Annotated in this window: 40 protein-coding genes (1 of these 40 running past the window's edge); 19 read left to right on the plus strand and 21 right to left on the minus strand. The window is 60.1% G+C overall.

Annotation, left to right across the window (positions count from 1 at the left end):
* Positions 1–284: the end of an SDR family NAD(P)-dependent oxidoreductase gene (locus HNQ50_RS19945; RefSeq protein ID WP_184102978.1), read on the plus strand. 496 nt of this gene lie to the left of the window's left edge; only the last 284 of its 780 coding nucleotides appear in the window; the start codon falls outside the window, past its left edge; it ends in the stop codon at positions 282–284.
* Between the two features lie 6 nt (positions 285–290).
* On the opposite strand, the gene HNQ50_RS19950 is transcribed toward HNQ50_RS19945, so the two are convergent.
* Positions 291–629 carry a DMT family transporter gene (locus HNQ50_RS19950; protein WP_184102979.1) on the minus strand — a complete coding sequence of 113 codons (339 nt, stop codon included), beginning with the start codon at positions 627–629 and terminating at the stop codon, positions 291–293.
* Positions 630–1401: 772 nt separating this feature from the next.
* Positions 1402–3000: a hypothetical protein gene (locus tag HNQ50_RS19955; RefSeq protein ID WP_184102980.1), complete on the minus strand. Its 1599-nt coding sequence runs from the start codon at positions 2998–3000 to the stop codon at positions 1402–1404.
* A 146-nt stretch (positions 3001–3146) separates the two neighbouring features.
* On the opposite strand from HNQ50_RS19955, the gene HNQ50_RS19960 reads away from it, so the two are divergent.
* Positions 3147–3833 (plus strand): ArsR/SmtB family transcription factor, encoded by a 687-nt coding sequence (locus tag HNQ50_RS19960; protein ID WP_184102981.1) that lies wholly within the window; start codon positions 3147–3149, stop codon positions 3831–3833.
* Between the two features lie 28 nt (positions 3834–3861).
* On the opposite strand, the gene HNQ50_RS19965 is transcribed toward HNQ50_RS19960, so the two are convergent.
* Together HNQ50_RS19965 and HNQ50_RS19970 are read right to left on the minus strand one after the other, a co-directional pair.
* Positions 3862–4281, minus strand: a complete 420-nt coding sequence (locus HNQ50_RS19965) for a YybH family protein (RefSeq protein ID WP_184102982.1) — start codon at positions 4279–4281, stop codon at positions 3862–3864.
* Positions 4274–5914, minus strand: a complete 1641-nt coding sequence (locus HNQ50_RS19970) for a sensor domain-containing diguanylate cyclase (RefSeq protein WP_184102983.1) — start codon at positions 5912–5914, stop codon at positions 4274–4276. The genes HNQ50_RS19965 and HNQ50_RS19970 overlap by 8 nt, the downstream gene beginning before the upstream one ends.
* Positions 5915–6380: 466 nt before the next feature.
* Between HNQ50_RS19970 and HNQ50_RS19975 the strand changes: the two genes are divergently transcribed.
* On the plus strand, positions 6381–7400 hold the full coding sequence (locus tag HNQ50_RS19975; RefSeq protein ID WP_184102984.1) for a sensor domain-containing diguanylate cyclase: 1020 nt from the start codon (positions 6381–6383) through the stop codon (positions 7398–7400).
* Between the two features lie 5 nt (positions 7401–7405).
* Here the strand turns inward: HNQ50_RS19975 and HNQ50_RS19980 are convergent, their stop codons facing one another.
* Both HNQ50_RS19980 and HNQ50_RS19985 read right to left on the minus strand, forming a co-directional pair.
* On the minus strand, positions 7406–8323 hold the full coding sequence (locus tag HNQ50_RS19980) for a bestrophin family protein (RefSeq protein ID WP_184102985.1): 918 nt from the start codon (positions 8321–8323) through the stop codon (positions 7406–7408).
* A gap of 159 nt (positions 8324–8482) precedes the next feature.
* Complete coding sequence (locus HNQ50_RS19985; protein WP_184102986.1) at positions 8483–9670, minus strand: hypothetical protein; 1188 nt, start codon at positions 9668–9670, stop codon at positions 8483–8485.
* A gap of 587 nt (positions 9671–10257) precedes the next feature.
* Between HNQ50_RS19985 and HNQ50_RS19990 the strand changes: the two genes are divergently transcribed.
* Positions 10258–11160 (plus strand): DUF5672 family protein, encoded by a 903-nt coding sequence (locus HNQ50_RS19990; RefSeq protein WP_221303278.1) that lies wholly within the window; start codon positions 10258–10260, stop codon positions 11158–11160.
* Positions 11161–11241: 81 nt separating this feature from the next.
* Here HNQ50_RS19990 and HNQ50_RS19995 read toward each other — a convergent pair whose 3' ends face one another.
* Positions 11242–13251: a glycoside hydrolase family 3 protein gene (locus HNQ50_RS19995; protein ID WP_184102987.1), complete on the minus strand. Its 2010-nt coding sequence runs from the start codon at positions 13249–13251 to the stop codon at positions 11242–11244.
* A gap of 321 nt (positions 13252–13572) precedes the next feature.
* On the opposite strand from HNQ50_RS19995, the gene HNQ50_RS20000 reads away from it, so the two are divergent.
* A complete protein-coding gene (locus tag HNQ50_RS20000) occupies positions 13573–14634 on the plus strand; it encodes a helix-turn-helix transcriptional regulator (RefSeq protein ID WP_184102988.1) in 1062 nt (353 codons plus the stop codon).
* A gap of 159 nt (positions 14635–14793) precedes the next feature.
* On the opposite strand, the gene HNQ50_RS20005 is transcribed toward HNQ50_RS20000, so the two are convergent.
* The 5 genes from HNQ50_RS20005 to HNQ50_RS20025 form a co-directional block, all read right to left on the minus strand.
* Positions 14794–15120, minus strand: coding sequence for a hypothetical protein (locus HNQ50_RS20005; RefSeq protein ID WP_184102989.1), 327 nt, complete (start codon positions 15118–15120; stop codon positions 14794–14796).
* Positions 15121–15440: 320 nt separating this feature from the next.
* Positions 15441–15782: an FKBP-type peptidyl-prolyl cis-trans isomerase gene (locus HNQ50_RS20010; protein WP_184102990.1), complete on the minus strand. Its 342-nt coding sequence runs from the start codon at positions 15780–15782 to the stop codon at positions 15441–15443.
* A 664-nt stretch (positions 15783–16446) separates the two neighbouring features.
* A complete protein-coding gene (locus HNQ50_RS20015; RefSeq protein WP_184102991.1) occupies positions 16447–16983 on the minus strand; it encodes a cysteine hydrolase family protein in 537 nt (178 codons plus the stop codon).
* Between the two features lie 193 nt (positions 16984–17176).
* Positions 17177–17596: a hypothetical protein gene (locus tag HNQ50_RS20020; RefSeq protein WP_184102992.1), complete on the minus strand. Its 420-nt coding sequence runs from the start codon at positions 17594–17596 to the stop codon at positions 17177–17179.
* A gap of 117 nt (positions 17597–17713) precedes the next feature.
* A complete protein-coding gene (locus HNQ50_RS20025; RefSeq protein ID WP_184102993.1) occupies positions 17714–19471 on the minus strand; it encodes an FAD-dependent oxidoreductase in 1758 nt (585 codons plus the stop codon).
* A 252-nt stretch (positions 19472–19723) separates the two neighbouring features.
* Between HNQ50_RS20025 and HNQ50_RS20030 the strand changes: the two genes are divergently transcribed.
* Together HNQ50_RS20030 and HNQ50_RS20035 are read left to right on the plus strand one after the other, a co-directional pair.
* Positions 19724–20233, plus strand: coding sequence for a DUF2127 domain-containing protein (locus HNQ50_RS20030; protein WP_184102994.1), 510 nt, complete (start codon positions 19724–19726; stop codon positions 20231–20233).
* Positions 20234–20355: 122 nt separating this feature from the next.
* Positions 20356–20667 (plus strand): plasmid stabilization protein, encoded by a 312-nt coding sequence (locus tag HNQ50_RS20035; RefSeq protein ID WP_184102995.1) that lies wholly within the window; start codon positions 20356–20358, stop codon positions 20665–20667.
* A gap of 7 nt (positions 20668–20674) precedes the next feature.
* Here the strand turns inward: HNQ50_RS20035 and HNQ50_RS20040 are convergent, their stop codons facing one another.
* Positions 20675–21409, minus strand: a complete 735-nt coding sequence (locus HNQ50_RS20040) for an SDR family oxidoreductase (protein WP_184102996.1) — start codon at positions 21407–21409, stop codon at positions 20675–20677.
* 536 nt (positions 21410–21945) lie between these two features.
* Here HNQ50_RS20040 and HNQ50_RS20045 point away from each other — a divergent pair.
* The 4 genes from HNQ50_RS20045 to HNQ50_RS20060 all read left to right on the plus strand — a co-directional run bounded on the left by HNQ50_RS20045 (position 21946) and on the right by HNQ50_RS20060 (position 26150).
* Positions 21946–22821 carry a transporter substrate-binding domain-containing protein gene (locus tag HNQ50_RS20045; protein WP_184102997.1) on the plus strand — a complete coding sequence of 292 codons (876 nt, stop codon included), beginning with the start codon at positions 21946–21948 and terminating at the stop codon, positions 22819–22821.
* A gap of 253 nt (positions 22822–23074) precedes the next feature.
* A complete protein-coding gene (locus HNQ50_RS20050; protein ID WP_184102998.1) occupies positions 23075–24541 on the plus strand; it encodes a carbohydrate-binding protein in 1467 nt (488 codons plus the stop codon).
* A gap of 124 nt (positions 24542–24665) precedes the next feature.
* Positions 24666–25499, plus strand: coding sequence for an AraC family transcriptional regulator (locus HNQ50_RS20055; RefSeq protein WP_184102999.1), 834 nt, complete (start codon positions 24666–24668; stop codon positions 25497–25499).
* Between the two features lie 51 nt (positions 25500–25550).
* On the plus strand, positions 25551–26150 hold the full coding sequence (locus HNQ50_RS20060) for a LysE family translocator (protein ID WP_184103000.1): 600 nt from the start codon (positions 25551–25553) through the stop codon (positions 26148–26150).
* Between the two features lie 2 nt (positions 26151–26152).
* On the opposite strand, the gene HNQ50_RS20065 is transcribed toward HNQ50_RS20060, so the two are convergent.
* On the minus strand, positions 26153–26914 hold the full coding sequence (locus HNQ50_RS20065) for a CDP-diacylglycerol diphosphatase (protein WP_184103001.1): 762 nt from the start codon (positions 26912–26914) through the stop codon (positions 26153–26155).
* 213 nt (positions 26915–27127) lie between these two features.
* Between HNQ50_RS20065 and HNQ50_RS20070 the strand changes: the two genes are divergently transcribed.
* The 3 genes from HNQ50_RS20070 (at position 27128) to HNQ50_RS20080 (ending at position 30059) form a co-directional block, all read left to right on the plus strand.
* Positions 27128–29029, plus strand: coding sequence for a B12-binding domain-containing radical SAM protein (locus HNQ50_RS20070; protein WP_184103002.1), 1902 nt, complete (start codon positions 27128–27130; stop codon positions 29027–29029).
* A 119-nt stretch (positions 29030–29148) separates the two neighbouring features.
* Positions 29149–29775, plus strand: a complete 627-nt coding sequence (locus tag HNQ50_RS20075; protein WP_184103003.1) for a glutathione S-transferase family protein — start codon at positions 29149–29151, stop codon at positions 29773–29775.
* Between the two features lie 68 nt (positions 29776–29843).
* Positions 29844–30059 carry an HP1242/YdcH family protein gene (locus tag HNQ50_RS20080; protein WP_184103004.1) on the plus strand — a complete coding sequence of 72 codons (216 nt, stop codon included), beginning with the start codon at positions 29844–29846 and terminating at the stop codon, positions 30057–30059.
* Between the two features lie 78 nt (positions 30060–30137).
* Here HNQ50_RS20080 and HNQ50_RS20085 read toward each other — a convergent pair whose 3' ends face one another.
* A complete protein-coding gene (locus tag HNQ50_RS20085; protein ID WP_184103005.1) occupies positions 30138–32393 on the minus strand; it encodes a carbohydrate binding family 9 domain-containing protein in 2256 nt (751 codons plus the stop codon).
* Positions 32394–32492: 99 nt separating this feature from the next.
* Positions 32493–34532: a M3 family metallopeptidase gene (locus HNQ50_RS20090; RefSeq protein ID WP_184103006.1), complete on the minus strand. Its 2040-nt coding sequence runs from the start codon at positions 34530–34532 to the stop codon at positions 32493–32495.
* Between the two features lie 255 nt (positions 34533–34787).
* Between HNQ50_RS20090 and HNQ50_RS20095 the strand changes: the two genes are divergently transcribed.
* Together HNQ50_RS20095 and pta are read left to right on the plus strand one after the other, a co-directional pair.
* Positions 34788–35684: a hypothetical protein gene (locus HNQ50_RS20095; protein ID WP_184103007.1), complete on the plus strand. Its 897-nt coding sequence runs from the start codon at positions 34788–34790 to the stop codon at positions 35682–35684.
* A gap of 277 nt (positions 35685–35961) precedes the next feature.
* A complete protein-coding gene (pta, locus tag HNQ50_RS20100; RefSeq protein WP_184103008.1) occupies positions 35962–38019 on the plus strand; it encodes a phosphate acetyltransferase in 2058 nt (685 codons plus the stop codon).
* A 690-nt stretch (positions 38020–38709) separates the two neighbouring features.
* Here the strand turns inward: pta and pncB are convergent.
* The 3 genes from pncB to HNQ50_RS20115 form a co-directional block, all read right to left on the minus strand.
* Positions 38710–39936, minus strand: coding sequence for a nicotinate phosphoribosyltransferase (gene pncB, locus HNQ50_RS20105; RefSeq protein ID WP_184103009.1), 1227 nt, complete (start codon positions 39934–39936; stop codon positions 38710–38712).
* A 54-nt stretch (positions 39937–39990) separates the two neighbouring features.
* Positions 39991–40806, minus strand: coding sequence for a cysteine hydrolase family protein (locus HNQ50_RS20110; protein ID WP_184103010.1), 816 nt, complete (start codon positions 40804–40806; stop codon positions 39991–39993).
* 119 nt (positions 40807–40925) lie between these two features.
* Positions 40926–42014 carry a calcium:cation antiporter gene (locus HNQ50_RS20115; RefSeq protein ID WP_184103011.1) on the minus strand — a complete coding sequence of 363 codons (1089 nt, stop codon included), beginning with the start codon at positions 42012–42014 and terminating at the stop codon, positions 40926–40928.
* A gap of 124 nt (positions 42015–42138) precedes the next feature.
* Here HNQ50_RS20115 and HNQ50_RS20120 point away from each other — a divergent pair, with 124 nt between their 5' ends.
* Both HNQ50_RS20120 and HNQ50_RS20125 read left to right on the plus strand, forming a co-directional pair.
* A complete protein-coding gene (locus HNQ50_RS20120; protein WP_184103012.1) occupies positions 42139–42690 on the plus strand; it encodes an RNA polymerase sigma factor in 552 nt (183 codons plus the stop codon).
* On the plus strand, positions 42687–43376 hold the full coding sequence (locus tag HNQ50_RS20125) for an anti-sigma factor (protein ID WP_184103013.1): 690 nt from the start codon (positions 42687–42689) through the stop codon (positions 43374–43376). The genes HNQ50_RS20120 and HNQ50_RS20125 overlap by 4 nt, the downstream gene beginning before the upstream one ends.
* A 69-nt stretch (positions 43377–43445) precedes the next feature.
* Here the strand turns inward: HNQ50_RS20125 and HNQ50_RS20130 are convergent, their stop codons facing one another.
* Together HNQ50_RS20130 and HNQ50_RS20135 are read right to left on the minus strand one after the other, a co-directional pair.
* Complete coding sequence (locus HNQ50_RS20130; protein WP_184103014.1) at positions 43446–43652, minus strand: hypothetical protein; 207 nt, start codon at positions 43650–43652, stop codon at positions 43446–43448.
* Positions 43653–43690: 38 nt separating this feature from the next.
* Positions 43691–44983 (minus strand): aspartate carbamoyltransferase, encoded by a 1293-nt coding sequence (locus HNQ50_RS20135; protein WP_184103015.1) that lies wholly within the window; start codon positions 44981–44983, stop codon positions 43691–43693.
* 652 nt (positions 44984–45635) lie between these two features.
* Between HNQ50_RS20135 and HNQ50_RS21985 the strand changes: the two genes are divergently transcribed.
* Positions 45636–45921: hypothetical protein (locus tag HNQ50_RS21985; RefSeq protein WP_221303279.1), on the plus strand; the 286-nt coding region annotated here is incomplete at its 3' end.

Raw genomic sequence — 45921 nt, forward strand, 5'->3', positions numbered from 1 at the left:
CCATGAAGGGCGCGGTGGAAGTGCTGACCCGCTACCTGGCCAAAGAACTGGGCCCGCGTGGCATTACCGCCAACACGGTGGCGCCGGGCGCGATCCAGACCGATTTCTCGGGTGGCGTTGTGCGCGACAACCCGCAAGTGAATCAGATGGTCTCCAGCATGACCGCGCTGGGCCGCCCAGGCGTAGCGGACGACATCGGCCCGATGATTGCGGCGCTGTTGTCGGACGACAACCGTTGGGTTAACGGCCAGCGGATTGAGGTGTCTGGCGGCATGGTGCTGTAAACCGGCTCAGGCGGCGGCGTCGGCCAGATTCAACAACACCAGGCTCAAGAGCGCGCAAACCAGCCCCGCGCTTTTGAGCACGCTGACGCCCTCACCAAACCAGATGACCCCAATCAGCGCCGTCAACGCCGTGCAGGCCACGGCCCAGATCGCGTAGGCCGTGCTGATCGGCAGCACGCGGGTGGAAATCCCCATTAGCCAGATGGCAGTGGCGTAGCACAAGCCCATGCCCAGTGTGGGCAGTAGGCGGGACAAACCGTGGGAGTATTTGAGGGCGATGGTGCCGGTGACTTCAGCAATAATGCTGACCACCAGCATGCTCCACGCAAAGGCGTAAGCGGGCATGATGCGTCCTGCCGGCTTCTGTTTATACCGAACAGAAGGCGGGAGGTGGTTTCAGCGGTACCCGTCTGGGCGTTAGTTTAGGAAGGGGAAGGCGGCGTTGGCAAGTGCCGCTGTGTAGCCCGGATGGAGGCCACCTGGCCGGGAATCCGGGGTGGTCGGCCTGATTCATGTTGTTGTGGGGTGCGTAGGGTGGATTCGGAGCGGTAGCGACAATCCACCATGGTTGGCTTGCAACATGAACCGCTGTTAGCGCCTTCGGCGCGGTTGTTTTGGATGCCGGCGGTGGCCGGAGCACGTTACTTTCTTTTGCTTCGCCAGCCTCGGCGGCCCCAAAGAAAGTAACCAAAGAAAAGGCGACCCCTGCGACAGCGCCCTGCGGGTTCCCTGCGCTTCTCGCAAGGCGCGGCTGGCTGCGGGAACTCGGGCTAAAGCCCTCAAACACCCCTCCGCCGAAACCCCGCGCCTTGCTGCGATGCTCGGCGCTGCCGGAGGGGAGGCAAGTCAAAAGCAACATCAAAAGCCAAAGCCAAAGCCAAAGCCAAAGCCAAAGCCAAAGCCAAAGCCAAAGCCAAAGCCAAAGCCCCCCAGCCCCGCAAACCGTCTGTACGCCAGAATGATTTACCCGCCCACCACTTCGTCATTCCGGCCTTGAGCCGGAATCCAGGGGGCCACCGCAGGTGGCCTTTGCAAGTCCGCGCAATCAGCGCAATCGCACATAAAAAAAAGCCCCGGCATATCACCAGGGCTTTTTGTTTGCGCGTATCCCGAACAATCAGGGACTGACCTGCACCACATTCACCGTAATCGACCCACCGGCATTGCCCGATACCCAACCCACAGCACCCTGGTTGGGCCCGGCCGGAAAGGTGAACAGCGGCAAACCGGCCACAAATTCCACGCCGCTCAAGGCGGTGGGCGTGTTGAGCGGGTTCAGGTTCTGGTCAACCAGTTGCGCGTACCACTTGATGGTGTGATTGGTGCGGCTGGAGGAATCCCATGTCCCCCAGGTCACCAGGAAATTCGACGCCAGCTGCGCAATTTTCGGCGTCACCGCCTGCGTCGTGCCGGTGTTGGCGGTCAGCCAGATGCTGTTGGTGGTGACCCCGGCATTCTGAGCGGTGCTGCCGTTGGCGATGACCAGTCGCACGTCGCGCGCGGTGCGGGTATCAGACGTGGTGTGGGTGATGGCAAAGCTGCCATTGGCCAGTTTGATGAACTGCCCGGTCTGCGCGTTGGTGGTGTTGTCGCCTTGAGTACCTGGAATGGTCCAGTACGATTGATCAAAAGTCGTGGCAGTAAAGTTCTGATAAGAAGTCGGCGTAAAGGCAGAAAAGCCCAACTGGCGAGAATATGCGTCGCCATGCGCCAGGGTGTAGTACGTGCCGTTATCAATGATCAGCCGCTGGTCAAAGTTGTGCGAATAGAACCAGCCAGAGCCCGCTTCCCATATATTGGACAGCCCCGTCGGGGTTTGTACCGCGCCAGTGCTGGTGTTAAGCAAACGCAAGATGCCGGCTTGATGGCGGGTGCCGTTGATATCCCACGCCATCAGGTGCGAGACATAAGCCACCACATAGCCATTGACCGCATCGAAACCCAGCACGCCGCTGCCGGCCTCACCCGGATTGCCGGGGCTGTCTTTGGTGGTGTTGTCGTTGTTGCCAAACACCGTGGTATTCCAGACCGGGCTGGCAAAACTGGCGGTGGCCGAGCGGGCGACGTGGAACTCGTTGCCGTTCACATTGTTGGCATTGCCCGACACGCTTGATTTGAAGGTGCTATCGACGTTGAACGCCAGATAGTAGTTACCGGCGGCATCCCGCGTGAAGCCGAGCAAACGGTAGGTCTGGATACCGGTGTCCGTCGTGGTGCTGGTGCTCAGGTCTGCCGACACATGGGTGATGAACACATGGGCGAGCGCCGCCAGGCCAGATGCGGAGGGCACTGCACCGCCCGCGGTGTAGTCCAGCCAGGCAATATCCAGGCTGCCATCCGGGTTGACGTACTGGATCAGCGGGTTGGGGAAGCCATAGTTGGAGACCGGTGCGGCGGGTACGAAGCGGTCGTCAAAGAAATTGGCGGCCAGGCCAAAGACTTTGCCGCCCGTCGCGCAGACGGGATGGCTGACGATGGTGAAGTGGGCTGTGCTGCCGCCAGGTGTTGCGGTCACTGGCGTACCAGACGGGCAAGCATTGGCAGTAGGGGTCGGCGTCGGTGTGGCGGTCGAAGGGCTGCTCGTCGTGGTTGAACTGCTGCTATTGCTGGCGCTATTACTGTCGCCACCCCCACCGCCGCCACACGCGCCCAGCAACAAAGCGCCACCCAGCGCCGCAAGGCGCAAACCCGTTACCAGTCCAGAAGGCTTGAACATGCCCCAACCTCGTCAAAAAATGATGACGGCATGGTACGGAGCGGTTGATACAAAGTCCTGCGTCAGGAACCCAGGCGTCATCATCAAGCAGATAGCAGGCGCACGGTCTACCATGACGACATACATGTTTCGTCAGGTATCAAAGTATGGATGAACAGCATCTGGAACAACGGCTGGCGGATGTGGCTGCCGCCGTGGCCGACAAAACCCGCGCTGGTATGTTGTGTCTGTTGATGGACGGGCGTGCCTATACGGCAACTGAACTGGCGGCGGCGACCTCGGTATCCGCATCGACGGCCAGCAGCCACCTGGCGCGGCTGGTGGACCAGCATCTGGTGCGCTGTACCCCGCAGGGGCGGCATCGCTATTTCAGCATTGCCAGCACGCAGGTGGCCAATGCGCTGGAAACGCTGATGGGGCTGGTGGGCGCGCGGGTGCGCAATATCCATAGCCACACCCCGCAGCACCTGCGTTTTGCCCGCACTTGTTATGACCATATGGCGGGGGAAATGGCGGTGGCTTTGCATGACCGGCTGATCACGCTGGGCTGGCTCGATCATGACAGCTATCAACTCAATGAACCGGGCTTGCAAGCGCTGGCGCAGTTGGGCGTGAGCTGGCCGTCTGCCAGCCGTCGCCGGTTTGCTTGTGCTTGCCTTGACTGGAGCGAGCGCCAGGCGCACCTGGGCGGTCAACTGGGTGCGGCCTTGTTACAAGCCTTTGAACGCCAGCATTGGGTGGAGCGCCAGCTGGAAAGCCGCCAGCTCACGCTGACTGCAGGCGGTCGCAAAGCGCTGGAGCGGCATTTCGGGCTGGTGCTGCCGGCTTGGTGATAGCTTGCGCGCCCGCCAGTTGGCCGCCTTAGCCAAACAGGGCCTGGGTGGTGGCAGGGTCCATGGGCAAGGAGGAATGCGCGTGCGCCACACGCCAGCCTTGCGCATCCCGCCGGAACACCCAGGTTTGCCGGTCTTTCATGGCGTTATGCGTGGTGGCAGAGTCACCCCGGTATTGGACAAACATGTGGGCGACGGCCAGATCGCCACTGGCCAGGATGCGCACATCCTCAAACGTCACCGTCACCACCACGTCACCCAGGGTGGTGAGCCATTGCGTCACCGTGGCGCTGAGCGCCGTCTTGCCGTCATGCTGTTGATGCGCCCAGGCGTCAAAGGCGCGCACGTCGTCGGTATACAAGGCCAGTACGCCGGCGACATCTTTGGCGTGAACGGCTTGCTGATACTGCGTCAGCACCTGCCCGATATCCGCTGTCACCTCACTCATCGCTCGCTCCTTCTGCGGCCGGTCTGAAGTGTGCAGCCGCAGCGGAGAGCATATAACGGTTGCGCCCGGTGGTCTTGGCCTCATACAGCGCAGCGTCGGCTTCACGATAAGCGGCATCCAGATCCAGGCTGTGGTCCGGGCCGATCAAGGTGGCGCCCAGCGAGATGGTGACTTCCTGCCAACTGCTTTTTTCATGGGCAATGTGCAGCGCACGCACGGCGTCGCACAGACTGTTCATCAGCGTGGCCAGGTGCGCGGGGTCGTTCAGTTGCACCAGCACGGCAAATTCTTCGCCCCCCACGCGGAACACGCCATCGGTCGCGCGCCGCACTGCGTTCTGCAGTGCGCTGGCGACCTGTCGCAGGGTCTCATCGCCGCCCTGGTGGCCGTAGAAATCGTTGTATTTCTTGAAGTGGTCAATATCCAGAATGGCCAGACCCAGCCATTGCCCGTTGCGGCGGCTATGCGCGACTTCTCGTTGGGCGATATCGTCAAAATGCCGGCGGTTAAAGAGGCCGGTTAACGCGTCGCGGATCGACATGTTCTGCATATTGCGCATGGCCCCGGCCAGCAGTACCAGCAGCACGACGCAACCCAGCGCCGCCACGGTGGCGCCCACCAGCAACAGGGTGGCCCGGAAGGCTTGCCACAGCATGGCGTGGTGGTTGGCCTCGACCACCAGCGACCAATTGGCTGATTTGAGCGGATACACCAGATAGCGCACGTCGCCGTCACCCACTGGTACGCCGCGCCGTGCCTCCAGAATACGGGCTGGCAGGGCGGGTTCGCCTGGTCGCAGCAGGTTCATGCCGGTGTCGCGGTTGACCAGGTTTTCCGTGGCGTTACCGATATGGCGCACTTTCAGCGTTTCGACCAGCGTTTGCAATCGCACGTCCAGACTCAGCACGCCCATGAACCGGTCATGATCATAGAGCGGTTTGCTGACGGTCACGACCTTGCCCTTGCCGGCCACATCGTCATATACCGCGCTCCAGACCGTTGTGTGGCTGGGGTTGGCGGCGGGGCCAGCGTTGGCATAGGTGACTGCAGCCAGGTCTTCTGCCTTGTAAAAACGCTGCGTGCCGGACTGCATGTCGGGCGGCGGATAAAAATACACAAAGCCGCGCTCGGAGCGGTAGTACACCCAGGGCAGGTGGATATCACGCCGTTTCAGCGCCCGGAACATGGGGGTCAGGCCAATCGCCATCGACATTTCATGCGCCTCGGGCGAGCCGGGTACCGGTATGGCGCCATGCCCGGTCAACAGACCCTGGTCATTGACGCCAAAGCCGGGCAATTCGGCCAGTTCATACCCTTGCCGGTCTGAACGGGGTTGCAGATAGCGGGTGATATCAAGGTTGAGCGTGTAGCGTCCGCTCAGCAGATCGCCGGCCTCGTCGGCCAGCGTTTCCAGATACTGCCGCCGCAGGTCCAGTTCGTGATCCAGGGTGGCCGCAATAAACGCGCCGGTTTCGCTGGTCACCCGATATTCCGTGTTCAGATTCTGGCCAAAGCGGTATACGCCGCTGAACAGCCCGCCCAATACCAGGATCAGCGCCGTGATCAACACCAGCACACGGATGCGGCCGGCGTTATCGCGAGAGGCAAAGCGGGTGCTGGCTAAACCGGCCATAAAAACACGATCCCGGAAAAAGTCGCGGCGGGGCGTTGTCAGAAAACCGCAATCTGCTCACACACAGAGGGGCGCTAGCTGACAATGTAGCCGACGCATTGTGCAATTGCATAAGCCGGCTGGCTTGCCAGGCCCGAATCCCGACAAATGCGTTGCGCCAAATGGCCTGATTCGGGTTTGCAACCGTTGTCAGATTGGGTGGATCAATGGGTTGCGCGCAATCTGTCCTGCCGATTGTCGAAAACCCGGTGCAGAATGTCGCCCACTCAGGGGTAACCCGCACCCTGACCAGGCCAGACTGACGGCATAATTGAGGAAAACGCCGGACATCTCCTACAGCGCAGCGCCTGCCAGGCGCGGGGCGGGAGCCGCAGCCGCAGCCGGTCGTTTTACCAACAATAAATGCAGCCAACTGGTCCACGCCGTTTGCCCACGGTGCGGAGCACACCAGCTCAGGGAGGGGCAAATGGATTCAATACTGCTGAAATTGTCTGATTCGGTCTCTGGCGCACAAACGCTGGAAGAACTGACGCGCCCGCTGCTGGAAATGCTGCACGCCGTGACCGGGCTGGAATCCACCTATCTGACCTCCATCGATCTGGACCAGGGGCTGCAGCACATTCTTTACTCGCGCAATGCCTCCACCACTTTCGCGATTCCGGAAGGGCTTACGGTGGAATGGAATGACACCCTGTGCAAACGCGCGCTGGATGAAAACCGCGGGTTTACCAATGAGGTGGACGACTGCTGGGGAGATTCTGACGCGGCGCGTGCGCTGGGCATCCAGACCTACCTGTCGACCCCCATTTTCACGGGGACTGGCAACCTGTATGGCACGCTGTGCGCGGCCAGCGCCACACGCCGGGATGTCTCGGTCGATACCCGCAAGATCATCGACCTGTTTGCCCGCTTGATTGCCCAGCATGTGGAGCGGGAGTCTTTGCTCACCCGGCTGCGCGAAGCCAATATCGAACTCTCCGCCATGGCGCTGACCGACCCCCTGACCAGCCTGCCCAACCGGCGCGCGCTGCTGGATGAGCTGGGACGCATGTTCGCCGTGGCCCAGCGGGAAACCCGCAGCGTGCTGATTGCATTTCTGGATCTGGATGGGTTCAAACAGGTGAACGATACCTGGGGGCATGAAGCCGGGGACGTACTGTTGCAAACCATTGCGCGACAACTGGCACAACAGCGCCGCGCCGGGGATTTCATTGCGCGGGTGGGAGGCGATGAATTTGTGGCGGTGGGCGTGGGCCCGCAGCAGGGTGAATCGGCCAGTGATGCGGCCCAGGCGTTTGGTCTGCGCCTGTTTGAGAAAACCCGTGCGACGGTGGCTGCCGGCGCTGCGCAGTTTGATTACGCCGGTGCCAGTGTGGGCGCCATTGCCATTGACCCCGCTGCCGCCACGGTCAGCGAAGCGTTAAGCCAGGCCGATAGCGCCATGTACAAGGTCAAACAGCACCGCGCCCGCCGGGCCGCCTGCTGACCCTCCTAGTGCATGATGTAGTTGTGGGCTTGTGGTGCGGGCTCGGTCAAGGGCTCGCCCAGCACGTCCATGATGGCCGACTCGATGGTATGGCTCAGTGAGGCCAGCGGCAGATCGTTGGGCTCCATGCCAAACGGGTCTTCCAGCTCATCGCCAATCACATCCAGCGCCATATAGGTGTAGGCGATGAAGGCCGCAATCAGCGGCGTCAGCCAGCCTGTACTGGTGGCCAGACCAATGGGCAGCAGCAGGCAATACAGGGTGACCGTGCGGTTGAGCAAAACGCGGTAGCTGAAGGGAATGGGCGTGCTGGCAATCCGCTCGCAGCCGCCAATCATCTCGGAGAGTCGGTTCAGATTCTCGTCTATGGATTGATACTGCAATTCGCTGAGCGTGCCCTCACGCAGCAAGGTCGCGCATTCACTCCCCAACCAGTGCAGGATAAACGCGGGCTTGAAACGCGCCTCGCTCACACGGGGGAGTAATTGTGCCGGCAACAGGCGCGCCAGCTGCGCTTGCTGATCGGTATGCCGCATTTGCCCCAAGAGGGCATAAGTACAGGCCGCCAGACCGCGCCCCAGACGTGCCGTGGCCGGGTGATCTGGTGCGGCAGCGTGAAGCTGGCGCATGACCGAGCGCGCCGCCACCAGCAAACCGCCCCACAATTTGCGCGCTTCCCAATAGCGCTCGTAGCTCACCGAGTTGCGAAACCCCAGAAAGATGGCCAGTGCAATCCCCATCAGGGTGAAGGGCGGAATGCTCAGGGAAGAATTGGCATGCTCGTTAAACCACCAGCCGCGCGCGAGCACCGCCAGTACCGAGACCGCAGCCACCACCATGAGCCGTGGCAAGATACGGTGCAGCACCGATCCGCGCCAGACAAACAGAAGGGATATCCAGTGGCTGTGGGGGCGGACGATCATGGCATTGTCATGGTTTGCGAGACGGGAACGTATGTTACTCCTTCCCGTATTGATGCTGGGCAAGGCTTGTTCTGGCAATTTTTAACGTTTGGCCGTTGCGGTAAGCGCAAAACAAAAGCCCCGCCAGGCGGCGGGGCAATCAAGGCATGGCATAAACACTCAGGCAGAGACATCCACTGCGCCAGGGCTGGGGCTCTTGCTGCTGCTGGAGTACGTATTGCTGAGGCTGGTCGATGGCGTGGGGCTCTGCGCTGCAGTGGTGCTGGCCGGGGCATCGCCAGTGATCGTCACCGTAGTGGTCCCGCTGACGTCGGTACTGCTGTTGCTTTGATCAGCGCTGCTGGTGCTGCCCGCGCTGGAAGGCGTACCGGTGCCACTTTGATCAATGGTGTTACCAGAACCCGTGCTGTTGCCGTTCAGGGCCGCCAGCCAGTCACCCATTTGCTGGAACAGGGTCTGGTTCAGTTGCAGCATGAAATGGATGGCATCCGTTTCAAATTTCAGCAAAGACCCCACCCAGTCGCTTTGGCCGCCTGTGCTGGCGGTGGGCGTCGGTGCTGGTGTCGGTGAGACCGGCGTTGGTGCGGGCGTCGCGCTGCCGGGAGCCGGCGAACTGCTTGTCGGTGTGGGCGCACTGGCCGTCGGCGCCGGCGTCGGTGCGGGAATCGGTATGTTGACGGACGGCACACCCGCCGGGCTGCCGGTCGATGGGCTGGCGCTGGTCGGGCTGCCACTGCTTCCCGTCGATGGCGCCGGTGTGGGGGAGGGCAAGGACGTCGACGGGCTCCCGCCGGTCGAATGTCCGCTTGGTGCGCCAGTCCCGCCAGACCAGGAAGATGCCTCCAGCATGGTCATGGACGCCGTAAAGCCCAGCGTGCGCCCATCCGCAGTGGTGATGGTGCCACTCAAATTCAGCGCCAGACCGAATGCGGCATACATATTGCCGCTAGCACCGCCGTTGCCGTGACCATGATGCCCGGCCGAGCCACTGCTGACGCCCACTTGCGCACCTTCCGCCAACTGACCGGAGAACTGCATGCCGGTGATGCTGGTGCCCAGCATCTGCTCCATCATGGAACGGAAGATATCCAGTTCCGGGCTGACTTCAGATACGAGGGAATTCTGCGCAGAACCCGTCTGACCCGTGCTGGCGGCAGCCGCTTGCTGGCCAGCCTGGGATAACTGCACGGCGGTACTCGGGCTGGGGGCATTGCTGCTGTCCGTACCGGTACCGGACGGGGTGCCCGCGTTATTACTGCTATCCGGTTGCCAGGTACCGGAGAACTGTTCTTGTTCCAGCAAGGACCAGGAAGGGACAAGAGACTGGCGTGCTTGTTCGACATGCATGATTGAACTCCGGGTGACACGGTTTTACCCGTGTATCGACGTGTATCAATCAAGCTTGAGACTGACGAGACCATGTGGGCGACTGGCGGCATTTTTTGCGTTTCTGCAACAGGTCTTGTAAGAAACGACCTAAAAATTTGCTGTGATTTTACCGATGCCCCGCCCCCATGCTGTTGCGCCATGGCGCTGATCCCGGTTGAGTCTGGCATACCAAAATCGTGCCATGTATCAGTCTCAATCCGGTGCTTGATGCCGGTTTCCGGGGGCTGCGGGATTCTATTTCCTGGCAGAGAAGCGGCTAATCAAATTTCTTGTAATGAACTGGTCTGAAAAAATTTTCTTTGCAAGTGGCATAACACAAACCAAATATTTCACGGATCGGGATAGGGGTGTTTTTTTAAAGTTGCATGCAACTTAAACAATACTTGGAAAGCTGTATTTTTCATGAAAACCATGGGTTTGTTGATTGCCGCGCATATTGCCAAAATAATTGGGTGTAGAGAAATATCTGATTTTGGCGGTTTGGTGTTTCAATAAACAGGTCCTGATTTGATCAAATAAAACATTTAAAAACATTGAATAAGATAATGGATAAAAAAGAAGATATCGCCAAAAAGAGGAAGTCCGACTTTAGTCGAATAACCCTCGTTTCTGTCACAGGACTGGAAGATGCGCAGCATGCGGCCTATGCCCTGGTGTTAAGCCAACAGCAAATGCCCGGTGCGCGCGCACTTTTGTGTAGCCCGAAAGCACCGGAGTATCTACCCCCAACAATTGAACACAAAGTCATTGCTAAATTGGGATACACCGAATACAGCCTTTTCATGATGTTTGCGCTGTGGCATTTGATCGAAACCGAGTTCGCACTCATTATCCAGGATGATGGCTGGGTGCTGGATGGCGCCAATTGGCGGGATGAATATTTTGATTATGACTATGTAGGCGCACCAGTGGCACATGGGCGTGTAGACACGCCTGCTGGTACGCGATGGATGTCCAAATTTGATTGGTATGCCCATCTAGGGAAGCCAGATCACACGGTCTATCCGGTTCTCAATGGCGGGTTCAGCTTGCGTAGCAAACGTATGCTACGCGCGCTGATCGACCATCCCGAGATCAAAGTGCATATTCCTCGGCCCGATATACTTCATTTTGATCCGTTTCGCATGTATTGGCGCAATTGCGCGCCAAATGAGGATGTGCAGCTCACGGCTACATTGCGCCCCGAGCTTGAAAATGCCGGAATCAAGTATCCGCCGCTTGATATATGCACTCTATTTGCGGCTGAAGATACCGGGCCAATGTACAAGGAGCTCGATTTTAAAAAATTGCTCGGTCACCACGGCCCATGGCGACGTCTTGTCAGCATTGATCCACCGACAGTCCAATACCGGATGAAAAGAAGCCTGGTGAAAAGAGCGCGTAGAGAGCTGGATATGGTCCAGATGTTCGAGGATCGCGGCTATAGCATTGTATTTACGCCAGAATAAAACACATAAATATGGAAGCGGAGTGAAAAAAGCCCGGCACATGCCGGGCTTCTGTTATATAGCTGCTAGATCAACGCCTCATCAATAACTCAAACCAAACCCAAACGGATACAACGGGCTGGCGGTATCGTGCGGTACGTCTTCCTTCTGCGCTGCGACATCCACCATGGACGACGGCAACTCAAACGGCAGCTTGCCTTGCGGTTTGCCCTTGCCGGTGATCACGTCGAACAGCGCGGCGTCACTGGCCCCAAAGTTGGCCAGGATGGCGCTGGTTTTGTCTTGCACGTTGGTCAGAATGGCCGGCCGGTCCATGTAAACCGAGACAATGGATTTGGGCGCTGCCGCAGCGGCCTTGATGGCTTCGTAATCTGCCGCACCGTCTACAAATGCCAGGCTACCCTCGTGTTGCATGGAGCCAAACATATAGTTGGGGTGCAAGGTTTCATACGGCGTGCTGACCCGCAGCACGGCGACATCGGCATCGGCCACATTGCTGACCACGGTAAAGCCATAGCTTTGTGCGACCGACGCATTCACGCCATACAGCCAGACCTTCTTGCCGGTCAGCGCCATCGGCAGGGTGGCATTGTTGTTTTGCAGCAGCACCATGGCACGGCGTTGCGTATCCAGCGCTTCGGCCTGGAAGGTGGCGTTGCCGACGATGGTGGCAGCAGCGGTGGCATCCACAAACGGTTTCTCAAACAGGCCTTGCTGGAATTTCTGCAACAGAATGCGATAGGCCGATTCAGTCAGCCGGCTTTCGGTCAGCAACCCTTGCTGCACGGCCTGAATCAGATATTGCGATTCAGTGACGCCGCCAAACTGGTCCATGCCGGCATTCACGGCTTTCACGTAACGTTGCAGCTTGGTGGCGGTTTCCATGCCCCACGGCGTACCAAAGCCGATAAAGGAGGGCGCAACGCCAGTCGGCGTGCCGTTCAGGCAGTTGGTGTCGCAGTCAGACGTAATACCCCAGTCTGACAAGATGACGCCCTTGAAGCCGTAGTTGCCGCGCAAAAGATCGGTCAGCAGCGCTTTGTCAAAACCCGCGCCCACTTGTTCGATGGTAATGCCGTTGACGGTGACGGTGGAATCCGGGAACGAATACGTCGGCATGACCGAGCCCACGTTGGCGGCAAACGCGCCTTCGAATGGCTTGAGGTGATAGGCGAAATTGTTGCCCGGATACGTCAGGAAACGGCCGTAGTAGTTGTGGCCATCAAACCCGCTTTTAGACGCACCGTAACCCACCCAGTGCTTGACCACGGCCACAACGCCACCCGGCACAATGCCACTGGTGCTGCCCTGGAAACCCTCGATATACGCTTGCACCTGGGCTTTGGCGATGTCGGCATCTTCGCCAAACGTGCCGTTAATACGCGGCCAGCGCGGTTCTGTGGCCAGGTCCGCCTGCGGCGAGAGCGCCTGGGTGATACCCACGGCCGTGTATTCCTGGCGGGCAATATCGCCAAAGTGACGCGTCAGCGCGGGGTCGTTAAGTGCGGCAAAGCCCAGCGTCTCCGGCCATTGCGAGAACCCGCTGCTCCCCGCACTGGCCCCCAGCGTGTACTGGAAATGATTGCGCGGATCGGTACTGATGGAGACCGGAATACCCAGCCGGGATTGCTCGGCCAGTTTCTGGATACTGTTGTACTGCTCGGCCATGGTTTGCGGCGCGCCGCCCATGCGCGTGATGAAGGTATTCACGAACTGGGTGTTGATCAACGTATTGAGGGCGTCCAGATCGTACGCGTTGCCGGTGCCTGCGCCGGTGGTGTCGTTCAGGACCGGGGCGGTGCCGTGCATCATCAGGCCGGCTTTTTCCGCCAGTGTCAGGCGGGATACCAGGTCTTGCGCGCGTACTTCCGGGCTCAGGCGCCAGTCTTCATAGGGCTCAAGCTTGCCGTCCTTGTTCAGATCCTTGAACTTGAGGCCGTCCTGGCTGATCAGGTTCAGGCCGGTGTAGCCAAAATCCTGTTGGGCCACATGGCTGCCACCATCTCCACCGCCGCCACAGCCGGCCAGGGCCAGCGCCAGGCTGGTGCCGGCCAGCAGCATGTAACGTGATCCGGGTTGGAACTTCTTCATCGACTGCTCCTTGATCGTGGGTTGTTTTTCTACGTCTGTATCGCCCCTGTATGAGGCGTTATCCCACTGTACGCAGGCCGGTCACGGTGGCTTGACCGGCGGGAGCGCGTTTTTATCTTTGGGGTGCAAGATCGATCGTGCGCTGCATCATCGTCAGCGCTGCCAGACGGTGTAATGTCGCTGCAAGGCGCGCCAATACTGGATTGGCATGTCCCGTTCAGCCAGCAACCGGCCCACGTATGGACTTTACCTGATGGCCTGACCGGCATGCCCTCGCCAGGATAGGTTCAAAAAACATGTCACCTAGCACTGGAGGTCTGTATGCCGGCTCTGCACCGCGCTCTGGCTCGTACTGTGTCCAACCGTATCGCTGTTTACCTGCAACGCAGTGCGCTGCAGGCCGGACTGTCGAGCACCCTGTTTACCCGGCATACCGGCATTGCGCCGGATGATCTGCTCGATCCCAATGGTCGCATTGACGGCGAACGGCACCGCCGCATGGTGCAACTGGCCGGCAAACTGGCCTTGCCGCCGGTGATCCTGGCGGAGTCGAACACTGGCCTGTTTACGGATTTTCCTGCACTGGGCAATGTCTGCCTGAACAGCCGCACCCTGCGTGAAGCGTTGATGGCGTTCAATGCCTTCCGGCCACTGATTGGCGAGTTCGATTTCTTGTTGTGCAAGATCAGCGGCCAGCATGTGCGCTTTGATTACCTGGCGGAATTTGCGCCTGAGAGCGGCTTTCAGGCGCTGGCCAATTTTCAGGTACTGGCGAGCCTGACCCGGCTGTATGACCAGCATCAGCCCACCCGCTTTGCCGTGGAGTTGATGGGTCATGCGCCGCCCGCTGTGCTGTTGCGGCAAATCAACGACTTCTTTGGTGCGGCGGTGCGCTTTGGCTGCGCGGCCAATCGCATGTCCTTTACCGCTCCGGCGCTGGATACGGTGTTTTCCCAGCACAACGCCATGCTCGCCCCCATGTTGCAGCAGCACGCGCAGCAAGCACTGGTGCAGGTCCGGCAACTGCATTCATTTGCGGGCGGGGTGGAAAGCCTGATTCGTGAATTTATCAATGATCCGCAAACAGAGATTCGCGGCGCAGCCTTGCTACAGCAATTGTGTGATCGCTTGCAGACCTCGCGCTGGTCTTTGCATCGGCAGTTGCAACTGGAAGGAACGCATTTCCGGGAGCTGGAAACGAAAGTGAAAATCAGTGAGTCGCGGCGCTTGCTGGGGAACCCGCATATCACGCTGGCGCAGATCAGCGAGCAACTGGGATTTGCCTCACAAAGTGCGTTTACCCGGTTTTTCCGGGCACGGCATGAGATGGCGCCACTGGCATTCCGGCAGCACGCTTTGCTGCGGGCCGGTAAAGCGGCTTGAGCGAAACAGGGAAAAAGACAAGCAGGCGACAATACCAGGATAGAAGTGGACAGACCCGGCTTGTGGCCACCTGCTTGTAGACGGAGAGGCGTCAGGTGCCGTAAAAAAGCCCGCTGTTGCAGCGGGCTTTTCTGGCAACAGTTGCTTTAAAGCAAAAACTTATTCGGTGACCACACGACCTGGTTGCTGGTCAATCTGGGCCGAGAAATTCTGGGTGGCGTAGGCTGCAGCCTGGCCGGCCGTACTGGCATGCGACGGCACCACTTCCTGCGCGGCTGGCGTGAAGGCAAAGCCGGCACGACCTGGCTGCTGATCAATCTGCGACGTGAAGTTCTGCGTGGCATGAGAGGCGCGTTGCCACATCGGCAGGGCACCTTGCTGGGCAGCAGGCTGGGTATTGGTCTTGCTGTTATCGGCAGCTTGCACCGAGAAGGCGGCAGTGGCGGCAACAGCGGCAAAAACGAGGGATGCAGCAAACTTGTTCATGATATTTCTCCGTGTAGATTCAAGGTAGAACCAACGTCGTTGTTGTTTTGTTTGCGACGTTGAAGCCATGGTATGCCTCGAAAGTACGTAGAAAAACTACCGAACCGTTGTTAGTTTGTTTCCCGAATATTGATAAATGTCAGTGTCCGCTGACACGGTTGCGCGGGCTCGGTCAGCGGGCCGGAAAGGCCGCTCAACGCCAAGCCGCGCTACGCTTTGCATTGCCGCCGGTTGGGTTTTTGGTGGCCCCAACCGCTTCAATGACCCGTTTTCTGGTTGACAGCCGTCTGGCGCCTGGCCGCTTGTCGGCCCCGTCCCGATCAGTCGTCGCGGGTCAGCACTTCCAGTAATTCAATTTCAAATACCAGGTTGGAATTGGGCTTGATATGCGCGCCAATCTGCCGCTCGCCGTAGGCCAGATGCGCAGGCACAAACAGCTTGCGCTTGCCGCCGACCTTCATGCCAATGAGCCCTTGATCCCAGCCCTTGATGACCCGGCCGGTGCCGATCACGCACTGGAACGGCTTGCCGCGATCATGGGACGAATCAAATTTGGTGCCGTCTTCCAGCGTGCCGGTGTAGTGGGCGGTAATCAGCGCGCCGCGGGCGATTTCTTTGCCTTCGCCAATGACGAGGTCTTCGATGATGAGGTCGGTGCTCATGGTGAGGTGCTCTGGGGTGGTCTGGATGTCGAGGGGGATATTTTAGCGTTTTGTGGGGCACGAAGTGGTTGCTTTGCAGGGCGGTATGCAAGCAGACGGCCTTTGCTGGCAAAGGATTACTTCGTAGCCCGGATGGAGCCACCAGGCGGGAATCCGGGGTAGCGGGCGTGGGTCATATCGCTGCAGGGAAGTAGGGTGGATTCGGAGCCTTGGCGACAATCCACCATGGCGATGGTTGTTAGCGCCTGCGGCGCGGTTGGTTTGGATACCGGCGGTGGCCGGAGCACGTTACTTTTCTTTGCTTCGCCAAAGAAAAGTAACCAAAAGAAAGGCGACCCTGCGACAGCGCCCTTCGGGTTCCCTGCGCTTCTCGCAAGGCGCGGCTGGCTGCGGGAACTCGGGCTAAAGCCCTCAAACACCCCTCCGCCGAAACCCCGCGCCTTGCTGCGATGCTCGGCGCTGCCGGAGGGGAGGTACGTCAAAAGCAACGGCAACATCCAAAGCCAAAGCAACCCCACCCCGACCTCGTTATTCCCCCTTGGTGGGAATCCAGTTGCACTGCAGGCAAATAATACGAAGCCCGGCCACCGCTGCTGCCCGTTTGTTCCTGCTCAAGCAAGAACAATGAAGCGGCGGCGGCCCGTCTCCACAAGAAATCCGCGCTTCACCCCATCTCAATCTCTGCCGTGCTTTGCAACATCACAAACGGCCCGCCCAGCGTGGCGTTGTGGTGCGCAATGATGTCGCGGGCGGCCAGTTGCGGTGTGTCCATGCAGCTGTGCGCATCGCTGGCCAGCACGGTGGCAAAGCCGCGTTCGCTGGCGTCCCGACATGTACTGTCGACGCAATATTGGGTTTTCATGCCGGCCACGACCAGGCGCTTGATACCGGCTTCTTGCAACCAGTCGGCCAGGGGCGTACCGGTAAAGCAACTGGCGCGGTGCTTGTCGAATACACGGTCGCTGGCTGGGTTGAAGTCCAGCGCGTCGCTCAGTTGCCAGTTGGGGCTGCCGGCGGCAATGGGAGAACCCGCCGGGCCGGTGTGGCGTACGGCAAACACCGGCACATCGGCAGCGCGCGCCTTGCCGATCAGCAGGTTGATGTTGGCGAGCAGTGCGCTGAGCGCATGGGGGCGCTCCGGGCCGCCAACGTGGCCGACTTGCATGTCAATGATCAACAGGGCGGATTGCGGTACAGACATGGTGTTTCTCCGGTGGTGGTGCCAGACCGGGCGGGAGAAACAACAAGGCCCCGACCAGACTGGCGGGGCCTTGAATCGGGGGAGTTGCGCTCGTCACCCCGTACACGGCCCGCCGATGGCGGTCGTGGTGGTGGTGGTCGTGGTGATGGCGCAGAGGTTCATGCCTTTAACATAAGACAGCAGTAGCGCTGCGTCAACGGTGGGTTTTCAGCGCCTGTACCTGGCGGTCGTAGGCGTATTGATCGGTATGCAGCAGCTGGGCCGTGGCGCCGCCCTTGATCATCAATTGCAGCACGCCAGCCTTGAAGGTACTGCCCAGCGCCACGATGCCCATATCCTGATTGGCCTGGCTTAACTGGGTGACGAGGTGTGGCCCGGCCAAAGTGCCGTTGACGGGCGAACTTTGTGTGATGGTCTGGCCATCGGTATCAACAAAGGTTTGTTCCAGCCGCCCGGTCCAGCGGGCGTTGTTGGTGGTGACAATCTGCAGCAGGTATACCGTGCGGTCGATCTGGCCCACCCAGGTGCCATCCAGCGGCGTGGCCGCGTGGGCGGGCAGCGCCAGGCCCATGCCCAGGACCAGCCAGAACAAAAAACGCAGAAAAACCGTCATGCCAGGCTCCAGTTGCGGTGTGGCGCTCATGCTTCATTGTATGGCTTGTCCGGGCGGGAACAAGCTCATCAGCGTATCGGCCACGGCGCGCATTCCGGGCGCGTTGTTGCTCCAGCCTCAGGCCCGGGCGGCGATGGCGGCGCGGTGCTGCGCCAGAAAAGCGTGAATCTGCGCCACCACCGCCGCGCCTTCTCCGACCGCCGCCGCCACTCGCTTGACCGAGCCGGAGCGCACGTCGCCAATGGCGAACACGCCCTTGACGCTGGTTTCCAGCGCAAACGCCGGAATCTCCCCATCCGCAACGGCGTCCAGCCCGGTCGGCACAAAGCCTTTCTCATCAATCTTCACGGCGCAACCGTTGAGCCAGGTGGTGTTTGGATCGGCCCCGATAAACAGGAACACGTGGTGCACCGGCATGCTGGTGGTGGTTTCCTTGCCGGCCCGGCGGGTGCGGATCTGCACGCGTTCCAGACCGTGTTCATCGCCGTCCAGCCCGGTGATTTCCGAATACGGATGCAGTTCAACATTCGGCAGCGACTCCAGCCGCGCAATCAGGTAGCGCGACATGCTGGCTTCCAGACTGGGCGCACGGATCAACACGTGCACTTTGGCGGTGTGCGCGGCCAGGAATACGGCGGCTTGCCCGGCGGAGTTGCCGCCGCCGACCAGAATCACTTCTTCATCCCGACACAATTTGGCCTCGACCGGAGACGCCCAGTAATACACGCCACGGCCTTCAAAGCGGCACAACTGGCTGATTTGCGGCCGGCGGTATACGGCACCGCTGGCAATCACGACGGTACGTGTGGCAATACAGCGGCCGTCATCGAGTTCCAGAGCAATGGGGGAGCGATCACAGTGCAGCGTTTTGATGCCCAGTGGGATGGCGACATGCGCGCCAAATTTCTGCGCCTGCACAAACGCCCGCCCCGCTAAGGCCTGACCCGAGATGCCCGTCGGGAAACCCAGATAGTTCTCAATGCGCGAACTCGCCCCGGCCTGGCCACCGGGCGCACGGCAATCAAACACGGCCACCGACAACCCCTCTGAGGCGGCATAGACCGAGGCCGCCAGCCCGGCCGGCCCGGCGCCGACCACAATCACGTCGTACACATGCTCCGGATCAAACTCCGGCAGCAAACCCAGGTGACTGGCCAACTGGCCTTCATCCGGCGCGCGCAGCACATTGCCGTCCGGACAGATCACCAGCGGAAAATCACTGGGTCTGACCGAAATACGCGCCAGCAAATCGACGATGTCGGGGTCGGTTTCCGCCTCCATGATGGCGTGCGGATAGGCATTGCGCCGCAAGAAGCTCTGCAGCGCATGCAGTTTGCTATTGGCCTCGCCCCCCACCAGCACCAGGCCGCGCCCGCGTTCCAGCAAGCCCACGCGGCGCAGGATCAGCGCGCGCATGATGCGCTCGCCCAGTTCGGCCTCGGCCACCAGCAAGGCGCGTAACTGATGCGGTGGCAGCAACAGGGCGGTGACAGGCTCCAGCGTGAGGCCATCGGCCAGCGACGGCTTGCCAGACAGTTGGGCCACTTCTGCCGCAAACTCATTGGGCCCCTGCTCGATAATGATGGTGGAATGCCCCAAGCCATCGCGCGAGATAATCCGCACCCGCCCTTTGAGGATCACAAACAGCCCGGGTCCCGGCTGGCCAATTTCAAACATCATGGTGGCGGCCGGGTAGGCGCGGATTTCACCAAAGCGCCGCATGCGGTCGATTTCTGCCTCGGTCAGCTTGGGAAACCGCTGATGATGGCGGGATTCCAGCGGTGAGAACGGCGCATCGTCCGCGCCGGGTATGGCCTCGTTGGCGGGCAGATCGGGTTCTGCCACGGAAACGGCAGCCTGGGTCAAAGCGGTCATGGTGGAGCCTCTGGCGGTGGGGCAGGCGGGGTCTGTTTACGCGATCAGCATAGTTCACCCTGGTGGCGTTGCGGCGTTGTTACTGTCTTGACCAGCCATGCGGCACAGGGCAGCCTGCGTCATCGGATCGGGCTTGCCGCTGGTCTGAAGATGGGATGGCGGTTCTATCCCGGTGAACAAAACAGCCATGACGACGGTCTGTGAATATCAGTGGTTGATGATCAATAACGTCTCTTTGCAGGATGATTTTGCATGCAGCTCGCCGCACAACCCACGGACGTTGACCCGCATCCCGTACATGGGCAGCGCACCTTGCGCACCATTGCCGCGTTTGAGGCCCTTAAAGGGCTGGCCGCACTGGCGGCCGGGATTGGCCTGCTGAGTTTTGTGCATCACGATATCCGCCATCTGGCGCTGGATCTGATTGGTCACATCGGGCTCTCGCCCTATGCCCACTACCCGGCGGTGCTGCTGCGCTACGCCGATATCGTGCAAGACGCCAATCTGCGGTTGTTGATCCCTGCTGCGCTGGCTTATGTGTTGCTGCGCTTTGCCGAAGCCTGGGGCCTGTGGTTTGACCGGCCGTGGGCGCAATGGCTGGGTGCCATTTCTGGCGCGATCTACGTGCCGTTTGAGCTGCATCACCTCATCGACAAACCCACCGTAATCAGCGCGCTGGTGGTGCTGGGTAACCTGGGCATTGTGATTTTTCTGGCTGCGCGCGTCTGGCAGCAACGCAAAGCCCAGCACGCCCGGCCCTGACGGTTCCGGGCATGGGCCGCGCTGATCCGACACGCATTGCCGCCACGCGCTGACAGGCACGTGCCTGGCCGGCGCGTAAACCAGGTGGCATGGCACCTTTGCCCGTTGATGTGGAGAACGTCATGCCCCGAGGCGATAAATCGGCCTATACCGACAAACAAAAGCGCAAGGCGCAACATATTGAAGACAGCTATGAAGCACGCGGCGTGTCAGAGGACGAGGCCGAACGCCGCGCCTGGGCCACGGTGAATAAAGAGTCTGGCGGTGGTAACTTGTCCGGCTCTGGCCGGGGGCATGCCGAAAACCATGATTCGGCCAAAAAAGGCGGTCATCTCGGCGGCAAGGCTGCGGCAGCACGTACCCCGGAACAGCGCGCCGCTTCAGCCAGAAAAGCAGCGGCGACGCGCAAACGCAACGCCGCCGCCAAACACTAGGCCAGACTCAGGCCACGCCACCATTGGCGCGCAGCACCTGACCGTTGACCCAACCCGCGTTGGTGCCGACCAGCATGCTGACCACGGCGGCAATGTCGTCCGGCTCGCCCAGGCGTTCTAACGGCGGCAGGCTGGCAAAGTGGCCGATTTGCTCTGCTGTCTTGCCCTTGAGGAACAACTCGGTGGCTACCGGCCCCGGTGCAATGGCGTTGACGGTGATCTTGCGACCGCGCAATTCCTTGGCAAACACCCGGGTATACGCCTCTACTGCCGCCTTGGTGGCGTTGTAGGTGGCGTAACCGGGCAGGTTCATGGCCAGTGCGGTGGTCGAGAAATTGATGACGTGTCCGCCGTCCGCCAGCCGGGTTGCCGCCTCGCGCAGCGTATTGAAAGTGCCGCGCACGTTGATGTCGAACATGCGCTCAAATAACTCGTCCGTGGTCTGGGTCAGTGGTTGTACCGTCATCACCCCCGCGTTATTGACCAGCACATCCAGCTTGCCCAGCGTCTGCTCAATAGTGTCAAACAACTGGCGCACCTGAGCTGCGTTGGCAACATCCGCCTGGGTGGCAATGGCTGTGCCACCCGCAGACTGGATGCGGTCGACCAGCGCGTGAGCTTCTGTCGCGCTGGCGGCGTAATTCACCACCACCGCAAACCCGTCTTGCGCCAGTCGCAGCGCCACCGCGGCACCAATCCCGCGTGAGGCACCCGTAACGAGGGCGATTTTCTGTTGCGGCATGATCTTGCTCCGTGTGTGAGTGAGTGAGACGGATACTCCTCTCAAACGCGCGCCGGATAATCAGCCGCAACCTGGTAATATTGTTCGAATATCACTAACAATGATGTACAGAGTGGTCAGATTGTTTTTGGAAGCTGGCAATCTGACGTCAGGGTTGGCCAACCCGACGGCGCGTATAGATAGATTTGTGCACGCGTGTTAACTCAATAGCCGAAATAGCGCTTTGCGCAAACGCAAGTCATGTAGTCTGACGCCGTTTATGTAGCAAAAGGGCCCTTTGGTCAGGTCAATCCAGGGTGTTTGAAACGAGGGCGCTTGCCGCGTGTTTTTCAGGGTGAAAAACGCCTTCGGGCAAGGCAGTAGACTGGTCTATGTAAGACTAAAAGTTCAGGATAATCAGCAAGATGCGTATCTTTACCATGTTGACCCGGTTTGCGCTATTGAGAAAAATCCCACTGTCATTCTCATGACGTTGCCATGCAAATTCAAGATAGAATCGCGGCGATCCTATTTACTTTGTGAGGCAGGGCATCACCATGCAACTGCGTAGTTTTATTACAGCCCTGGCTTACGCCGCCATCAGCCTGGCTATCCCCGTCGCCCAGGCTGACACGCTTGATAACATCAAGGCCACCGGTACCATCAATGTGGGCTATCGCCAGTCTGCACAGCCGGTGTCTTTTGCCGTGAACGACAATCCGACTGGATTTGTGGTTGATCTGTGCCGCGATATCGTCGCGACCACCATCTCTGAAGCCGTCAAAAAGCCGGTCAAGATCAAGTTCATTCCGGTGACGGCGCAGAACCGTCTGACCATGGTCAAGGAAGGCAAGATCGACATGGAATGCGGTTCGACCACCATCACTGAAGAACGCCAGAAGCAAGTGGGTTTCTCGGTGGTCGATTTTGTCACCACCTCACGCCTGGTCAGCCTTGCTGGCACTAAGCCGTCGCTGCCCTCGCTGGAAGGCAAGACCCTGGCGCTCAAGGCAGGCTCCAGCCACATTGAGCTGATTTCCAAAATGGTCGGTGGCATTCATGTGCTGAGCGTGAACGACGCCGCACAAGGCATTCAGGCCGTGCTCGATCACAAGGCCTTGGCTTACCTGGACGATGAGCTGCTGATTCAGGGCGCGATCCACAAAGCCGGTCTGGATTTCAAACAATTCACGTTTAGCGACCCGCTGTCAGTGGAACCATACGGCATCGCCTTTCGCCTGGGAGACACCACCTTTGGCAAGCTGGTGAGTGCAGGGGTACGCAACAATTTCTCGCATACCGAAAAAGCCATCCGCTCGGCCGAAAGCTATTCGGCTGAACTGGGTGTACCGGTCAATACGCTGACCCGTGATGCGATTCGTTCGCCGGCGTATTCACGCCAGTGCAGCCTGATCGACAAAGGTAGCTGCTGATCCAGCGCGGCTGTGCGCGGCTGGCGCGGTTAAAACAAAACGGCAACCCGGGTGGTTGCCGTTTTGCTTTTGGAGTCGCGCTGCGAGCGTGCATACAAAAGTGTTTGTAAATCAGCTACTTTGCCGTTCATCGTCCAAACCGGTCAGGGCAGGCAGCGGGCCTTGCTCAAAACACCCACCCTTATATAGGCTTCTGTCAGTTTCTTGAAAACGTTTTCAAAGACAGAAAACAAACAGCCCAGGGGTGGAGAGCATGAGTAAACCAAGAGGCAGCACACGCCTGAAGGCACTGGTGTGCGCGCTGACGCTGGCCGGTACTGCCGCACCCGGCATGGCGCTGGATGTCTCGCCTTACTTTATGACCTGGGCGTACGGCAACAATAGTTACGCCATCACCAGTCTGATGGACGCCCACACCAAAGCCGGCCTGCAAAGCGCTACGCTCGCGTTTCTGGTCTCCAGCGGCGGCTGCGCGGTGGATAACTCCGTTTCGCAAATGCAAAGCGACCTGACGGCATTTCAGGCGGCGGGCGGGCGCGTGATCCTCTCTTTTGGCGGTGCCAATGGCACTTATCTGGAGGCCGCTTGTACCAGCACGCAGATGGCCAACCTGATCGCCGGTATTTTGCAAACCACGGGCGTGCGGGCCATCGATTTTGATGTAGAAGGCAAGCAGTTGGGCAAGGGCGGCCTGAACACGGTCCGCAATGCTGCCATTTTGCAATTGCAGCAGCGCTATCCGTCTTTGTATGTGTCCTTCACCTTGCCGGTGGCGCAAAACGGGCTGGATAGCAATGGTCTGGCGGCCGTGCAATCCGCCGCGCTGGCAGGGGTGAATGTCAGCATGGTCAACCTGATGACCATGGATTACTGCGACAGCAACTGCGGCATCAGCAATATGGGCAAGGTGGCGACGGGCTCGGCCTCCGCCGTTTACGCTCAGCTCCAGAATGTGTTTCCGGCTAAAACCAGTGGCGAGTTGTGGGGCATGATCGGCATCACGCCCATGGTTGGCGTCAATGATGATTCGTCTGAAGTCTTCAGCACCAACGATGCCAGCACCGTCGCCGGCTTTGCCCGCCAGAACGGCCTGGGGCTGCTGAGTTACTGGGCCTTGCAGCGGGACCGCGCGGGAACGGGCAGCAAGGATGATTTTTCGGATACCACGCAGACCAATTTCCAGTTTCTGCACCTGTTCCAGGCGGCGCAGACCGGTGGCGGCGGCGTCAGCACGCCCAGCCCCACGCCGACTCCCACGCCCGCACCGACCCCTGTACCCACGCCGGTGCCCACCCCTAAACCCACGCCGACGCCCACACCGGCTTCGGCCTGCTATGCGGCCTGGAATGCCAATACTGCCTACACCGGCGGTGCGCTGGTGAGCGAGAGCGCTGTCAATTACAAGGCCAACTGGTGGACGCAAGGCAATAATCCGGCCAGCAGCAGTGGTCCCACCGGCAGTGGCGAACCCTGGTCCGTGGTGGGCGATTGCCATGGCGGCAGCACGGCGACGCCGGTACCCACTCCCGCGCCTGCACCGCCGCTCTCCGCCGGCGGGTGTCCGGCCTGGCTGGATGGTGGCAGTTACGCAGTGGGGGCGGTGGTCAGCTTCAATGGCAAGACCTACACGGCGCTGGTCACCCAGACCGATTACGCCGGTGCCAACTGGAACCCGGCCGCGACGCCCTCATTGTGGAAAGCCGGCGGCACTTGCCACTAACCGGGGTGCGCCATGGCGTTGCCGGGCGCGGGGCATCACCGGGTTTATGCTGCACGAATATTCTAGAAATCCGTGACCGACCTCATATAAGCTCTTTACGGAGCGCATTGGGGAGCAAGACAACATGGGGGCGAGTGACTGGCTGGATTTGCGGCAAGACGCGCAGACCCGTATTGAGACCATGCACGCCCACTTCGAGGGCCATGCCTATGACCCGCACTGGCACGACACCTATGTGATCGGCGTGACCCGCCAGGGTGTGCAGCAATTCAACTGCCGACGTAATCGCGTCAACAGCACCCCCGGCCACGTGTTCTTGCTGGAGCCCGGTGAAATCCACGACGGCAACGCGCCGGAAAAAGACGGTTTCACCTATTACACCCTCTACATTGATCCGGACTGGCTGCACGGCACCATGGCCACGCTGTTTGAAGAGGCGCCGGGCGGGTTCGAAATGGGCTTTGCCCAGACCCTGTCGGACGACCCTGCGCTGGCGCTGGCGACCATGGGCGCGTTCAACGCACTGCATCACCAGGAGATGCGCATTGTGCGAGAAGCCAGTCTGGACCGCTTGCTGGGCAGCCTGACCGGCCACCTGTCCTGGCGTAAAACCCAACCCGATGCCCACTTGCCCGCTGCCGCCTGGCGTGCGCACGATTATCTGCACGCCCATTACATGGAAGACGTCGGGCTGGATGAACTGGCGCAAAGCGCCGGCACAGATCGCTTCCGGCTGACCCGCGCTTTCAAGGCGGCCTTTGGTGTCGCGCCGCATGCGTATCTGATCCAGTTGCGCCTTGCCCGCGCGCGTACCCGGCTGGCCCGTGGCGACACGCCAGCAGAAGTCGCCGCCGCGCTGGGGTTTGCCGACCAAAGCCACTTTGGCCGCTGGTTCCAGCGCGCCTATCGGCTCAGCCCCGCGCACTACCGCCGCATTTGCACAAAGCTTCCAGACTGACCGCACACATGTTCTGAGAATAACGGCTCAACCTGTACCAAGGAGCCGATCATGCAATCCCTTCTCCCATTTACCGTGTTTGCGCTGGTCGCATCAATCACGCCGGGGCCGGCCAATATTCTGGTGCTCTCCAGCAGCGCCCGCTTTGGGCTGCTGCCTGCACTGCGGCTGACTGTGGGTATTTGTATGGCCGCATCGTCGATTGTGCTGTTCACCGGATGGGGGCTGGGCAACGTGCTGACGGCGCATCCGGGCATCCAGACCGGGGCGAAGTGGCTGGCCCTGGCGTGGCTGTCGCATTTGTCCTGGCTGCTGTTTCGCCACCCGCCGGCCGTGCCGCAAGCCGGGGAAACCGGGCGCGGCCAGTTGGGCATGCTGGCTGGGGGCGGGTTGCAGATCGTCAACCCCAAGGTCTGGATGATGGCGCTGGCCGTGGTGAGCGTGTTTGCCGGTAACGGCCCGGACAAAACGATGCGCGTGGCGCAAATGGCGCTGATTTTTTTCGCCGCTGCCATCCTCTGCATGGCGCTGTGGGCCTTGCTGGGGCGCGGTGTGGCTGTCTTGCTGCGCTCGCCGCAGCACTGGCGCTGGCTCAATCAGGCGCTGGCGGTGTTGTTGTTACTGTCGGCCTGGTCGAGCATGCTGGGCTGAGCTTATTGCTGGGGTTTGGGCGCGGCCTGCACATTGCCGCAGCCATCCAGCAGGTCTTCTGCGTGGCCCTGATTGTGATCACTGTAGTGCCCAATCAGCACCAGTGGCCGGATGACGCTGCCATCGGCCACGCTGGCGGCAAAGGCGGTGATGTTGCCTTTATCGGCCGCCAGCTCCGGGTGAGCTTTGGCCAGACTGGCGAACACATCGGGGTCAATCTGCGGGCCCGCCAGGCGGCGCGCCAGGTAGTGCTGCACGCCGTCTGGCGTGGTCAGATCCAGCGGCTGCCAGGTGTCATTAAACTGGCTGGCGTGTACGGCCAGTTGCTTTGCCACGCCTTGTTCTACGCAACTGATATGCACATGCAACTGCCCCTGGCTGCGACCCGGGATAGAGTTGATGGCAATGCCGACGCGCTCCAGCGGTACACCGCCGCTGACCGGCTTGGCCTCGGCAAACAGATGACGCAGCCGCCAGGCTTCGGCAAACCAGTCATGCGTACCGCTTTGCCACAGCGCTTCGTTCTCGATCCCGCAGACCTTCTGCCGTGGCACCAGCAAATAGTGGTACGGCGCACGGTTGTTCTCAAAAATCCCGAATGCGTCATCATGATATGGGCAACTGGTGGCATCCGGCTGGCCGCTGTAGCACACGTGTTCCAGTACGCGCGGCAGATCATTGCGGCCCTGGCAGACCGGCTCGTCAGCGATGGCAAACGCGCTGGCAAGGGCAATGGTGGCGAGCAGATAACGAGGCGCGTACATAGAGGCTCCGGCGGGCCAGAAAGGGCCAGGATCGAACAGGTATAATGAGTACACCAGTGGGCGGCTGGTTCGCCAGAATATACCGTTGTAATGACAAGTTCGTGTGACAATCCGCCCAGTCTTTTGTCTGTCTGATCCAGTTGGGAATCGTATGCCTGTTTGCTGTCACCGCCGTGTGGTGTTGTCCTGTTGTCTGATCACCCGGAGCGCCCCATGACCACGCGCGTGCTCTCGCTGATCCCGCCCATGACGCAACTGAATACGCCGTACCCGTCGACTGCGTATCTCACCGGCTTTTTGCGCTCGCGCAATGTGACGGCGTTTCAGCACGATCTGGCGCTGGAACTGGTGCTGACGCTGTTTAGCCGCGCGGGGCTGCAACACCTGTTTGATCACATCCAGACCCACATTCCGGCGCGCCAGCGCAGTGCGGCGGTGTATCAGTTTTGCGAGCAGTTTGAGCGTTATCTGGCCACCATTGATGCCACGGTGGGCTTCTTGCAAGGGCGGGATTCCACGCTGGGGCATCGCATCTGCAACCGCAATTTTTTGCCGGAAGGCCCGCGCTTTGAGTCGCTGGATGTGTATGTCGATGAAGAGGGTGGCGATCCGCTGGCCTGGGCGTTTGGCGCATTGGGCATGCAGGACCGTGCCCGCCACCTGGCTACGCTGTACCTGAACGATATCTCGGACGTCCTGCGTGAAGCGGTCGACCCGCGTTTCGAGTTCGTGCGTTATGCCGAATCACTGGCGCAAAGCCAGCCGACGTTTGAACCTCTGGCCCAGGCGCTGGCTGCACCGACCAATCTGGTCGATGACACCCTGCATGCGTTGACTCTGGCGGCCATCGAACAGCACAAACCCACGCTGGTATTGCTGTCGGTGCCATTCCCGGGCGCGGTGTACGCCGCGTTCCGTATTGCGCAGACCATCAAGGCGCACGACCCGTCGATTGTGATCGGGCTGGGTGGCGGGTTTGTGAATACCGAACTGCGTGAACTCAAAGAACCGCGCGTATTTGATTATGTGGATTACGTGACGCTGGATGCCGGCGAGCGCCCTTTGCTGGCGCTGCTGGAGCACATTGAAGGCAAGCGCTCGCAACAGCGCCTGGTGCGCACGTTTGTGCGCAATGCCCAGGGTCAGGTCCAGTACATCAACATGATAGAAGCAGACATCCCGTTTGCCGAAGTAGGCACGCCCACGTGGGATGGTCTGCCACTGCACAAGTATCTGTCGCTGCTGGACATGCTCAACCCCATGCATCGGCTGTGGTCAGACGGGCGCTGGAACAAGCTCACCGTCGCGCATGGTTGTTACTGGAAGAAATGCAGTTTTTGCGACGTCAGCCTGGACTATATCTCCCGCTACGAGAATGCCTCGGCGGTGGAACTGGTCGACCGGATTGAGCGCATTGTCGCGGAAACCGGCCAGACCGGCTTTCACTTTGTCGATGAAGCCGCGCCACCCAAGGCGCTTAAAGCGCTGGCAGAAGAACTGCTGCGCCGTAATCTCTCTATCTCCTGGTGGGGGAACGTGCGGTTCGAGAAATCGTTCACGCCCGAGTTATGCCAGCTATTGGCTGATAGCGGCTGTATTGCGATCTCTGGCGGGCTGGAAGTGGCGTCAGACCGGTTGCTCAAGCTGATGAAAAAAGGCGTCTCGGTCGAGCAAGTGGCGCGCGTAACGCGAGCGTTTACCGAAGCCGGCGTACTGGTTCACGCCTACCTGATGTATGGTTTTCCGACGCAAACCGTCCAGGACACGGTCGACGCGCTGGAATACGTGCGCCAGTTGTTTGAAGAGGGTTGCATCCAGTCTGGCTTCTTTCACCGCTTTGCCTGCACCGTGCATTCACCGGTCGGCCAGAACCCGCAGGAATACGGCATCACGCTGGAACCACTGCCGGAAATCACCTTTGCCACCAACGACGTTGGCTTTGTTGACCCCACCGGCGTGGATCACAACTTGATGGGCGAGGCACTCAACAAAGCCTTGTACAACTTCATGCACGGCATTGCGCTGGAACAGGACGTACGCCGCTGGTTTGCCGTGCGCGTACCCAAACCGCAGGTGCCGCGTAATTATGTTGGACGGGCGTTGGGGGTGATGTAGTGCAGTAGCCCGGATTCCCGGCCTCCGGCTACACCGTGACGTGCGCCGATGACATGGACCATCCAGCAACACAGCAATGTCCTAAACTGACGGTTCGGTCCTGACAGGATGCTCCTGCCATGTACACCCTCTATGGCACCAAAACTTCTGGCGCCGCCGCCATTGAAGCGGCCCTGGCCCTGCTGGATGTCCCGTATAAAGTGGTCGATGCTGCCTCCTGGGAGCCCGGTGCGGGGCTGGACGAACTCAAACAGGTCAACCCGCTGGCGCAAATTCCCACGCTGGTCTTGCCGGATGGCAGCGTCATGACCGAAAGCGCCGCCATTCTCATCCACCTGGGGCTGGCTTATCCGCATAGTGGTTTGTTGCCCACCGATCTCTCTGACCAGGCGCAGGCGATCCGGGGCCTGGTGTATATCGCCGCGAATTGTTATGCGGCCATTGGTGTGATTGATTACCCGGAGCGCTGGGTGGTCGAGGCCAATGAAAACACACTGGCTGCCATCAAACTGGGCACGCGTTTGCGGTTACATACGCTGTGGGACATTTTTGCCGATCACTGGCCGGCCACGCCTTTTCTGAACGGTACGGCACCGGGGGCGCTGGATTTTCTGGCGGTGGTGGTGTCCAAATGGTCGGGGGCACGGGCGCATTTACAGGCATCCCGCCCGGCGTTCAGTGAATTGTTGACGCGCATTGAGCTGCATCCCGCCTTTGCCCCGGTGCAGGCGCGCTACTGGCCTTGACGCGGATCAGCACAGGGAAATGGCAGGCGCGCTAGTTTGGTGTTTTCCCGCCCAGAGAGGAGCACTGCATGTTCCCTGAATACCGTGAGCTGATCTCCAGCATGAAGAACACCGACCCGCACTTCACGCGGCTATTCAACCGGCATAACGAGCTGGACCACGCCATCAAACAGATCGAAACCCGTATGCCGGGGTACAACGATCTGGAAGTGGAGTCTCTGAAAAAAGAAAAACTGCGTATCAAGGATGAGTTGTATGTCCTGCTGAAAAAGGCCGACGCCTGAGTTGCCTCAGCGTGACCCGGCAACAAAAAACCGCAGCCTGTGCTGCGGTTTTTTGTTGGGGCCAGCGGGTTAGATTGGTTAGATTTCAAACTGGAACTTGGTAAACACCTCGGCATCGCGCGTGGTGCTGCTGCCGGTGTCGATGTTCTGGCTCCAGGTGGCCCCCAGATACCAGACCTTGAGCGCAGACCAGCGATGGGCATAAGTCAGTGATACAGAGTCGCTCTGGTAATACGACGGGGCCACATCCGTCACCAGGATGGCATTACGCCGCGTGGTTTCCCGCTGCAAGATGGCACGGGCGGAATCCTGGCCGGTGAAATGCAGCACGGTCAGCAACTGCACTGCGGTGTCCCGCAGGGCGGTATTGCCATCCGGGCCGCGTAACACGGTTTGTTCAAACCGGGGCTCGATTTCCAGCCGGTCCAGTGCCCGAAAACGCGCGTCGATCAGGGTGTACACGCCAGGGCTGACACGGTCGTTATCAATATCCACCTGATCACCCAGAATGGTCTTGGCTTCCAGAAACGGAAACCACGCCGCCGGGTTGGATTGCACATCCAGCACCACCTGGTTGAAGCTGTGCAACTGATCACCCGCCGCCACGCGCTGCGCCATGGCCGGATGGTATTCCAGCTCAATGGACGTATTGTGCGGGCCGTAGAGGGTCACACCGGGTGCAAACAAGCGTTGCACGGTGCTGCCGTCATCGGTGGTGACAGATTGCTGGACCTGCACGTACGGGTCGATCTCGCTCCAGTCGCCGCCCAGACGCGTTCTTTGCACCAGTTGCGCGGTCAGTTGCCGGTAGCCGGATTGTCCGAAGAAACCTGTGTCATCCCGAAAATGGTCGGACACCTGCTGGTATGTCAACGAGGGCTCCCAGTCTGGTGTCTTGCGAATCCAGTCCACCAGCAAGTCCGAACCGCCTTGTGCTGCACCTTTGTGCAACAGGCCGTCATCGCCAGCCAGCGCAGACGTGCTGGAGACCAGCCACTGTGCCCGCACCCGGTCGCCTGCGGCGGAGCGCCAGACCACATCCGGGCCGATCACGGCGTTGTCTCCCAACCCACCCGCGTAATTGCGTGCGGTAAACAGCCCGCCAATGGAGAGGTTGTCCAGATACATGCGGGCGCGGCCAAAGGCCACGTCAGATTCCGGCTGATTCACGGTATCTGTGGTGAAGGCGTGCGGAATCAGCACCTGACTACCGCCGGTATCATTGGCGGCCATGATGGTGGCTTCAGTGTTGTCGTCTCGCCGCGTGGCGCGCAAACCCCAGTCGGGTTGGGTAATGGCGCGGGTGTAGAGCGCTTTGGGGCCGTTGCCACCTTGTTCATTCATCAAGGTGGGCGATTCCAGGATATCGCTGCTTTCCAGAAAGAACGGACGTTTTTCCTGCAGTTGCAGGGCAAATTGCGCGTTGCTGGTCAGTTGCGGGACATCCAGTTCGATCTGTGAGAAATCCGGCTTGAAGGTGGCGTCTACGACCCAGGCGGCGTTGGGTTGCCATTTCAGATCAAAGCCGGCGTCCAGATGCCAGGATTGTTGCGCCGGCATACCCGCCACGCTGTCACGATCGGCGCGCAAGGTGAACTGCGGGCGGACAGACAGATTGTTGCTGGGTGCAGCGGCTTTGAGCTGATCCAGCGGGGTCATCAGCGCCAGCATGTTGGTGGCCGTTTGCAGCAGCGGCACACTCAAAAACAGGTAACTCTGATCACGCGGATAACTGCGCATGATCTGGAACTGCCAGCTCTTGGTGGCGTTGTCGGTAAAGCGCAGCTCTGTGAACGGAATGCGGATGACCGCAGAATATCCATCCTTGAGCATGGCCGTTTTGGCATCGACTTCAAAATCGGGGGAGAAATCCGCGTTGTCGGTATCCGCGCTATACGTGCCGTCAGCAATCACCCCGCGCGGGTTCACCCGCACAAACAGGGCCGATTTACCCGCGCCGATCGGGTCCAGATAGACAGCTACAAAGTCCTGGTTGGTTTTGACATTGTCCCGTCGCACCAGCGGCGCGCGGATGTTTTCCGGGTGCGGGTCATAAGCGCGAATCCCGAAATACACCGCTTTGGCGTCATACAGCACGCGCACGGTGGTACGCACGGGTGCCACCTGGCCATCTACGGGCTGGTATTCCCAGAACTGGTCGTATTCTGTTGCCGCTTGCCAGAGCGGGTCGTCCAGCGTGCCGTTGAACACCACGCTGGCGCCGTCAGGCACATGCAGTGCAGCGCAGGTGGTGTTGGCAAGTGCGGGCGTATTGAGCGTCGCCAGCGCCAGCAGGGCACAGGCCGGCCAGCGTTTGAAAAGAGTGGAGATCATGGAGCGGTTCTTGTTGTTATTGTTTTGCGGCAATGTGTCGTGCGGGTGCGCGCCGGCACGCCGGCCTCCAGGGCCGGCGTACCGCGTGCATGAAGGCAGTCAGGCCTCGATCAGTCCGCGTTTGCGCAACATGGGCGCGGCCACTGGTTCTTTGCCGCGGAAGGTGCGGAAAGCCAGTTTTTGCTCGCGACTGTTGCCGGCGCTGTAGATGTAGCGGTAAAGCTTGTCGGAGAGGGCCGGATCAAACGCATTACCGGCTTCTTCAAAGGCTTCAAACGCTTCTGCTTCCAGCACTTCCGCCCACATGTAGACGTAGTAGCCGGCGGCGTAAGACTCATCCGCAAACAAGTGCCGGAAATACGGCAGGCGATGCATCATGCCGGCTTCCGGCGGTACGCCAAGGCGCGCACGTTCAGTGGCTTCAAACGTGGCGATATCCACGCCATCCGGATCAGTCTGCTGGTGCAGTGCCAGATCAATCAGCGTGCTGGAGGTATAGCGAACCGTCTCAAAACCCTGGTTGAAGGTGCGCGAAGCTTGAATGCGTGTAACCAGTTCTGCCGGAATACTCTGGCCGGTTTGATAGTGGCGGGCGTGCTTTTCCAGCACTTCCGGCACCAGCGCCCAGTTTTCCAGCAGTTGCGACGGCAGCTCAACGTAGTCTTGCGGCACATTGGTGCCGGCAACCCGGTTGTAGGTGACGTTGGACAACAAGCCATGCAGACCGTGGCCGAACTCGTGGAACAGCGTGCGCACGTCGTCAAAACTCAGCAGGGTCGGGCCGTTGCTGGCTTTGGCAAAGTTGTTGTTGTTGACCACCACCGGCAGTTTCACCGCGCCATTCTTCGACTGGCCGCGATAGATATGCATCCACGCTCCGCCGCGTTTGCTGGCGCGGGCGTAGTTGTCAGACAAAAACAGCCCCATCACCGCGCCGTCACGGCTGACTTCAAACAGACGCACGTCCGGGTGATACAGCGGCACGTCGTGGCGCTCGGCAAAGCTCAGGCCAAACAGGCGGCCGGCGCAATCAAAGGCCGCGCCCAGCATGGCATCCAGGCTGAAATACGGCTTGATCTCGGCGTCGTCCAGATCGTATTTGTCGGCGCGCACTTTCTCGGCCAGATAGAACCAGTCCCAGGCTTGCACGGTGTCTGGCTCGCCCAGCTTGCGGGCAATGGCTTCAAGCTCGGTCTTTTCTGCGGCGCAGCGGCGCTTGGCCGGTTCCCACACTTGTTCCAGCAGGGCGTAGACGGCTTCTGGCGTGCCGGCCATGCGATCAACCAGCGCGAAATCGGCAAAGTTCTTGTAACCCAGCAAGATGGCTTTTTCATGGCGCAGGGCCAGAATTTCACGCGCTTGCGGGCTGGTTTCCCGGCCTGGTGTTTCGCCACGGCTCACCCAGGCTTTCCAGGCCGCTTCACGCAGATCACGGCGGGTGGCGTAGCTCAGGAAGGGCACAATCAAGGAGCGGGACAAGGTAATGACGTAGCCATCCACATGGCGTTCACGCGCAGCGCTTTGGGCGGCATCCCGCAAGAACGCCGGCAGACCGGCCAGTTCTTCTTCTGTGTTCAGCACCAGTTTGTATTCGGCCTCATCGGCCAGCACGTTCTGGCTGAACTGGGCGGAGAGTTCTGCAATACGGCTGGCGATCCAGGCAAAGCGGGTGCGGTCCGCGCCGGCCAGTTTGGCGCCGGTACGGACGAAATCCGTGTACACGCGGTCTAGCAGACGGCGCTCTTCTTCGGTCAGTTCCAGTTGCTGGCGTGCCTGGTAAATGGCATCCAGACGGACAAAGAAACCCTCATGCATGCCCACGCGGCTGGTGTGCGCCGCCAGTTTGGGCGCCATTTCCAGTTCAACGGCCTGTAAGGCCGGGCTGGCTTCAGACAAGGTGAGGTTTTCAAACAAGAGTTGCACGCGCGTCAGGTGCGCGCCGGCGGCATCAAACGCGGCCAGCGTGTTGGCAAAATCGGGCGCAGCGGGGTTGGCCGCAATGGCGTCGATTTCGGCCAGGTGTTCTGCAAACAGGGTGTCAAACGCCGGCGCAAAATGCTCGGCCTGGATCAGGTCAAACGGCGGCAACTGGTGCGGGGTGGCCCAGTCTTGCAGCAGCGGATTGCTGGAAGTAGTCATGGTGTTCTGGCCTTTTGGGCTGTTCTAAAGCGATTTTGCTTGGGTTAGCGGCACACTTTGCCAGTATTGTTTGAGATGGGTCAAAGCCCGAAAGACAGATGTGATACTCCGCGCTACACATGACCCCGCCTGGCACTGCAATGGTGCTGTTTCTTTGCAAATGTGATCTGAATAGAGGCCCTGACGGTGACATGGCGGCAAGGATGGCAGGCCGACTACAATGAGCAGGACATTGACATACAAGAGGCCGTAGCCATGAGTCTGGCAGACGTGATCGAGCAGGGTTGGAAAGACCATGCCCGCCAACCACAGCAGGTGGCCGAGGTTTTGCGCAAGGTGGCGCATCAGGCCGACAACGCGCAAGACGCTGCCGACTTGCTGCGCCTGGCGACCCATCTATTTGGTCAGCATCTGCATGATTGGTCAGCCGCACGCCAGATGGCGGAAACCGTGTCGGCGCGGCTACCGGCAGATGCCGACCGCACAGGTGTGCTGATGAGCGTGGCTGTCGCCCAATGGATGGCCGGCGATGCGGCTGCCGCGCTCACCAGCCAGAGCCGTCTGATTGCCTTGGCGCCGACACAAGCGCTGGTGACGCACATTCGCTTTAGCGCCCAATTGGTCCAGGGGCTGGTGGCGGACAAGCGCCTGGCCGAGGCGGCCCATCTTTATGACGCCTTGCTGCAATTGGCCGGGTCTGCTGGTGCCGAATCTGGCAGTGATCGCGCGCTGGCAGTGGCCAGCAATAACCTGGCCTCGCAATTGCTGGACGAAACCGTGCTGGAAGAGGCGCAAACCCTCTTGATGCTGCGGGCTGCCGAAGCCGCCTTGTTGTTCTGGCAGCGCGCCGGAACGTGGCTCAACCAGGCGCGCGCGTATTTTCTGCTGGCGCTGGTGCATAACAAGAACGCGCAGGGTGGAACCGCGCGCGAGCACGCGCAGAGCGGCCTGGCATTGATTGCGCAGCACGAGCCCGCACCGGTGGATGAAGCCTTTCTGCGGCTGGCGCTGGCCCATGCCTTGCATCTGGAGGGAGAGACGGCCGCCAGCCGTAGCGCACTGGCACAGGCTGATGCGCTGGCGGCAGACTTTATCGACGCCGGCCGGCAAGCCTGGTATGCCGAAGCGCGTGCGCGGTTGCCGCTGATGTGATGTTGCAGCGCAATAGTGACGTTGGCATATCGGTCGGAATGTCAAACCACTATTCACGGCAAGGGCTTCAGTTCATTTGCCTTTTCCCAAAGCAAGGCGAACCTGAACAAGGCATGATCTTGCTCAATTAACGGTTGCAGCGGGTGCCGTTGGCGCACCCGCAAAAGACCGCTTGATCGCGTATAAACTATACCAACGGCATTAAATGGTGGGCGGCGATCCCGTTCTGACCAGGCCGAAACCAGCCGCCCCGCGCGGTGAGCACAGGACACTCAAAATGCAGACATTCTTGATTGCGCCGACCCGGCAAAACGTGGGGCTGACTTCCGTATCGCTGGGCGTAGTGCGTGCCTTGCAACATCAGGGCCTGAAAGTGGGCTTTGTGAAGCCGGTGGGCCAGGATCACGGCGACATCGAGCGCTCTACCCACTTTGCCAACACCATCTGCCACATCAAGAGCCCCACGCCGCTCTCCACCGCGCAAGTGGTGGCACGTGTGGTGGCCGGCCAGAATGACGAGTTGCTGGAAGACGTGGTGGGCCTGTGCATGACTGCAGCCCTGGGTGTGGATGTACTGGTGATCGAGGGCCTGCACATTGACGCCAGCAACCCGGTGACGGCGCGCCTGAACGATGAAATTGCCCGCAGCATGCAGGCAGAAATCATCCTGGTCTCCAATGCGTCCGTGCCGGGCGCGGCGGCAGAGTCTCGCGTCACGGGCCGCCAGTTGCAGAACGAAGGCCGGCGCGTAGCGGGGGTGATCTTCAACAAAGCCCCCGCCAGTTTTGATGCGGCCTCTGCCCAGTACGAACTGGACGGCATTGCCCTGTGGGGCGTCATCAAATACGACGCCAGCCTGATGGCCCCGCGCACGCTGGACGTCGCGCGCCACTTGAACGCAGAAATTCTGATTGAAGGTGAACTGGCCACCCGCCGCGTGCAGGAAACCGTGATCAGCGCGCGTTCTGTGCCAGAAGTAGTAGAACGCATGAAGCCTGGTGCGCTGATCGTCAGCGCCGGCGACCGGGACGACGTCATGCTGGCTACCGCATTGGCTGCCAGCAGTGGCATCCAGTTGGCTGGTTTGCTGCTGACCCACTCCAGCACGCCTGATCCGCGCATCCAGGCGCTGGCCACGCTGGCGCTCAAGAGTGGTATTCCGGTTTTGCGTACCGACACAGATAGCTACGGCACCGCCGAACGCATCAGCCGCGTGCCGCCTGCCGTCGCGGCCGACGATACCGAGCGCATGAATCTGGTGCTGGATGCTGTGGCCGACCAGTTGGGCACTGTCCACCTGATGAACGCGGTAAAGGTCGCGCCCTCTACCCGCATGTCGCCGCCGGCATTCCGCTATCAGCTGATCCAGAAAGCGCGCGCCCACAAAAAACGTATTGTCCTGCCAGAGGGCGAAGAGCCGCGCACCATCAAGGCTGCCGTGGTGTGTGAAGAAAAAGGCATTGCCCACTGCGTACTGCTGGGCAAGCGCGCCACCATTGAAGCTGTGGCCGCCGCGCAGGGCGTGTTGCTTCCGGCCAGTCTGCAAATCCTGGACCCGGACGAAATCCGCCAGGACTATGTCGCACCCATGGTGGAACTCAGAAAGAGCAAGGGCCTGACCGATATTCAGGCGCTGGAGCAATTGGGTGACTCCGTGGTGCTGGGCACCATGATGCTGGCCGTGAACAAGGTCGACGGTCTGGTTTCCGGTGCGATCCATACCACCGCCAGCACCGTGCGCCCGGCCCTGCAACTGATCAAGACCGCACCGGGTTCGTCGATTGTGTCGTCGGTGTTCTTCATGCTGATGCCCGATCAGGTGCTGGTCTACGGCGACTGCGCCATCAACCCGAACCCCACAGCGGAGCAACTGGCTGAAATTGCCAAACAAAGTGCCGACAGCGCCTCGGCCTTCGGGATTGATCCCAAGGTGGCCATGATCAGCTACAGCACCGGTAAATCTGGCGCAGGCGTAGATGTGGATAAAGTGCGCGAAGCCACCGAACTGGCGCACGTTAAACACCCGGAACTATTGCTGGATGGCCCGCTGCAATACGACGCCGCTTCCACCGCCGACGTCGCCGCGCAAAAAGCGCCGGGCAGCAAGGTGGCGGGCCAGGCCACCGTGTTTGTGTTCCCGGACCTGAATACCGGCAACACCACCTACAAAGCCGTGCAGCGCAGCGCGCACGTGGTCAGCGTTGGCCCGATGCTGCAGGGCCTGCGCAAACCGGTGAACGATCTTTCGCGCGGTGCGCTGGTCGATGACATTGTGTTCACCATTGCGCTGACTGCGATTCAGGCCCAGCAGATGGCGGGGCGAGTTGCGGGGTAAGGTTGCAGGGATGAAAAAAGCCGGCGGTTGCCGGCTTTTTTCATATAGATGCCACTTCGTAGCCCGGATGAAGCGTAGAGGGAATCCGGGGTTGCGCCGCACGCAATATCGATTGCAGCCATTTTCAAAGCCCACAAGCCAATTCTGCCCACATTGCCACCCCGGATTCCCGGCCTTCGGCCTCCATCCGGGCTACGACGCTGGTCGCGATTCCGGCGCAGCAGATGGCGGGGCAAGGTTACAGGGATGAAAAAAGCCGGCGGTTGCCGGCTTTTTTCATATAGATGCCACTTCGTAGCCCGGATGAAGCGCAGCGGGAATCCGGGGTTGCGCCGCACGCAATATCGATTGCAGCCATTTCAAAGCCCACAACGCCAATTCTGCCCACATTGCCACCCCGGATTCCCGGCCTTCGGCCTCCGTCCGGGCTACGACGCTGGTCGCGATTCAGGCGCAGCAGATGGCGGGGTAAGGTTGCAGGGATGAAAAAGCCGGCGGTTGCCGGCTTTTTTCATATTAGATGCCACTTCGTAGCCCGGATGAAGCGTAGCGGGAATCCGGGGTTGCGCCGCATGCAATATCGATCCCTGCCATTTCAAAGCCCGCAACGCCAATTCTGCCCACATTGCCACCCCGGATTCCCGGCCTTTGGCCTCCATCCGGGCTACGACGCTGTTCCGACCGGTAACATCAATGCGGCAAAACCAGTTCCCGATTCGGGATATCAAACACATCACACAGATAATTGAGGAAATTCACATCCTCGCACATCCCCTTACCCGGGCTGTCGCTTACCTTGGCCACATACTGGCCATTACAGCGGGTGAGTTTGATGACAATTTGCAGCGGCTCCAGACCACAATCGTTGGTCAGGTTGGTACCAATGCCAAAAGAGGGTCTGGTGCGGGTACCAAAATGGCGGTACAGCGCAATGGCGCGCTGCAAATCCAGGCCGTCGCTGAATACCAGTTGTTTGGTCGAAGGGTCGATGCGCATTTTCTCGTAATGGGCGATTGCTTTCTCACCCCAGATGAAGGGATCACCCGAGTCATGCCGCAGACCATCAAACAGCTTGCAGAAATACAGGTCAAAGTCCCGCAAGAACGCATCCATACCGACCACATCGGTCAGTGCAATGCCAAGGTCGCCCCGGTATTCGCGCACCCAGTGTTCCAGCGCATTTTTCTGGAAGTCCCGCAGGCGGGAGCCAAAGCACTGGAAGGCCTGCATGTACTCATGCGCCATGGTGCCGATCGGGGTAAGCCCATAGCGCATGGCCAGCAGCAGGTTGCTGGTGCCGCGCATATAAGGTTTGGCATCCCGCGCCAGGGTAGAGACCACTTCTTCTTGCCAGTCACGGCTAAACCGGCGGCGCGTGCCAAAGTCAAAGAAGATGAAGTTGGCGCGTTCTTGCGGTTGTTGACCAAACTCACGCAACAAGTCGATCTTGGCAGCCAGACGCTTGCGGCCTTCGGCCAGCGCGGTGGCATGATCGAAGTGACGGAAATACACCTCGTTGACGATCGAGAGCGCGTAGATTTCAAACAGCATGCAATGGAGCATGGGCCCGCGCACATGGATATCCAGATTGCCGGGCACCGTGGTGGAGGCTTCTACGGAAATGAACTTGCGCTGCAACTGAAACAGCCGCAGAAAGTCGATGAAATCACTATGGATAAAGCGCAGGTTTCCCAGCCATTCCAGTTCTGTTTCGGCAAAGCGCAAAGAACACAGGTGGTCGAGCTGGGCGTCGATTTCGTCTTTCAGGGTGGCTAGCCCGAATGCCGGCGTGTTGCGGCAGCGGAAGGTGTATTCCGCCTGCGTTTCAGGCTGATGATGCAAGATTTCCTGCATCATGGTGAATTTGTAAAGGTCGGTGTCCAGCAGGGATTCAATCACCGGGTTGGCGACGGTCATGCATTGCTCCTGGCGCGCTGCGCGCCGGTGTCACAAGGGGTTAGACCCCGGGGTTCAGGCAAATAGCCGGTCACTTTGCGCCGTGCGCATGCCGCGCGCAACCAGCTCCTGGATAAAGGCGCTGCCGGCCTCTTCAAAGCCGCTGACCGCGCTGCAACAATCCGTCAGCAGCAACAGCTTGTGTACGTGCGCGTCGCCCAGTTGGCTGGCCAGATCACGCACCGTCCCGGCCACACAGTGAGAGAGCGCCTCACCGGCAATCACAATGGTGTCAGCGCTGCGCAGGCGGGCGATCCAGTTCTGGTCGGGCAGGGTGTGCGGGTCGGCCGGGTCGGGTACTTCGGCTTCGATGGCGGAATAATGCTCGGTGCCGGCGTTGAGGCCTTTGATCTGGTAATGCACGGGCCGCACTTGCTCACGTGACCACTGGTTGAGCGCCGCAAACAGGGCGGCATGCACGTTGTGCCCCCAACTGCCGATCAGGCAATGCTCTGGCCATACCAGCAACTGATAGTGACCACGGCGGGCCAGTTCCCGCACGTAATCCAGGCTGGACTGCTGCCGGGCTGGATCACGGGTTTGCCAGCGACCGCGGGTGACGTCTTCCACCGTGATCAGGGTAAACGGTGTGGGCATCTGGCCGGATGCATCTTGCCACCACGCCGGGTGGGCGATGTCGATGGGACGATGGCTATCTAGCGTGACATGGATCGCATCAAAGCGCTGACCATGCCGCGCCAGCAAGTCGGCTACGCGTTGCAGGTCCGCATTGGCGCCGGGCACGGGCAGTGCCGCCCCGGGGATATCGCAAAAGTCGTTTTGCGGGTCAATCAGCAGCAACTGGGTTGCCGCGGGTACCAGGGCAGTCATGAGCCGGTTCCTGATGACAAAGCGTTAAGCCTGAGGGCCACACTATACGTGTTTCCCGCCCTCATTCTGAGCAGATGGGGGCGAGGTCGGCATATTCACCTGGCATGGAGGGCGCCTGGTTACATGCCCAGTGCAGCCAGCATCAGAAAGGTGGCAAACAGGACAAAGTGCGTCAGTCCTTCAATGGCGTTGGTTTCACCATCATGCAGATTGATGGTGGCGGCCAGCAGCGTGAGCAACATCATCACCGTTTGCGTGGGCGAGAGCGCCATGTAGATCGGCTCCCCGCGGATCAGTGCCAGACCCTCAATCACCGGCACCGTCAGAATGACGGTAGAGAGCGACGCGCCCAGCGCAATGTTCACCACGCCTTGCATGCGGTTGGCGAGTGCCGAGCGCAAGGCCGTGAGGATTTCCGGGCTGGCGCTGATGACCGCCACCACCAGGGCGACGGTAATCGGCGGCAAACCCGTGCCAGCCAGGCCGATATCCAGCGTTTTGGACATCACCTCCGCCAGTGCGCCAATCAGCACCAGGCCTGCGACCAGCAAGGCCGCAGAGGTGCGCGTATTGCCGTGTTCTTCTGCCTCGGCGGTGTCTTCATGCGCCGGCCGGCGCGAACCGTATTTGTAGCTGAAAAAATAGCTGTGCTTGCCGGTTTGCAAACGCAAAAACATCCCGTACATCAGCACCATGATGATGATGGTGAAGATGGAATAGGCCTGCCATTTGCCTTGCGGAATGAATTCCGGCACCACCATGGAGATCCCCAGCGCGGTCAGAATCATCACCACATAGGTATTGCCCGAATCCACGTTGTACGGTTGCTCGCCATGTTTGAGCCCGCCCAGAATGGCCGCCAGCCCCAGAATACCGTTGATATCCAGCATGACTGCGGAATACACGGTGTCGCGCATCAGTGTGGGCGAGGGCGTGTGACTGGTCATGATGGCCAGAATCACCACCTCCACCAACACGGCAGAGAGGGTCAGGATCATGGTGCCGTAGGGCTCGCCCACTTTCTCGGCCAGCACCTCGGCGTGGTGCGCCACGCGCAGGGCGGCCAGTAAAATGGCCGCAATAATCAGGCCCGATGCCACCAGGGCTGTGACCTGGCCGCCCGCGAGCGCCGCATGTTCAAACGCATATGCGGCCACGGTAGCCAGTATGGCAATCAGTAAAAAGGATTCTTGTTTGACGAGTTTCATGTGGGCCGGGTAACGGGTGCGGTGATGTAGTTGTATGTGTTCGCAGTGTAGTGATCTTAAAAGTGTATGGATATCTGCTATACACAGGGTCGATGCAAATACGCATCCCAGATACGGACTCGCCATGACCGCTGCCACGGCTGAAGTGCTTGGCCCGCTGCTCCACCGCTGCGCCCAGGGAGACGAAAAAGCCCTGGAACAACTGTATCGGCTGACGTCGCCGCAACTGTTTGCGCTCGTGCTACGTATGTTGCGTAGACGGGACTGGGCGGAGGAAGCCATGCAGGAGTGTTATGTACGCATCTGGCAGCACGCGGGAGATTACTCCCCGGCGCAAAGCCAGCCATTGACGTGGATGAGCCGGATTGTGCGCAATCATTGCATCGACTGGTTGCGCAAGCCGCAACTGGAAGTCCCGGACGCCGACGGCACCATTGTTGAAGCCTGGGCAGACGACGCGCCAGGCCCGCTGGCACGGTTGGCGCAAAACCAGGACAGCCGCCGCATTGCCGAATGCCTGAAACGGCTGGAGGCCATCCAGCGACAGGTGATTGCACTGGCGTTTTTTGACGACCTCTCACATAGCGAAATTGCGCAGCGTCTGTCTGCCCCGCTGGGTACTGTGAAAAGCTGGTGCCGGCGTGGTCTGGAGCGGCTCAAGGGTTGCTTGTCATGAATTACCGCAACCCGGAACTGCAACAACAACTGGCCAACGAATATGTAATTGGCACCTTGCGCGGCCCCGCGCGCCGGCGCTTTGAAGCCATCATGTTCTTTGACGCCGCACTGCGCCGCACGGTGCGGGAAACCGAGGCCCAGTTGCTCCCCATTATTTACGCGCTGCCAGAGGTCACGCCGCCAGCCAGCGTCTGGCGCGGTGTGTCGCGCCGGGTGCGCGCCCTGCGCCCGGCTCCACCCATGTGGAGTTGGGAGAGTGTGTACTTCTGGCGCTTGCTGGCCGGTGGTCTGGGGCTGGCGTGCCTGGTTCTGGCCATGACGCTCACCCTGCCGGGTCAGCCTGCGCCCACCACCGCGCATATGGCCCTGCTGGCTGATCCGCAATCGCACGTGGCTGCCTTGATGGCGCGGGTGGCGCCAGACGGCCATGTCCGCATTGCCACCTTGCAAGACCTGGGCGAACGGGTGGGGGCCAACAAATCGCTGGAGTTATGGGCCATCCCGGAAGGCGGCAAGCCGCGTTCACTGGGGGTGATTGCCGCCAACGGGCCAACGGACGTCAACCGGCCTGAAGCCATGCAGTCGGCCGCGGTATTGGCTGTGTCGCTGGAGCCGCAGGGTGGCTCACCCACGGGCGCGCCCACCGGCCCGGTATTGTGGGTCGGTAAACTGGTCGATCTGTAAGGGCCGCCCACAAACAAAAAGCCGGTGTGGTGAACACCGGCTTTTTTGTTGGGTTGATACTGCGCCGCCTCAGGCGCGGACCACAAACAGGCTCACGCACAAAGCCAGCCCGATCAGATACAGCAGCCAGGTTTGCGAGATGAAATACGGGTACACCATCAGCACGATGCCGACCACAATCGGCACCCGCATACCGTGCTTTTTGCCGTAACGCAGCGCAGTAAAGCCGACCAGGCTGAAGAAGACGCTGGCAAACAGATTGGCGGGGGTAGGCAAGTCGGAGACTCCTCTGGCAGGGGCAGACGCTTATTGCATCATTCCATCGTGTAAAACGCAGCATCATCCGGCCCAACGTGCTGGGGTGCCCGCCAGGTGACATCCCGCATGTTGCGCTGGATCTGGTTTTCCACCCCCAGCAGCGTGGCAAAGATCGCCATGCGCACTGGAATACCATTGTCGGTTTGACGGAAGATCGCCAGGCGCGGGTCATGGTTCAGATCGGTCGACAAGTCATTGGCCCCCTCGCGGCTATCACGCGGCAGCGGGTGCATGATGATGGTATCTGCCTTGCAATACGCGTTCACCACAGCGGCAGTGATCTGGAAATCGGCCGTGTAGCCTTCGAGTTCTTCGCCCACAAAACGTTCTTTCTGGATGCGGGTGGCATAAACCACATCCGCGCCGCGCAAACCATCCTGCAGCGAGTTGCTGATTTCTACGACATGCCCGTTGCGGCTGGCGTGCTCCACCAGGTAGGCCGGCATTTCCAGTGACTGTGGCGAAATCAGCGTGAACTTCATGCCGCGATACAAGGCCAGCAGCTTGATCAGCGAATGCACCGTGCGCCCGTATTTCAGATCGCCCACCATGGCGATGTGCGCACCATCCACCAGTTTGCCCAGGCGCGAGAACTCGGTTTCGATGGTGTACAAATCCAGCAGTGCCTGGCTGGGGTGCTCGCCCGGGCCGTCGCCACCGTTGATCACCGGGATATTGGTGGCCCGCGCAAACTCCGCCACAGAACCCTTGTCCGGATGACGCACCACCACCGCATCGGCATACCCGGCAATCACACGGCTGGTGTCGTAAATCGACTCGCCCTTGGCCATGGAAGAGAACGAGAACCCGGTGGTATCACACACGCTGCCACCCAGGCGGCAGAACGCCGCGCCAAAGCTGACGCGGGTGCGGGTACTGGCTTCAAAAAACAGATTGGCCAGCACTGCACCTTCCAGCACCCGACACACCTTTTGGCGGCGGGCGATGGGCTGCATGATGTCCGCCACGCGCAGCAACTCGCCCACGGATTCGCGGGTGAACTGATCCACCGACAACAATTGTGGCCGGCCATTGGCCGAAATGCGATCGCGCAAACCCGTTTGCACTACGCTCTGCGTATACCCGGTGGCCGTGTCGCGCTGCAGAATCTCCGTGACAAAACGCTCGACCATTTCCGGCATCGGGCGGAATTCGGAAGACTCGTCCGGCAAGAGCCAGGTGTCCAGTGCACGCCGGCTGCAGGCGAAACGATCGGCAAAACCGTCGCGGGTGAGGTTGAGTTTGCGCATGGCATCGCGCAGGAAAACTTGCTGGCTCATGGTGGTCATTGTGCTCTCTCCGGTATACGCGGGGCGTATATTATTCGGTGAGGAGGGGGGATGTCGAGAGGCGGGGATAAGTGGTTTGGTGTTTGTGGATGGGTCTAAACCCAAATACAAAGCGTTGTTAGTGCCTGACGGCACGGGTTTGGATACCGGCGGTGGCCGGAGCACCTTACTTTCTTTGCTTCGCCAAAGAAAGTAAGCAAAGAAAGGCGCCCCCTGCGACAGCGCCCACTTCGTGGGTTCCCTGTGCTTCTCGCGTGGCCCGGCAGGCTCGGGAACTCGCTACGCTCAGACACCCCTCACCGAATTCCCGGGCCCCGCTGCGATGCTCGGCGCTGCCGGAGGGGAGGTACGTCAAAAGCAACATCAAAACCAACCCCAACCCCAACCCCAATCCCGCAAATCATTTGTTGGCAAGAATGGTTCACCTTGCCTACCACCTCGTCATTCCCGCGAAGGCGGGAATCTAGCGGCAATATCCACAAGCATGAGAACGCTGCTCCGGTCCACTCCATCGTCATTCCGGTCCTCGGCGGCCCCCTTGGGCCGGAATCCAGCCCGCAGGCCAACGGGCTGCTTGCGGTGGATTGTCGCTTTGCGCCGAATCCACCCTACGGATTTGGTATACCGACGATTTGCGGCACGGTCGCCTGGATTGCCGCTCTTTTCTTTGGGCGGGCAGTCGGAGGGAGGCTTCATTGCACCTGCCGGCCACCTGCGGTGGCCGTTCTGGATTCCGGCTCAGGGCCGGAATGACGAGGTGGTGGGATGCGTGTTGACTCCGCCGTTGCAGTTGCAGTTGCAGTTGCAGTTGCAGTTGCTGTTGCTGTTGCGGTTGCCGTTGGTGTTGGTGTTGGTGTTGGGGTTGCTTTTGACTTTCCTTCCCCCATCAAAGCCCAGCGCCGATGGAGTGGAGGGAGACCTCAGGCTCCCAACCGACT

Source organism: Silvimonas terrae, from assembly GCF_014202765.1.
Lineage (GTDB): Bacteria > Pseudomonadota > Gammaproteobacteria > Burkholderiales > Chitinibacteraceae > Silvimonas > Silvimonas terrae.

Coding starts and splice junctions, on each gene's coding strand:
- HNQ50_RS20060 (WP_184103000.1), top strand. CDS start 25,551: ATGCAATCCCTTCTCCCATTTACCGTGTTTGCGCTGGTCGCATCAATC.
- HNQ50_RS20035 (WP_184102995.1), top strand. CDS start 20,356: ATGCCCCGAGGCGATAAATCGGCCTATACCGACAAACAAAAGCGCAAG.
- HNQ50_RS20080 (WP_184103004.1), top strand. CDS start 29,844: ATGTTCCCTGAATACCGTGAGCTGATCTCCAGCATGAAGAACACCGAC.
- HNQ50_RS19980 (WP_184102985.1), bottom strand. CDS start 8,323: ATGATCGTCCGCCCCCACAGCCACTGGATATCCCTTCTGTTTGTCTGG.
- HNQ50_RS20115 (WP_184103011.1), bottom strand. CDS start 42,014: ATGAAACTCGTCAAACAAGAATCCTTTTTACTGATTGCCATACTGGCT.
- HNQ50_RS20085 (WP_184103005.1), bottom strand. CDS start 32,393: ATGATCTCCACTCTTTTCAAACGCTGGCCGGCCTGTGCCCTGCTGGCG.
- HNQ50_RS19990 (WP_221303278.1), top strand. CDS start 10,258: ATGGATAAAAAAGAAGATATCGCCAAAAAGAGGAAGTCCGACTTTAGT.
- pncB (WP_184103009.1), bottom strand. CDS start 39,936: ATGACCGTCGCCAACCCGGTGATTGAATCCCTGCTGGACACCGACCTT.
- HNQ50_RS20055 (WP_184102999.1), top strand. CDS start 24,666: ATGGGGGCGAGTGACTGGCTGGATTTGCGGCAAGACGCGCAGACCCGT.
- HNQ50_RS20000 (WP_184102988.1), top strand. CDS start 13,573: ATGCCGGCTCTGCACCGCGCTCTGGCTCGTACTGTGTCCAACCGTATC.
- HNQ50_RS20065 (WP_184103001.1), bottom strand. CDS start 26,914: ATGTACGCGCCTCGTTATCTGCTCGCCACCATTGCCCTTGCCAGCGCG.
- HNQ50_RS20005 (WP_184102989.1), bottom strand. CDS start 15,120: ATGAACAAGTTTGCTGCATCCCTCGTTTTTGCCGCTGTTGCCGCCACT.
- HNQ50_RS19960 (WP_184102981.1), top strand. CDS start 3,147: ATGGATGAACAGCATCTGGAACAACGGCTGGCGGATGTGGCTGCCGCC.
- HNQ50_RS19995 (WP_184102987.1), bottom strand. CDS start 13,251: ATGAAGAAGTTCCAACCCGGATCACGTTACATGCTGCTGGCCGGCACC.
- HNQ50_RS20125 (WP_184103013.1), top strand. CDS start 42,687: ATGAATTACCGCAACCCGGAACTGCAACAACAACTGGCCAACGAATAT.
- HNQ50_RS19975 (WP_184102984.1), top strand. CDS start 6,381: ATGGATTCAATACTGCTGAAATTGTCTGATTCGGTCTCTGGCGCACAA.
- HNQ50_RS20015 (WP_184102991.1), bottom strand. CDS start 16,983: ATGTCTGTACCGCAATCCGCCCTGTTGATCATTGACATGCAAGTCGGC.
- HNQ50_RS19965 (WP_184102982.1), bottom strand. CDS start 4,281: ATGAGTGAGGTGACAGCGGATATCGGGCAGGTGCTGACGCAGTATCAG.
- HNQ50_RS20120 (WP_184103012.1), top strand. CDS start 42,139: ATGACCGCTGCCACGGCTGAAGTGCTTGGCCCGCTGCTCCACCGCTGC.
- HNQ50_RS20075 (WP_184103003.1), top strand. CDS start 29,149: ATGTACACCCTCTATGGCACCAAAACTTCTGGCGCCGCCGCCATTGAA.
- HNQ50_RS20030 (WP_184102994.1), top strand. CDS start 19,724: ATGCAGCTCGCCGCACAACCCACGGACGTTGACCCGCATCCCGTACAT.
- HNQ50_RS20050 (WP_184102998.1), top strand. CDS start 23,075: ATGAGTAAACCAAGAGGCAGCACACGCCTGAAGGCACTGGTGTGCGCG.
- HNQ50_RS20020 (WP_184102992.1), bottom strand. CDS start 17,596: ATGACGGTTTTTCTGCGTTTTTTGTTCTGGCTGGTCCTGGGCATGGGC.
- HNQ50_RS19970 (WP_184102983.1), bottom strand. CDS start 5,914: ATGGCCGGTTTAGCCAGCACCCGCTTTGCCTCTCGCGATAACGCCGGC.
- HNQ50_RS20090 (WP_184103006.1), bottom strand. CDS start 34,532: ATGACTACTTCCAGCAATCCGCTGCTGCAAGACTGGGCCACCCCGCAC.
- HNQ50_RS20095 (WP_184103007.1), top strand. CDS start 34,788: ATGAGTCTGGCAGACGTGATCGAGCAGGGTTGGAAAGACCATGCCCGC.
- HNQ50_RS20110 (WP_184103010.1), bottom strand. CDS start 40,806: ATGACTGCCCTGGTACCCGCGGCAACCCAGTTGCTGCTGATTGACCCG.
- HNQ50_RS20070 (WP_184103002.1), top strand. CDS start 27,128: ATGACCACGCGCGTGCTCTCGCTGATCCCGCCCATGACGCAACTGAAT.
- HNQ50_RS19955 (WP_184102980.1), bottom strand. CDS start 3,000: ATGTTCAAGCCTTCTGGACTGGTAACGGGTTTGCGCCTTGCGGCGCTG.
- HNQ50_RS20010 (WP_184102990.1), bottom strand. CDS start 15,782: ATGAGCACCGACCTCATCATCGAAGACCTCGTCATTGGCGAAGGCAAA.
- HNQ50_RS20135 (WP_184103015.1), bottom strand. CDS start 44,983: ATGACCACCATGAGCCAGCAAGTTTTCCTGCGCGATGCCATGCGCAAA.
- HNQ50_RS20040 (WP_184102996.1), bottom strand. CDS start 21,409: ATGCCGCAACAGAAAATCGCCCTCGTTACGGGTGCCTCACGCGGGATT.
- HNQ50_RS19950 (WP_184102979.1), bottom strand. CDS start 629: ATGCCCGCTTACGCCTTTGCGTGGAGCATGCTGGTGGTCAGCATTATT.
- pta (WP_184103008.1), top strand. CDS start 35,962: ATGCAGACATTCTTGATTGCGCCGACCCGGCAAAACGTGGGGCTGACT.
- HNQ50_RS20045 (WP_184102997.1), top strand. CDS start 21,946: ATGCAACTGCGTAGTTTTATTACAGCCCTGGCTTACGCCGCCATCAGC.
- HNQ50_RS19985 (WP_184102986.1), bottom strand. CDS start 9,670: ATGCATGTCGAACAAGCACGCCAGTCTCTTGTCCCTTCCTGGTCCTTG.
- HNQ50_RS20025 (WP_184102993.1), bottom strand. CDS start 19,471: ATGACCGCTTTGACCCAGGCTGCCGTTTCCGTGGCAGAACCCGATCTG.